Genomic DNA, 55,092 nt, shown 5'->3' with positions numbered 1-55,092 from the left:
TTGCCGTTGGGCAGCACGTTCCACAGCATCAGCTGCCCGAACAGCTTGAGCACCGGCAGCATCGCGTTGCCCGGCTCGTCCTTCGTCGCCGCCGAGCCGTAGTTGACCAGCGCACCGCCCTTGCGCAGCAACTTCCACGACTCGTGCAGGCCGGCGCCGCCGACGTGGTCGAACACGGCGTCGACACCGTCCGGCGCGATCTCGCGGATCCGGTCGTACATGTGCGGGTCGCGGTAGTCGACGGGAATCGCGCCGAGCTCGCGCACCGCGTCGTGGTGGCGGACGGAAGCCGTGCCGATCACCTTGATGCCCGCGTGCTTCGCGAGCTGGACGAGCGTCGACCCGACCCCGCCGTTGGCACCGAGCACCACGATCGTGTCGCCCCGCTTGACCTTCGCGGTGCGGTACATCATCTGCCACGCCGTGACGCCGTTGACGACCACGGTCTCGGCGGCCGCCGCGTCCACCCCGTCCGGCACCGGCACCAGATCCGCCGCCTCGACGATCAGGTGGCTCGCCCACCCGCCGACCTTGGTGACCGCGGCGAACCGGTGGCCACGCAGGTCGCGATCCACCCCGGCGCCGGTCGCGACGACCGTGCCGACCACGTCGTAACCGGGCACGAACGGGAACGCCGGCTGGTCGTAGTACTTGCCCAGGCGCATCTGCTGCTCGGCGAACGAAACGCCGGTCGCGTCCATCCGCAGGACGACCTGACCCGCACCAGGCGCGGCCAGGTCGCGGACCTGAACCTGCAGGCCGGCGGGCTCGACCACACCCGGCAGCACGATCTCGGTGACGCGGGTGGTGGCGGTGGTGGCGTTCATCTCTGACTCCTCGGCTCGTTGTGCTTACGGCCATAAGCTAACGCCCGTAAGTCTACGACCGCAAGACCTAACACCCATAAACTTTCAGGTGTATGGTTACGGCCGTGACGAACACGGAGCCACGCAGGCGCAACCGCCGAGGTGAGGGCGGGAAACTGCGCGAGGAGATCATCGCCGCGGCGTTGGCGCTGCTGGACGAGGGCGGCGACGAACGCGCGGTGACCCTGCGCTCGGTAGCCCGCAAGGCCGGCATCGCGGCCCCGTCGATCTACGCGCACTTCGCCGACCAGCCATCGATCATGCTGGCGGTCGTCCAACAGGAGATGGACGCACTCGCGTGCGCGCTGCGAGAAGCCGACCAGAACGCGGGCCCGGACGCCCGGACACGCCTCTTCGCGGTGTGCAACGCCTACCTGGACCTGGCTCTGCTGCACCCGCAGCGCTACCGGATCATGTTCGGCGGCCTGTGGACCCCGTCCGTCGACGACACCTCGATCACCGACGCCGACCTGGACTCACTGGGCGCGGAGGCGTTGACCCTGCTTGCCGACGTGCTCAGCGCGTGTGTGGAAGCTGGTATCGCGCACAGCAGCGACGACCTCTACGGCGACGCGGTCGCGCTGTGGCTCGGGCTGCACGGCCTTGCGCACCAACGGGCCGTGGTGCGCAAGATGCCGGGGCCGGCGGACGTGGCGGAGCGGTTGATCAAGGCGCTCGCGCACCTGAAATAGGTCAGGGAGCCTCGAACAGCGTCGACACCGACTCTCCGACGTTGATCCGCCGCATCGCCTCCGCCATCGCCGGCGCGATCGACAACACCCGCAACTTCGGCACGACCTTCGAGTCCGGAATCGGCACGGTGTTCGTGGCCACGATCTCCAGCACGTCGTCGAAGGCCTGCAACCGTTCCAGCGCACCAGAAGAGAACAACCCGTGCGTGCACGCGACCCGGATCGACCCGGCCCCGCGCTCCCGCAGCTTGTCCAGCAACTCGATCACCGTCGACCCCTTGGCGATCTCGTCGTCCAGCACGATCACGTCGCGCCCGGCGACCTCGCCGATCACGGTCTGGATCTGCACCTTGTCGTCGGCGAACCGCTGCTTCGCCCCGGCCGCGACCGGCAGGCCCAAGATCCGGGCGAAGTGCGCGGCTTCCTTGGCGTTGCCGAGATCCGGCGACACCACGACGGTGTTCGACAGGTCGTGGGCCGAGAAGTGCGCGGCGAGCTCGCGCAGCGCGTGCAGGTGGTCGACGGGCACCGAGAAGAACCCGTGCACCTGCGGAGAGTGCAACGTCATCGCCAGAACCCGCGAGGCGCCAGCGGCCACCATCAGGTCGGCGACCAGGCGTCCGCCGATCGAGATCCGCGGCGCGTCCTTCTTGTCCGAACGCGCATAGGCGTAGTGCGGCAACACCACGGTCGTGCGCGCGGCAGAGGCGCCACGGGCAGCGTCCAGCATCAGCAGCAGTTCGACGAGGTGTTCCTGCACCGGTGGTACCAGTGGCTGGATCAGGAACACGTCCCGCTCGCGGCAGTTCGCCTGCAACTGCACTTCGAGGCAGTCGTTGGCGAACCGTGTCAGGCGGCTGGGTGACAGGTCCACGCCGAGGTGACGGCAGATCTCGGCGGCGAGGTCGGGATGGGCAGAACCACTGAAGACAGCGATGTCACGCACACCCCGAAATCTAGTCGACGACCAGCACCAACTTGCCGTCGCGGAAGAACGGCGTCAGGTTGCCGCGCGTGTCGACGGTGTGTGTGCCGCGCGGCAAAACGACCTCGATGGCCGTGAACGCCAGGATGTCCGACACGCCGTGACGGCCGCGCAACGACCGTTGGCCTTGGTACCGCAGAGCGCGTCCCTCGCGGCGGTACTGATGGGCCTCAGCAGCAGTGGAGGCGCCTACTCGAAGCGCCTCCGGGCCTACCTGACGTGCTGAGAACGCGCCGCGTACGGAGACGCCGAAACCCTGGGCGACCAGTGAGTTCACCACTGCGTCCGACGGGGGCACTGGCAGGAGGAAGGACATCGCGAAGTGGCTGTCAACCTCGTGCACCACGACCGTTCGGGCCGTGGTCAGCACTGTGTCGTGCAGCTCCAACGCGATCTTCTCCGCTTCCCAGCGGTTTTCATAGCCGGCGTCGATGCCGACGAAGGTGCTGGTCACCTGACCTCCACGAAGATCGGGTTGGTGTAGCACCACAGGTCCTCCCACGGGTTCGCGGCTCCGGGTGTGTCCGCCTGCGGTTCGAACGCGCCGCGGTTGCCGTCAGTTCCGCGCAACCGGAGGTAAAAAGGCTCCCGGACGTTGCGGAACGTGTGCGTGAAGACCGCATAGTGCCAGCGCGGCTCGTAGGATCGCTCGACCTTCACATGTGGCGTGGCCAACGTTTCAGATGATGATCGTCCGGTTACCGCGCCCTTGATGAGGTCCAAACGGCCCAATCGTGGCACGAAACCCGCGCTGTTGGGGCGAGTTGCCAAATGTGCCTTGACCAGCACGGTCACGTCCGAGCCGCGACGCACGCGCAGACGGCCGCCCATCGTCTCGGTTCCGCCGGACGCGTAAACCTGGAATCGAAGATCATCTACCAAGCCGCCGTGCGAAACCCACGCTCGGCCTGCCCTCAAGCCCTCCATCACGGCGCCCCGCGTCCGCCGGGTGACGCCGACGACGGTCCGGGAGAACTCGCCGGGGAAGAAGTCGACGTAGGGCGGCAGCACCTGGGGCACGCCGCCCTCGATCGCGTCGCGGTGCTTGCCGGTCAGGTCGAACTGGTTGCCCGGCTCCGGCACTCGGACGATCGTGTCGCGCGAGTTGAAGTGCGAGTCGGAGTTCGACGTGATCCACCAGCCGAGCCCCTCGGCGAGCAGCGAGTCCCAGACGCCGCCGACCTTCGCCGTCATCCAGTCGAAGCCGCCGTAGGTCCTGTAGGCCTCGGGCGGATAGGGCGCGTAGGAGTTCGAGCCCGGGCTGTTCGCGTACCCGCCGCGGTGGCCACCGGGACCGCGCAACGGGTCGCCGTCGCCCTGCGCTCCGGGCGCGCCCTCCATCCCGACAACGATGTCGGGTGCCAGGTCACGCAGGGCGCGGAGCTCGTGGGGCGCCACCCGGCCGTTGCGCATCGGGTGGTTCACGAACACCAGCGCGGACTTCATCGTGCCGTTGCGAATCTTGGTCTGCAGGAACCGGATCGCGTCGAGCGCCTTCTTCTCGTTCGCCGGGGTCGAGGCCTCCGCGCCGTTCAGCCGCCAGTCGAACTGCCGCTCGAAGTCGCGCAGCACACCGGCCTCGTCGCGGCAGTCCTCGAAGAACAGCGTGGCGTGCTCCGCGCCGGGGACGTTCCACTCCATCCCGTGCCACAGCAGCAGTTGCGGGAACTTCCTGGCACCACGGCGAAGATCGGCCGCCGTCGCCTCGACCGAGTGCGCCTCGTGCGACGCGTGGCCGTGGTCGGTGATCACGAGCCAGTCCGTGCCGTGCCGCAACGCACCGCGGATCTGCTGCTCGATGGTGTACATGCCGTCGTACGAGTACTGCGTGTGCGTGTGGTGATCGCCGGAAAGCCACTGGTAGCGCGGCGTTGCCGAAGCGCTCCCGGTGCCCAGCGCTCCCGCCACGCCGAGCACGCCGGCTCCCTGCAGGAAGCGTCTGCGGGCTACTTCGGACATGGCTGAACCTCCACACGACGGGTCGGGGTCCGTGGAGGCTAGGTCGATCGGGTGTGGTGCAGGTGGACGCTGGGTGAACTAGATCGGAAGCAGGTCCACCCAGTCCAGGAACGGCAACGCGCCCGTCCCCTGCAACGCCGCGAGCCCCAGCCAGATCGACAGGATCGTCACGATCGGCCCGACGATCGCGAGTTCGACCACGCCACCGGTCTTCATCCGCATGATCTTCGGCGGCGCCACCGGGAACCACGTCTTGCCCATGATCGGGATCGGCCACAGCATCGGGCAGCCCTGCTCGGTGATCGCGTCGCCGATGTAGTGCGCGACACACCCGACGCCGACCGCGATGCCGCACGCCGCGGCGGAAGCGTTCGTCTGCGAGGTCCACGCGATCATCGCCCAGGTGATCCCCGCGGACACCACCGTGATCATCAGGGCGTCCTGCTTGGGGTTCCAGTCGTTCAGGATCCCGCGCACCGCGAGGCCGGCGAACACGAACATCAGCACCGGCAGCGCCCATTTCTGGCTGTTCTGCACGACGGCCGTGGTGAAGACGGCGGCCAACAACGCGAAGACGAGCGTGTGTGTGAGACCGCGATGTCCGCCGTCTCGCTTGGAGTCCTTCTTCAGACGCGTTGTCCGGTAAACGAAGCTGCTCACCACGTTGATGCCCGCGGAAAGACCGCCGCTCAACGCTCCGAACGTGCGCGAGATGGTCGAACCGGGGTGGTCGAGGTCGGGCAGAAGCGCCGCCCCGGTGGCGAGAACCGCCCCGACGGCCCAGCTCTGCGGCGAAAGCTGGCCGATCGGGTGACTCGACGCGATCGCGGTGACAGCGCTCCAGGCGAGCAGCCCGCTCATCGCATGTGTTGGCCCAGTTGACACTTACTCCCCTTTTGATGATCACCCGACCGTGCTGACAGTAGTCGTTGCTTGAACGCCGCCGGAGCGAAACTCGTTCAACGGCGAAGAAGATCGACTCCTGCCTGGTGGGGCCCTCTCTCGTGGTGACCAGCTGACGAGAGGACTACGGTTCACACCAATGGCGCAGTGCTTGGCGCCAGTTGAATCGATGTAACCAGGGTCGCAGGCACAGGACGGCGTTTTACCAGTACGCTTGTCCTGCTTGCATCGTCGCGAGAGGAGCGCCCAGGATTATGGGCAAGATCAAGGTTCAGGGCACCGTCGTCGAACTCGACGGCGACGAGATGACCCGGATCATCTGGCAGTTCATCAAGGACAAGCTGATCCACCCGTACCTGGACGTCACTCTGGAGTACTACGACCTGGGCATCGAGCACCGGGACGCCACCGACGACCAGGTCACGATCGACGCCGCCAACGCCATCAAGAAGCACGGCGTCGGCGTCAAGTGCGCCACCATCACCCCTGATGAGGCGCGCGTCGAGGAGTTCGGCCTGAAGAAGATGTGGGTCTCGCCGAACGGCACGATCCGCAACATCCTCGGCGGTGTCGTCTTCCGCGAGCCGATCATCATCTCGAACGTCCCGCGGCTGGTGCCGGGCTGGACGAAGCCGATCATCATCGGCCGTCACGCGCACGGTGACCAGTACAAGGCCACCAACTTCAAGGTGCCCGGCGCCGGCAAGCTCACGATCACGTTCCAGCCGGAGGACGGCTCGGACCCGATCGAGCACGTCGTCACCGAGTTCCCGGCGGAGGGCGGTGTGGCGATGGGCATGTACAACTACAACAAGTCCATCGAGGACTTCGCCCGCGCCTCGTTCTCCTACGGCCTGCAGCGGGGCTACCCCGTCTACATGTCGACGAAGAACACGATCCTGAAGGCCTACGACGGCGCCTTCAAGGACATCTTCGAGCGCGTGTTCAACGAGGAGTTCAAGGCGGAGTTCGACGCCAAGGGCCTCACCTACGAGCACCGCCTCATCGACGACATGGTCGCCGCGGCCATGAAGTGGGAGGGCGGCTACGTCTGGGCGTGCAAGAACTACGACGGTGACGTCCAGTCCGACACGGTCGCGCAGGGCTTCGGCTCGCTCGGCCTGATGACGTCGGTCCTGATGACCCCGGACGGCAAGACGGTCGAGGCCGAGGCCGCGCACGGCACCGTGACGCGTCACTTCCGCCAGCACCAGGCCGGCAAGCCGACCTCCACGAACCCCATCGCGTCGATCTACGCGTGGACCCGTGGCCTCATGCACCGCGGCAAGCTGGACAACACCCCTGAGGTGATCCGCTTCGCCGAGGCGCTCGAGGAGGTCGTGATCGAGACCGTCGAGGCCGGTCAGATGACCAAGGACCTGGCCCTGCTGATCAGCAAGGACCAGGCGTGGCTGACCACCGAGGACTTCCTCGCCGCGCTCGACGAGAACCTCAAGAAGAAGATGGCGTCGTTCTGATCTTCGCCTGATTCACGCAGTCGAAAGGGCCACCCCGGTCACGCCGGGGTGGCCTTTCTCGTTGCGCGTCACCCGGTCGGTTCCTCTTGCGGGTGGTTGCCGCGCCGAGCCCTCCACGCGGGACCTCCAGCCGCTATATCTCCAGGTCTGGGCAGTAGCGGTCAGTCGGAGGCAGCGCGATGTTGGGTGTACCGGTCAGGGGATTGATCGTGATGGGCGTGCTGGGCGTCGCCGGGGTGATGTTCCTGGTGAACGGCGGCAAGCCGATCGGCAGCACGGAGAGCACGGCGGGGATCTGCAAGATCACGGTGACCGCGGACATCCTCAACGTCCGGTCAGGGCCGGGTGACATGCAGCCGATCGTCTCGACCATGCCGCGTGACGCGGTCGCCGACGCACAAGCGCGCGTCGAGAACGGGTACCGCATGCTGAGCGACCGGCGCTGGGTGAGCCAGCAGTTCGTCGCGCTGACCAGCGACTCGACCTGCAAGTAGCGAAAATTCCAGGTGTTTCCTGGTCCGGTAAGCCCTTTCCAGGCCAGGTCGCCCTCCCTAGGATTGATCCGGCTGGCCTAGCGCGGTCAACCGGAACGCGCCGCCACGTGTTCGAAGTGCGTGCGGCGAAGGGACGTATCCGGTGGCGGTCACGAGTTCCGTGGTGTCCGACCGCAAGCGTGAGCTGACGGCAGTCCGCGAGGCGCTTGCAGGCGCTCCTTCGGTGGTGTGCGTCGAGGGTCGCGTGGGCATGGGCAAGACGGCGGTGTTGTCCGAAACCGTGCGGATGGCTCGTGAGCTGGGTTTCGAGGTCTTCCGGGCGCAGTGTTCCGTCTCGGAGTCGGGATTCCGGTTCGGTGTGGTCGCTCAGCTCTTCGAGAGCGAGGCCGACGAGATCCTCGACGGGGACGCCGACCAGGCGGCGATGCACCGGTTGCACCGGCTGGTGCGCGAGATCTCCCTGGGTTCTCCGGTCCTGCTCGCCGTCGACGACGTGGAGCACGCCGATGCCCCGTCCCTGAACTTCCTTTCCTACCTGCGAAGACGGCTGGGTGAGCTGCCTGTCGTGATCGTGGTGACGCGGGGGCTTGCCGCTGACGCGAAGCCGTTGCTGCGCGAAGTGGTCGGCGATGCCGTGCGTGTCCGTCTCGCAGGTCTTGACCAACTCGCCTGTGGCCGGTTCCTGCGGGCGTTGTTCACCTCCGGCGTCACCGACGAGGTGGTCGCCGAGTGGCGCGTGGCCACCTGCGGTAACCCGTATCTCCTGGGCCTGCGCCCTCGCGACCTCGGGGAACGGGCCGGCGAGCTGGTCGCGCGGCTCGCGCAGGCAGGTCCGCGGGCCGTGGCGCTGGCGCGGTCGTTCGCGGTGCTGGGTGAGGCGGATCTGGGGCTGGCGGGTGCGGCGGCCGGGCTGTCGGCGGCGGAGGCGGTCGAGGCGTCACGGGCGTTGAGCGGCTTGGGTTTCGCGGGTGTGCCGATGGTGTCGGCGACGTTGGCGCAGAGCACCACCGCGCTGGACAAGGCGGCGATTCACGCGCGGGCGGCGCGGTTCCGGCACGACGACCAGGCGCCGGTCGACGACGTCGCGGCGCACCTGCTGGAGGCCGCGCCGATCGGTGAGGGCTGGGTGCGGGACGTGCTGAGGGCTGCGGCTCGGCGGTCCACTTCGGACAGAGCGATCGCGTGCCTGCGCAGGCTCTTGCGCGAACCGCTGCCGGACGACCTGCGCGGCGAGGTGCTGGTCGAGCTGAGCGAGGCGCAGTCGCTGGTCGATCCGGGCGCGGCAATGGCCTCGTTGAACAAGGCCTCGAGCGCGTCGATGGACGTGCTGGCCGAGGGACGGATGGCGTTGTTGCTCGCCTACGACCTCGCGGGACGGCGGCTGCACCGGGACGCTGTCGCGAAGGTCGAGTCGGTGATCGCGCGGGTGTCCGGTGTCGACGCGGATTTGGCTCAACGGCTGGATTTGTACGCGTTGTCGCTGGGGCTGGAGGAGTCGTTCTTCTCCGGCGAGGTGGAGACGCGGACCGCGCGGTTGCTGGGCTCGCGGATGACGTCGGCGCGCAACGAGCGGTTCCTGAACACGCTGCTGGCTTATCGGGGTGCTTCCGTCGGCGCCAAGCCCGGTGAGACGCGGCGGCGAGTGCTGGCCGCGCTGCCGTTGCAGATCGGACGCGACCTGATCGACCAGTTCTCGTTCGCGCACATGATCGTGGCGTTGATCGGCATCGACGAGTACGAGCAGGCGGACCGGCAGTGTGAAGAGGCGTTGAAGGTGGCGTCCGAACGCGATCTCGCCTTGTGCTCCGCTCTGGTGCAGGGACTGCGTTGTCACGTGGCGCGGCGACTGGGCGCGTTGTCCGACGCGGAACGGCTCGGCATGACGTCGCTGACGCGGCTCGATGCGTTGGGCGCCAACCAGGACGGCAACGTCGTCGCTTCGGTGGCAGGGCTGGTCGGCGCGTGGGTGGACACCGGCGACACCACGTCGGCGCGTCGGCTCGTGCGCGAACGCTCGTTCGACGGCGACTTGCCCGAGTACTCGCACTACCAGGCACTTCTGCACCAGCGCGGCCGTCTGCACATGGCTCTCGGCGACCCCGTCTCGGCGTTGCGGGACCACCTCACCTGCGGCACGCGCATGGAACGACGCGGCGCGCGCAACCCGTCGTTGCAGCCGTGGCGCTCGCACGCGGCGTTGGCGCACTTGGCGTTGGGGGAGCGGGATCAGGCGTTGCGGCTGGTTGCGCAGGAACTGGAACTGGCGCGCGACTGGGGCTTCGCCGTGCCGATCGGCGTTGCTCTGCGGGTGTCCGGTGTGGTGGCAGGAGAGGTGGGGTTGCTGGAGGAAGCCGTGTCGACGTTGCGCGCTACCCCGGCCCGGCTGGAGTTGGCGCGGGCGTTGGTCGACTGGGGCGTTCTGTTGCGTGTGCTGGGCCGCGGCCCGGAAGCGCTGGCGGCGTTGCGGCAGGGTCACGACGTGGCGAAGCGGTGCGGCGCGATCCCGTTGATGGGCATGGCGGCCCGCGAACTGCGTGCCGCCGGCGGTCGTCCCGCGCGAGTGCCGTCGGGTTCGGTGCTCACCTCGCAGGAGGACCACATCGTGCGGCGCGCGGTGCTGGGCCTGACCAACCGGCAAATCGCGGCGGAACTGTTCGTCACGCCGCGAGCCGTCGAACTGCACTTGACCCGCGCATATCGCAAACTGGGCATTAGCGGCCGGCGCGATCTGGCCGCGGCATTGGAAAAGGCCGGCGCGTGAGGGCGGCGCCGGCCTTTTCCAGCGTAGTTACTTGAGGACGATGATGCCCGAGGCGAAGATCGTGGCGCCGACCTTCTTGCCCTTCACTTCGACCGTCGCGCCCACCTTCAGGTCACCCGAGATGATGGTCTGCACGATGTTGTAGTCCACGTCCACCGTCATGGAGGCGTCGACCTTGACCTTGATGGACTTGCCCTTGACGACCGCGACGACCTCGCCGGTCACACTGGCAGAAGCCTCGGCCGACTGGCTCGCGGCAGGCGTGGCCACGGCCTGGGCGGCACCCCCGAAGAGCACGGCGGTGGCGGCGAGACCGACGAGAACACCCTTGATCGCGTTCATTTCTGCTCCTTGATGCTTTTCGTGCTTCGGGGAGATTTCCTGGGCCCGGCACGAATTTGGCCCACGCCGATCCGCACGCTCAAGTGGTGGTCGTGAGTCTTTCGTTCTCTCCGAAGTCGCGCTTTGCATTGGTCAACGACTTCGGTGGCGTGTGGCAAACTTGCGGGCATGCTGCGCAACATGTTTCGGTGGGGCCGGTCGAGAGCCGTCACGCAGTGCTCCTGCGTCCCCGAGTGGCAGGGCCTCTACACCGAGATCGACGGCCAGCGCCAACTCGCCCTTCCGCGCGACGAGATGGCCACGATCGTCGGCTACCTCGACCTCACCGCACACTGCGCGGGCTGCAACGCCGAGTACCCGAAGCCCTGGGGCCTGGCCTCCAAGTAGGCTTCCCGGTCGTGCTCACGGTCTCCACGATCAACGTCAACGGCCTGCGCGCCGCCGCCAAGAAGGGCTACCTCGAGTGGCTCGCCGCCTCCTCCGCGGACGTGGTGTGCCTGCAGGAAGTCCGCGCCGAACCCGCTGAGCTGTCTCAGGACGTGCATTCACCGTCCGGCTGGCACGGCGTGTACGCCCCGTCATCACTGAAGGGCCGCGCAGGCGTTGGCATCCTCTCGCGCGTTGAACCGTCATCGGTGCGTGTGGGCTTCGGAACTTCCGAGTTCGAGTCGAGCGGCCGCTACCTGGAGATCGAGCTGCCCGACGTCGTTGTGGCCTCGCTGTACCTGCCCTCCGGCGACGTGGGCACCGAGAAGCAGGACGAGAAGGACCGCTTCCTGGCGGCCTTCCTGCCGTACCTTGTGTCGCTGCGAGAGAAGGCGGCCGTATCGGGCCGTGAGGTGCTCGTGTGTGGTGACTGGAACATCGCGCACCGCGCCGAAGACCTGAAGGCGTGGAAGACGAACCAGAAGTCCTCTGGCTTCCTGCCTTACGAGCGCGAGTGGATGTCCTCGGTGTTCGCCTCGGGGTACACGGACGTGATGCGCTCGCTGCACCCGGACGCCGTCGGGCCGTACTCGTGGTGGTCGTACCGCGGCAAGGCCTTCGACAACGACTCGGGCTGGCGGATCGACTACCAGGTCGCGACGGACGGGCTGGCTGCTCGGGCGCAGTCCGCGGTCGTCGAGCGGGCGGCGACGTACGCCGAGCGCTGGTCGGACCACGCCCCGGTCACCGTCGTCTACTCCGACTGACCCAGCCCGGCTGGTGGGTTCTGGCGTCTGCAAGTACCACCAACTCATGATCAAATCGCCTCTAGCTACTACCAACTTGGCGTCGTCGTCATGCCGGTCGAGTGCGGTGGCGGATGGCGCCAGATCAGTTGGTAGTGGTTAGAGGCCTGTTGATCAGTTGTTGGTGGTACTTGCAGACGCCTTGACAGCTGCCGACGCGATGACTGCTCCGAGTGACTCAGCCCGCCCAGCCTTTATCGCTCTTGTCCCTCTCCTGACGGCTCGATTTCACCCGCCGGCTCCCCGAACATGAGCACGATTCAGCATCGATGAATCGGGGGCGCTCATGACGGGTTTCAATCGGCGTTCGTTCCTGCTGGCGATGGGCGTGGGCGCCGCAGGCGTGCCACTCCTCGACACCCAGGCGTTCGCGTCGACCGCAGGCACCACGCTCGACACCACGGCGGCACCGGTCGGTGCGAGCGGCTATCGCAGGCTCGCGGCGGGGCCGGGGTGGCCGACGGTCGTGCGCAGCGACCTGATCCCGGCCAAGGCGGGCCGGGAAGCCCGGCGTCAGGCGTTGACCAGTTTCGTGCAGTTCAGCGACATGCACATCTGCGACGCCCAGAGCCCGCTCCGGTTCGAGTACCTGCACCCGATCATGGGCTCCAGTGCGCACCGGCCGCAGGAAGCCCTCACCACGCAGGGCTCCACGTCGCTCGTGAAGCGCGTCAACGCCGTTCGCCGAGGACCGTTGACCGGCAGGCCTTTTGACTTCCTCATGACGACCGGCGACAACACCGACAACCACGAGAACGTCGAGCTCGACTGGTTCCTCACGATCCTCAACGGCGGCCGGATCACGCCGAACACCGGCGACCCGAGGTACGAGGGTGTGCAGAACGCGGGCATCAAGACGTTCTGGCAGCCCGACCTCAGCGGCAGCGACGACTACAAGGCCGCCGGATTCCCGCAGCTGCAAGGACTTCTCGACGCGGCGGTGCGGGAGTTCACCAGTCCAGGCCTGAACATTCCGTGGTACTCCACGATCGGCAACCACGACGACAGCGTGGTCGGCGCGCTGCCGGACGGGTTGCTCGACAGCTGGTACACCGGGAGCAAGAAGATCGTCGGGTTTGGCGACCCCGTGCAGAACGCGAAGGTCGCGCAGGCGTTCAACGACCCCAAGGCGATCCCGGAAGCGCTCGCCATCCTCGCGAACGGCGGCGTCGTCCGGACCGTCACGCCGGATCCGAAAAGGCGGCTGTTCGACACCGGCGAGTTCGTGCGCAAGCATCTGCCGTCGGGCGGGCACGGCTACACGGACGCGAACGCGGATGGCGTCGACGTCTTCTACACGTTCCGCATGGCGCCTGGCGTCACCGGCATCAGCATGGACACCACGAACCTCGCCGGGTTCTCCACGGGCTCGATCGGGCTGCACCAGCTCAACTGGATCGAGAAGACCCTCAAGCGCAGCAGCTCGCTCTACTACGACTGGCTCGGCAGGCCCGCACGGCAGAACGTCACTGACGAGCTGTTCGTGCTCTTCAGCCACCACACGAGCACGACGATGGGCAACGTCCTGCCGGACAAGCGCCGGCCGTTGGACCCGCGCATGAACGGCGACGCGTTGGTCAACCTTTTGCACCGGTTCCCGAACGTGTTGGCGTGGGTCAACGGGCACACGCACCGCAACGTGATCACGCCGCACCGGCACGACACGCCGAGCCGGAGCTTCTGGGAGATCAACACCGCGGCGCACGTCGACTACCCGCAGCACGCCCGTGTCATCGAGGTCGCGGACAACGCGGACGGCACGTTGTCGCTGTTCACGACCCTTCTCGAGGCGGATGCGCCGTATCAGGTCGACTACGACGACAGGTCGGACACGGCGTTGGCGAGCCTGTGCCGGGAGTTCACCTACAACGACATCCACTCGCGGACGAACCCGCTGGGCACGCCGCTGGACCGGAACACGGAACTGCTGGTCAGCGTGCGGTGATATGGGATGTCCCACACCCCGTGCGCGGTGATCAGGAATTTCGGCGGCCTAAGGTCGTTGACGTGGCAGTGGACATCTCGATAACCGCACCGCAGCCCCGGCCGAGCGCGGCGGCCATGAGGCGTGCGCTGCGCCGGGCCGCCGACGGTGCTGTGCTCGACGCGACTGAAGCGGCCGTGTTGCTCCATGCGCGCGGCGAGGACCTGGACGCGCTGTTGGCCTCGGCGGGCAGGGTGCGGGACGCGCATCTGCTCGCGGAGGGGCGTCCTGGTGTCGTCACGTACAGCCGGTCGGTGTTCATCCCGCTGACGAGGCTGTGCCGGGACCGGTGTCACTACTGCACGTTCGCAACCGTGCCGCACAAGGTGCCCGCTGCGTTCCTCGAACGCGACGAGGTGCTGGAGATCGCGCGCAAGGGTGCGGCGGCGGGGTGCAAGGAAGCGCTGTTCACGCTCGGCGACCGGCCGGAGGACCGCTGGCCCGCCGCGAAGGAGTGGCTGGAGGCGCGCGGCTTCGAGTCCACTTTGGACTACGTGCGGGCCAGTGCCATCGCGGTGCTCGAGGAAACCGGTCTGCTGCCGCACCTGAACCCCGGCGTGCTGAGCTGGGAGGAGCTGTCGCGGCTGCGGCCCGTCGCGTCCAGCATGGGCATGATGCTCGAGACCACGGCCGAGCGGCTGTGGAGTGAGAAGGGCGGCCCGCACTACGGCAGCCCGGACAAGGATCCGGCGGTCCGGCTGCGGGTGCTGACCGACGCCGGACGCGTGAACGTCCCTTTCACCACCGGAATCCTGATCGGCATCGGCGAGACGATTGCCGAGCGCGCGGAGTCGTTGCTCGCGATGCGTCAGGTCGCCAAGCAGTACGGGCACATCCAGGAAGTGATCATCCAGAACTTCCGCGCCAAGCCGGACACGGCGATGCGCGGCATGCCCGACGCCGACCTCACCGAGCTCGCGGCCACGATTGCCGTGGCGCGCCTGGTGATGCCGTCGACCGTGAGCGTGCAGGCGCCGCCGAACTTGGTCGGCGGTGAGTTCGACCTGATGCTGCGCGCGGGCGTCGACGACTGGGGCGGCGTCTCGCCGATCACGCCGGACCACGTGAACCCCGAGAAGCCGTGGCCGCAGGTCGACAAGCTCACGGAGATCACCAAGGAAGCCGGTTTCTCCTTGCAGGAACGGCTGAACGTCTACCCGCGCTACGTTCGCGCGACGGCGGGGCAGTGGATCGACACCCGGCTCACCGCGCACGTTTCCGCGCTGGCGCTGGAAAACGGTCTCGCGAACCCGGAGGCGGAGGTCGTCGGCCGCGAGTGGCAGGAGCCCGACGGCGGGACCGACACGTACGGCCGCGCGGACCTGAACACCTCGATCGACACCGAAGGCCGCACGAACGACCGCCGCGGCGACTTCGACGAGGTCTACGGCGACTGGGACGAGCTGAAGATTCCCGTTGCCCCGCAACGGCTTCCGGATGACGTCCAACGTGGACTGAAGATCGCGGCGAACGACCCCGCGGCGTTGCTCGGCGACACCGAGGCCGCGATGGCACTGCTGACGGCCGACGGCGACGCGCTGGAGGAGATGACGAAGCTCGCCGACGATCTGCGGCGCGAGGTGGTGGGCGACGACGTCACGTACGTGGTCAACCGGAACATCAACTTCTCCAACGTCTGCTACGTCGGATGCCGCTTCTGCGCCTTCGCCCAGCGCGAGCGTGACGCGGACGCTTTCCGGCTCTCCGCCGAGGAAGTGGCCGACCGCGCGCAGGAGGCGTGGGACGACGGCGCCACCGAGGTCTGCATGCAGGGCGGCATCGACCCCAAGCTGCCGGTGACCTACTACGCCGACGTCGTGCGCGCGATCAAGAAGCGTCTGCCCGGCATGCACGTGCACGCGTTCAGCCCGATGGAGATCGTCTCGGCCGCCGCGAAGGCGGGCGTGAGCGTGCGCGAGTGGCTGAGCGAGCTGAAGGAAGCCGGCCTCGACACGATTCCGGGCACGGCGGCCGAGATCCTCGACGACGACGTGCGCTGGGTGCTCACCAAGGGCAAACTGCCGACCGCGACCTGGCTCGACGTCGTCGGCACGGCTCATGAGCTGGGCATTCGCTCGTCGTCGACGATGATGTACGGCCACGTGGACCACCCCGGGCACTGGCTCACGCACTTCCGGGTGCTCGCGAAGCTGCAGGACAGGACCGGCGGGCTCACCGAGTTCGTCGCGCTGCCGTTCGTGCACCGCAACGCCCCGATCTACCTGGCGGGAGTCGCCCGCCCCGGCCCCACCCGCCGCGACAACCGCGCCGTGCACGCGTTCGCGCGGTTGGCGTTGCACGGGCGGATCGACAACATCCAGTGCTCATGGGTGAAGCTCGGTGACGAGGGCACCGCGGAGATCCTCAACGGCGGTGCGAACGACATCGGCGGCACGCTGATGGAGGAGACCATCAGCCGCATGGCCGGATCCGAGCACGGGTCGGCGCGTACTGTGCGTGAGCTTGAAACCCTGGCTTCGCTCGCAGGGCGTAACGCCCGTCAGCGGACTACGACATATGGGCGAGTGCATATCGATCACCAGTGACCGATAGTCTGTTTCGGCGCACAGACGCTACCGGCCTTCGGTAGCTTGGCGGCCAATCAGTCAGCAAGGTTCACTCGTTCCGGGGTGGATCTGTGCCTTGGGGAGGCTCGGCAAGTGCACGGCATGAGTCTGGTACTGAGCGCTGCGGTCGAGAGCAGCATGACCGGCACCGCTGCCGGTCCCGTCGGCCTGATCGCGGTCGCGGCGGGTGTGGGCGGTCTGGTGTTCGGCCTGGTGAAGCGCCGCAAGCCGGCCACCGTCACGGCCGCGAACCAGCGCGTCGATCTGGCGCAGCAGGACACCGCGCAGAACTGATTCACCTGGTCTGAGAAGATTTCGTCCGTGTCCACGGAGAACGCGCCAGCACAGCCAGCCAAGCGCCCCCGCGTCCTGTCCGGCATCCAGCCGACGGCCGGGTCGTTCCACCTCGGCAACTACCTGGGTGCGGTGCGGCAGTGGGTGGCGCTGCAGGAAGACCACGACGCGTTCTACTGCGTCGTCGACCTGCACGCGATCACCGTGGAGCAGAACCCGAAGGAACTGCGCCAGAACACCCGCGTCTCCGCAGCTCAGCTGCTCGCACTGGGCATCGACCCGGATCGGGCGACCCTGTTCGTGCAGTCGCACGTCCCGGAGCACGCCCAGCTCGGCTGGGTCATGCAGTGCATGACCGGCTTCGGCGAGGCGTCGCGGATGACGCAGTTCAAGGACAAGTCCGCGCGCCAGGAGCAGTCCGTCGGCGTGGGCCTGTTCACCTATCCGATCCTGCAGGCTGCGGACATCCTGCTGTACCAGGCGCACTACGTGCCGGTCGGCGAGGACCAGCGCCAGCACCTGGAGCTGACCCGCGACCTCGCGACGCGCTTCAACTCGCGTTACGGCAAGACCTTCCGCCTGCCGGAGGCGTACATCGTCAAGGACACCGCCAAGATCTTCGACCTGCAGGACCCGACGGCGAAGATGAGCAAGTCGGTGCCCGGCGGCGTCGTCGAGCTGCTGGAAGACCCGAAGCGCTCGGCCAAGAAGATCCGCTCGGCCGTCACCGACACGGGCCGCGAGATCGTGTTCGACGTCGAGAACAAGCCGGGCGTCTCGAACCTGCTGACGATCTACTCGGCCCTGACCGGCCGCACGGTCGAGTCGCTGGTGCTCGACTACGACGGCAAGGGCTACGGCGACCTGAAGAAGGACCTCGGCGAGGTCTTCACCGACTGGGTCACGCCGGTCCAGGAGCGGGTTCGCACGTACCTCGACGACGTGGCCTCGCTGGACAAGATCCTGGCCTCCGGAGCCGAACGAGCCCGCGACGTCGCGGCCGGCACGTTGCGCCGCACGTACGAGAAGATCGGCTTTGTTCTGCCTGAGTAGTGCACTTGCACTAGCGTCTTGCGAGTGGACAAGTGGCGGCGGAAGTACGCGTGGCTCGACCACATCATGCTGGCGTACGAGCGCTTCACCGAGAGGTACGGCACGCACTACGCCGCCGCGGTGACGTACTTCAGCGTGCTGTCGCTCGTGCCGATCCTGATGATCGGTTTCGCCATCGCCGGTTTCGTACTGCAGTCGCAGCCGGACCTGCTGGCCGAACTGCGCGCGGCCATCGCCGAGGCCGTGCCGGACAAGCAGCTGAGCGAGCAGATCAACGAGGCCGTGAACACCGCCCTGGACTCCAAGGGCACGGTCGGCATCATCGGCCTGCTCGGCGCGGCCTACTCCGGCCTGGGGTGGATGGGCAACCTCCGCGACGCGCTGACCGCGCAGTGGGGGCACGCCAAGGAGAACCTCCCGTTCCTCGGCACGCTGTGGCGTGACCTGGTGGCGCTGATCGGCCTCGGGCTGGCCATCGTGCTGTCGTTCGGCATCACCGCCCTGGGCTCCGGTTTCGCGGAGCAGGTGCTGGAGTGGATGGGGCTGGAGGACGCCGGCTGGGCGCGCGTCCTGCTGAAGATCGGCTCGATCATCCTGTCGCTGCTGGCGAACTGGATGGTGTTCCTGTGGGTGCTCGCACGATTGCCCCGCAAGCCCGTCGGGTGGCGCTCGGCGCTGCGCGGGGCGTTTGCGGCGGCCATCGGGTTCGAGATCCTGAAGCAGGCGGCGACGATCTTCTTGTCGTTCGTGACGTCCTCTCCGACCTCGGCCGCGTTCGGGTCTGTCATCGGTGTGCTGGTCTTCGCGAACCTGGTGGCGCAGTTCTTGCTGTTCATCGCGGCCTGGACGGCTACTGCGCGGGAGAACCGGGAGCCTGAGGTGGTTCCGGCGCCGCCGCCTGCGGTCATTCAGCCCGTGGTGTCGGTTCGGTCTGGGCCTTCGCCCTCGTTGATGCTCGGGGCTGGGGCCGTGGTGGGGGCGCTGCTCGGGCTTCGGTGGCGCAAGCGCTAGGTCGGGCCGTGTAGGAGCGGGTTGCGTGCGACAGATCGTCTGCTGCACGCCGAGGTAAAGCCCCAATCGCGGAGCGTGGGTGCATCACCGCTGCCCAGCAGTCCATCAGCAGCGGGCTCACCCATCGTGGCAATACCGACAGAGCAGCCATCGCGGCGTTGCCACGTGGGCGCGCCGTGCCGTGCGTCAGGTCGGCTCGACGATTCGCACGGGTGGCCTCGGTCTTGCCGCTGCCGCCCGGTGTGCCTTCTTCAGCTCTCGCGCGACCTGCTCCGGGTGGTCGCGCAGGCGGGTGGGCAGCGTTTGCACGACGAGGATCCCCGCCGCCGCGTATCGGCTGTTGCGGGCGAGGGTTCGTTCGTAGTTGCGCGGGCCGTAGTGGAAGGCCTTCGAGTCGATCTCCCAGGCGAGGCCCACGTCGTCGAACCACGCGTCCGGGCGGCCGATGATCACGCCGTCGGCGTCCGCGATCGTGGCGTTCCAGTGCGGGGTGGTCAGGCGGATCTTGCGGGAGAGGCGGCGGGCGTCGCGTTCGGCTACGGATTGCGCCCTTCCCAGTTCCTTCAGGACGGCGCGGACGAGCTTGGTGCCGTAGCGGTTGGTGGTGGCTTCCGCGCGGAGGCTCTCGGGTGTGCAGCGGCCCTTCTGGATGGCGGCGGCGATCAGGGCCGTGGCGTCGTCGGGCGAACGGAGTTGCCGGCACGCGTCCACGACGGCGCGGTCTGCGGACACGAGAGGGAAGCCGCTCACGACGGAAGCGGGCGGCATCGGGGAGGCGCGTTCCATGATCAGGGTGCCGCTGCCGCGGGCTGTGCCTGGCACCAGCACGTGGATCTCTGGGCCGCGGGTGGGCAGGCCGTGGCGGCGGCAGGCTTCTGCGCCGGTGACGACGGCGCCGGGGCCTGCGCGGAGCAGGGCCGCGGTGACTTGCTGGTCGCGCGTGGGCGGGCCGTTGTGCAGCAGCACGACACCTGGGTGCATGCGCTGCCACGGCCCGCCCGGGCGGCATTTCAGCCAGGGGTCCGGGACCCCCAGCGACTTCAGGGCGCCGGCACTGATGACACCTAGATCGCTGCGTTCGCGCAGTTGTTCGATTCGCATGTCGTCAGTGTGACGAGCGCCACCGACAGTTTTTGACGGTCAGCGGCGGTAGGCGTGCCTGGCGCGGTCGAGCAGCAGCATGAGCACACCCGCGGCGGCCAGCAGCATGCCGAGGGCCACCAGCCAGCCGATCGACGAGGCACCCGTGTTGGCCAGGCGGTTGTCCTGGTGGCGCGGGGGTGCGGCGACCGGTTTGGTCGTCGTCGGCGGTTTCGTCGTCACCGGAGTGGTCGTCGTGGAAACCGGTGGCGTGGTGGTGGTCGTCGTGGACGTCACCGGAGTGGTGGTGGTCGACGTCGAAGTCGACGGAGTGGTGGTCGTCGTTGACGAGGACGTCGTTTTGGTCGTTGACGTCGTCGTGCTCGTGGTGGTGGTGGACGTGGTCGTCGTCGGTTTGGTCGTGGTCGTGGTGGTGCTCGATTTCGTCGTCGTCGTGGGCTCGCCTCGTGCTTCTGGCGAGCGCCACCCCGGACGGTCCTTCGGGCACCACGCGGCGGCGCACACACGGCCGTCGTCGGAGGCCGAGGCTTCCGGTCCGGCACCTGACAGTCCTGCGACCGTCAACACCGCACCCGCGGCGAGAACACCGATGTAGGCGATACGTGACATGGACCGATGGTTGCGCCCGGATACCGCACGTCGCGCGTGCCGCGCGCACACGTCACCCGCGCGTGGAGCGACATCCCTCGATCAGGTCCAGAAGACCGCGATGCCGATGTTCAGCACTACGAGCGACGCGGCGGTCGGCATCAGCCAGGACGGGGCCTTGGGCTTGTTGACGTTGATCGCCACGACGACGGCGATGGCCACGACGACCAGCAGCTTCACGCCGATCTTGACGTGGTCGTACTTCACCGAGTCGACCAGCGGATCGATGCCCACCAGCGCGACACCGGTCAGCAGCTGCAGGGCGGCGCCGTGCAGCCAGCCCTTGTTGACGGGGGCGTCCTTGCCGGCCTTGGCCTGCAACATGATCATCGCGACCAGCATGCCCATGCCCAGCAGGTGCAGGAACACCAGCAGCAGGCGTACGAACTCCACAGCGTTTCCTATCGACGTCGAGTGGCCAGGAAGCCCCGCACGCCCAGCACCCCGATGACGGTGCCGAACACGAGCGAGGCGATCACGAGCACCAGGTGCACCGTGAAGAAAGCGGTAGGTCCGTCGCTGAACGAACGAGGGTCTTTCCAGATGTTTTTCAGGAACGTGGGCCAGATCACCCACGACCACACTCCGAAAGCCACCAGGAAGAGTGACATCGGGCGCGAGAGCTTCACGGCGACCAGTATCGGACGTGGTGCGTGCAAGCCGCTAAACGGGGGTGGATAGCCTGGGGCCGTGCCCTTCACCAAACGGCTCATCGTCGCCCTGGTCCTAGCAACGGCCACAGCCGCGTTCGCCGCACCGACCGGCACCGCACAGCAGGCCGCCGGCTCGGCTCAATGCGCGAACCGCGAGACCCCGCCGCCACCGGTGGACACGTCCGAGCAGCCGGCGCCGGGCCAGAAGGCCCCGACCGCGCTCGAGGTGCCGGAGAAGCCGATCGGCGGTGACCGGCTGGGCGAGTGCGGCCTGATCCTGCCGCCGAACTCGGCCCAACCACCGTCCGGCATCACGGCGGCCTCGTGGCTGCTCGCGGACATGGACAGCGGTGCCGTCATCGCCGCGTACGACCCGCACGGCCGTCAGCGCCCCGCCAGCGTCATCAAGGTGCTGCTCGCGATGGTCGTCGCCAAGGAATTGCGCGGCGACCTCGTCGTCACCGCGAGCGCCGAGGACACGCAGCAGGAGTGCACCTGTGTCGGCCTGAAGGACGGCGGCCAGTACACGGTCCGTCAGCTGCTGCACGGCCTGCTGCTCACGTCGGGCAACGACGTGGCGCACACCCTGGCCCGTCAGCTCGGCGGCGTCCCGAACGCCCTGCGCAAGATGAACGCCATGGCCAAGGAGCTCGGCGCCCTCGACACCCGTGCCGTGACGCCGTCGGGCCTCGACGCCCCCGGCACCAGCACCTCGGCCTACGACGTCGGCCTGATCTTCCGCGGCGCCATGAAGTACGACGAGTTCGCGCAGGCCATCAAGCTGCAGCAGGCCCAGTTCCCCGGCCGCAACGGCGGCACGATCATGCTGACGAACGACAACCGCCTCCTCGCCAACTACGAGGGCGCGCTCGGCGGCAAGACGGGCTTCACCGACGACTCGCAGCACACCTACGTGGGTGCCGCCGAACGCAACGGCCGCCGCCTCGTCGTCGTGTTGCTGCGCGGCCAGCAAACTCCGACCCGCATCGACGCCCAGGCCTCGAAGCTGCTCGACTACGGCTTCGCGATGGGCCCCGGCGGCGTCGGCAAGCTGGTGGACGGCGCCCCGCAGCCCAAGCCGAACGTCGTCACCACCCAGAACAACCAGGCCTCCAACGACGTGGCCGCCACGGACACCGGCACTGGCCGCCCGACGCCGACCGCGTTCGGCACCGTCGGTCTCCCGATCACGGCCGCGGCGGGCATCGCCCTGCTGGCTGGTCTGCTCCTCTACATCCGCGGCAAGCGGGCCAAGGCGGCACGGGCACGCCGCCAGGCCGCACAGGCGCCACAGGGCGTCTGAGCCACTTCGGACGGTCTACGAGCCTCCAGCGCCGGCGCTGGAGGCTCGTTCACGTCGCGGGACCATCACAGCGGTGAGAGCCAGCACGCCGATGATCAGCACCATCGACGTGAGCACCGCGGCGGACGTGCCGAACCGGAAGAACACCGCGCCCAGCAGGGCCACCCCGGCGGTCGCGCCGAGCTGTTGCACCGCGTTCAGCAGCCCGGACGCCCACCCGGTCTCGTTCGGGGCGGCCACCGACAACGCGTTGCCGAAGAACGGCACGGTGAACATCCCGAGCCCGATTCCGGCCACCAGCAGCGGCACCGCCGTGAACGACACGACGACCCCGGCCAAACCCACCAGCACCAGCACCAGCCCAGCGCGCATCACCCGCGGCCCGAACCTCGGCACGAGCACGGACCCGGTGATCCACGAACCGAGCGCGAGTCCCGCCGACCACGGCAGCAGCGTGAGCGCGGCACCCGCCGGCGTTCTGCCCTCCCGCAGCTGCAGGTACAGCACCAGGACGAACACCAGGCCGTTCATCACCGCGAAGAACAGCAACGAACCGGCCAGCGATGCCGGAAACACCCGGCCGCGCAGCAGTCCGCCCAGCTCGGGCCGGCTCGTGGCGCGGTCCTCGCGGATCAACGGCGCGGCGGCCAGCACGGCCAGGCCGAGCGGCACGTTGACCAAGAACACCGACTGCCAGCCGAACGCCTCGGTCAGCAGCCCCCCCACCACCGGACCGCACAACGCGGACAGCGCCATGACGGGCCCGATGGTGCCCAACGCCTTGGGCACCTCGTCTCCGGAGAACATGGCACGGATCAGGCCGAACGTCTGAGGGATGATCAACGCGGCACTCGCCCCCTGCACCGCACGCGCCGCCAGCAGCACCGCCACGTGGGGCGCCCACGCACACGTTGCGGAGCACAACACGAAGACGAGCATGCCGATCACGAACACCCGCCGGCGCCCGAAAAAGTCGCCGAGACGGCCACCGGCGATCAGCAGCAGCCCGAACGGGAGCGTGTAGCCGTTGGTGAGCCACTGCAGCGCGGTGTCGCTCACCGAGAGATCGGCGCGGACCGCGGGTGCCGCGATCGGCATCACGGTGCTGTCGAACAGGTTCATCGCCTCGGCGAGCAGCAACGCGGCAAGCGCGGGCCACCGCCACCTGTGTGGCTTGGTCATGTACGCCAAGTTAGGTATCCACGACTGGAACAATCGCATCAGAAGCCAGGACTGACTGATACTTCCAACAGAGCGGCTCTACCATCGGAAATGTGACACTCGACGATCTTGACCGAGCGGTCCTGCACGCGCTGCACATCGACGGCCGCGTCCAGTTCAGCCACGTCGCGACGGTGCTCGGCACATCACCGCAGACAGTGGCCAGGCGCTACCGGAAGCTGCAGGAGAGCGGCGCGCTGCGAGTGGTCGGAATGATCGACGCCCGCAAGGCAGGACAGGTGGAGTGGTTCCTCCGGCTGGGCTGCACCCCGGACGCGGCCCTGAAGGTGGCTCAGGCGCTGGCACAGCGGCCGGACACGTCGTGGGTGCAGCTCACCTCGGGCGGCACCGAGATCTCCTGCGTCGTCCGGGCCGCCAACGCGCCGGAAGCCCTGCTGCTGCAACAGCTGCCGAAGACGTCGAAGGTCGTGTCGGTGTCCGCGCACTGCCTGCTGCGCTCGTTCGTCGGTGGTCCGGTCGGCTGGAGCGGCCGGGCGAGCGTGCTCACGGCAGAACAGGTCGCCCGGCTCACGCCGTCGTTCGAGCCCGCAGAGTCCGAAGTGGACGAACGCCTGCTGGCCGCGCTGCGCCAGGACGGCCGCACGACGTTCGCCGACCTCGCCACGGTCACCGGGTGGTCCGAGCCGACCGTGCGCCGCCGGGTCAACCACCTGCGTGCCGCCGGGATTCTCTACTTCGACGTCGACGTGGACCCGGTCGCGCTCGGCTTCACGGCGATGGCGGTCCTGTGGATGTCGGTGCGGCCCAACCGGCTCGTGACCGTCGCGGAAGCCCTTGCGCGGCAACCGGAAGTCGCGCTGGCGGCGATCACGACCGGCCCGGCGAACGTGCTCGCGAAGGTCGTCTGCCGCGACACCGACGCGCTCTACACGTACCTGACCGAACGGGTCGCCACGATCGAGGGCATCGATCGGATGGAGACCGCGCCGGTCATCCACACCGTGAAACGAGCCCGTTGAACGCGAAGGCGCCGCGCCCCCGACGGGGACGCGGCGCCTCGAGACAGCGAACGATCAGACGCGCTTGAACAGCAGCGCGCGCTTCACTTCCTGGATCGCCTTGGTGACCTGGATGCCACGCGGGCAGGCGTCGGTGCAGTTGAACGTGGTCCGGCACCGCCACACGCCGTCGATGTCGTTGAGGATGTCGAGCCGCTCCTCAGCGCCCTCGTCCCGCGAGTCGAAGATGAACCGGTGCGCGTTCACGATCGCCGCCGGGCCGAAGTACGAGCCCTCCGCCCAGTAGACCGGGCAGGACGTCGTGCAGCAGGCGCACAGGATGCACTTCGTGGTGTCGTCGAAGCGCTCGCGGTCGGCGACCGACTGGATGCGCTCACGCGTCGGCTCGTTGCCGTAGGTCACGAGGTACGGCTTGACCGCGCGGAACGCCTCGAAGAAGGGCTCCATGTTGACGAGCAGGTCCTTGTTCACCGGCAGGCCCTTGATGGGCTCGATGGTGATCGTGGTGTGCTTGTCGCCCTTTTCCAGCAGGTCCTTCAGCAGGACCTTGCACGCCAGGCGGTTCACGCCGTTGATGCGCATGGCGTCCGAGCCGCAGATGCCGTGTGCGCAGGAGCGGCGGAACGTCAGCGTGCCGTCCACGTACCACTTGATGTGGTGGAGCAGGTTCAGCACGCGGTCCGACGGGAGTGCCGGGATGTCGAACGAGTCCCAGCGCGGTTCGTCGTCGAACTCCGGGTTGAACCGGCGGATCTTGACGGTGACCGTGACAGCGCCGTCCGGAACCGGCGGCTGGGAGCCGCGCGAGCCAGCAGTAGTTTCGGTGGTGGCGGTCATCAGTACTTGCGCTCCATCGGCTTGTACCGGGTAAAGGTGACGGGCTTGTAGTCCATCCGGATGTCCGCGGTCAGACCGTCGCCCTGCTTGTAGAACATGCTGTGGCGCATGAAGTTCGTGTCGTCGCGGTTCGGGTAGTCCTCGCGGGCGTGACCGCCGCGGGACTCCTTGCGCTCGAGCGCGCCGTGCACGAGCACCTCGGCCAGTTCCAGCAGGAAGCCGAGTTCGACGGCCTCCAGCAGGTCCGTGTTGAAGCGCTTGCCCTTGTCCTGCACCTGAATGTGCGCGTAGCGCTCCTTCAGGGCCTGCACGTCGTGCAGCGCCTTCTTCAACGTGTCCTCGGTGCGGTACACGGACGCGTTGGCGTCCATGGTGGCCTGCAGCTCGGTGCGGATGTCCGCCACGCGCTCCTGGCCGTGCTCCGACAACGCCAGGGCGACCTGCGCCTCGACGGACGCGGCCGGGTTCTCCGGCAGGTCGACGTGCGACTCACGCGACAGCGCGTACTCCGCGGCGGCGATGCCCGCGCGGCGGCCGAACACGTTGATGTCCAGCAGCGAGTTCGTGCCCAGGCGGTTCGCGCCGTGCACCGAGACGCACGCGCACTCACCCGCGGCGTAGAGGCCGGGAACGACGTTGTCGTTGTCCCGCAGCACTTCGCCGTGGATGTTCGTCGGGATGCCACCCATCGCGTAGTGCGCGGTCGGGTACACCGGGACGGGCTCGACGACCGGGTCGACCGCGAGGTACGTGCGGGCGAACTCGGTGATGTCCGGCAGCTTCGTCTCCAGCACCTCGGCGCCGAGGTGCGTGCAGTCGAGCAGCACGTAGTCCTTGTTCGGGCCGGCGCCACGGCCTTCCAGCACCTCGAGGGCCATCGAGCGGGCCACGATGTCGCGCGGCGCCAGGTCCTTGATGGTCGGGGCGTAGCGCTCCATGAACCGTTCACCCGAGGCGTTGCGCAGGATCGCGCCCTCACCTCGCGCACCCTCGGTCAGCAGGATGCCGAGACCGGCGAGGCCGGTCGGGTGGAACTGGTAGAACTCCATGTCCTCCAGGGGCAGGCCCTTGCGGAAGACGATGCCCATGCCGTCGCCGGTCAGCGTGTGGGCGTTCGACGTGGTCTTGAAGACCTTGCCGAAACCACCGGTCGCGAACACGACGGACTTGGCCTGGAAGACGTGGATCTCGCCGGTCGCCAGCTCGTACGCGACGGCGCCGGTGCAGACCGGGCCGTTCTCCGTCTCGGTCAGGCAGATGTCGAGGACGTAGAACTCGTTGAAGAACTCGATGCCGTGCTTGACGCAGTTCTGGTACAGCGTCTGCAGGATCATGTGACCGGTGCGGTCAGCGGCGTAGCAGGCGCGGCGCACGGCGGCTTCACCGTGGTTGCGCGTGTGCCCGCCGAACCGGCGCTGGTCGATCTTGCCCTCGGGCGTGCGGTTGAACGGCAGGCCCATCTTCTCGAGGTCGAGAACGGCGTCGATGGCCTCCTTCGCCATGATCTCGGCGGCGTCCTGGTCGACCAGGTAGTCGCCGCCCTTGATCGTGTCGAAGGTGTGCCACTCCCAGTTGTCCTCCTCGACGTTGGCGAGGGCGGCGCACATGCCGCCCTGAGCCGCGCCGGTGTGCGAACGCGTGGGGTAGAGCTTGGTGAGCACCGCGGTGCGGGCGCGCTGGCCGGACTCGATCGCCGCGCGCATTCCGGCACCACCAGCGCCGATGATGACTACGTCGTACTTGTGGAACTGCATTGTGGTGGGCTCCCCGCGCGGGTCAGTTCGAGATGTTCGGGTCGAAGGTGAAGATCACGAACGTGCCGAGCGAGACGATCAGCACCATCGAGACGTAGAGCAGCATCTTCAACCAGAACCGGGTGGAGTCCTTGCGGGCGTAGTCGTTGATGACAGTCCGCACGCCGTTGCCGCCGTGGATCTGCGCGAGCCAGAGCATCGCGAGGTCCCAGAACTGCCAGAACGGGGACGCCCAGCGGCCGGCCACGAAACCAAAGTTGATCTTGTGGACGCCGCCGTCGAGGATGTTCATGATGAACAGGTGGCCCAGGACCAGGACCACGAGCAGCAGGCCGGAAAGGCGCATGAACAGCCAGCTGTAGAGCTCGCCGTTGCTGCGACGGGCCGCGGGGCGGCGCGGCTGACGGGGCTTGTCGAGTGCGAGGGACATGATCAGTGACCCCCAACCAGGTCGGAGATCGTGCGCTCCATCATGAAGTAGAAACCGGGGATCATCACGACGACCCAGACGGCCAGCACGGTCCAGAGCATGACCCGCTGGTACTTGGCGCCCTTCTCCCAGAAGTCGACCAGCATGACCCGGATCCCGTTCAGCGCGTGGTAGAGCACCGCGCCGACGAGGCCGACCTCGAAGAGGTTGACGATCGGGTTCTTGTAGGTCTCGATCACCGCGTCGTAGGCGTTCGGTGACACCCGCACGAGTGCGGTGTCGAGAACGTGGGTGAAGAGGAAGAAGAACGTGAGGACACCGGTGATCCGGTGGGCGACCCAGGACCACATGCCCAGATCACCGCGGTAGAGCGTCCCACCCCCTCGGGTGGTGCCCGACCGCTCGGGTGCGCCTGCGCTGGTCATGCGCCGCGGCCTCCAACGTCAGTGGTGGTGGGTCGGCGAACAGTTCTTCTCGTGCCGACCATGACCGGAAAATCCTAGTCCCGCACGTCGGAACGGACCCAGCAGGCGCACCCGCTCTGTGATCGATGAGACACGCTGTCGATCGGCCAAGCGGTCTTGATCGATTCTGAAATGCGGTCCACGCCACAAAAAGGGCGTTGGGAGCCGGGAAACGCAGGACGGCGGCCAGGACCTCCGCCTTGGTCCGGGCCGCCGTCGTCGGCAAGGGCACTTGCCACCCTCTACACGACGAAATGACCGCGACCGGTTCAAAGTCCGGTCGAAGAAATTTCGTCGAACGTCGAACCCCAGGTCAGCGGCGGTCATGCGGCTGACATTCCGGAGTCAGCGGCACGGCAGCGGCGCGCTGGATCCTGGACGCATGGGGAGGGAACTACCGGCGGGTGGACCGGTGGCGGGGATGTCGTCGGCCATCGAGCGCTGGGCTCGTCGCGCGGAGCTGGTTCACGGACTGCTCCATTCGGACGGCGATCACTGCGCGGAAGCGACCGAAGAGGACGTATCGCCACGCGCCGAACACGATTGATCACCACTCGTGCGGCCAAAGCGTCGAATGCATAACCGATAGGGGTCTTTGTAGGTGCTGAGGGCAACGGGGTTGGTTACTAAGAGGTACGGTGCCGCGTCTAGGACCCAACAACGTCGTTGGGGAGGAACCTCAGGGAGGAGACGAGCCGTGCGTCGTCGTATGCGTGGTGTCGCGGTCGCCGCGATCGCGTTGACCAGCGTGATGACTATGGCCGCCTGCGCGAAGGACTCGGGTGGCGGAACCAACTCGAACACCGGCAGTGGTGCCGCTTGCGAGTTCGCTACGCCTCCTTCCGCGCCTGCCACCTCGAACACCAGCTCCGCGAACGGTGCCAAGGTGGACGCGAGTGCGCTGAAGATCGGTCTTGCCTATGACATCGGTGGTCGTGGCGACGCGTCGTTCAACGACTCCGCCGCCGCCGGTCTGGACAAGGCCGTCGCGGACATGGGCGTGAAGAAGGAGAACACGCGCGAGCTCTCCGCCGCCCCGAACGAGGACGAGGCCGCCAAGCAGACCCGTCTGCGCCAGCTGGCGTCCGAGGGCTTCAACCCGGTCATCGGTGTCGGCTTCGCCTACGCCGAGTCGATGAAGCTCGTCGCCGCGGAGTTCCCGGCCGTCAAGTTCGGCCTGATCGACTCCGCCGTCGAGGGCGCTGCCAACGTCACGCCGCTGCTGTTCGCCGAGCAGGAGGGCTCCTTCCTGGCCGGCGTCATCGCCGCGTACCAGAGCAAGAAGTGCCACGTCGGCTTCGTGGGCGGCGTCGAGATCCCGCTGATCCAGAAGTTCGAGGCCGGCTACTTCCAGGGTGCCAAGGCCGCCGCGCCGAAGATCGAGATCGAGAAGAAGTACATCACTCCGGCTGGTGACTTCACCGGTTTCCAGGACGCCCCGAAGGGCCAGGAAGCCGCGAAGGGCCAGATCGACAAGGGCGCCGACGTCATCTACCAGGCCGCTGGTGCGTCCGGTAAGGGCATCTTCTCGGCCGCCAAGCAGGGTGGCGTGCTGGCGATCGGTGTCGACTCCGACCAGTACAACCAGGCGACCGTCGCGGACACCAAGGACGTCATCGTCTCGTCGATGCTCAAGCGCGTCGACGTCGCGGTCTACGACTTCATCAAGGCGATCGCGAAGAACGACCTCGCGTCGCTGCCGAAGGTCTTCGACCTCAAGGTGGACGGTGTCGGCTACGCCACGTCGGGTGGCAAGATCGACGCCAAGCTGCAGGGAATCCTCGAGGGCTACAAGGCCCAGATCATCGAGGGCAAGATCAAGGTCGCGGACAAGCCGTAGTCCGATAGCCGCACGCACTCCGGGCCCTGTGAGGATTTGCCCCTCACAGGGCCTGGTGCGTGGTAGGAGGAGCACTCGCCGATGAGCAGTTCCACGTCCGTACGGACGGACGATCCCCCCGCTGTGGTGCTCACAGGCATCACCAAGCGATTCCCCGGTGTGGTCGCCAACAGCGACGTGCACCTGACCGTCCGCCGCGGCGAGGTGCACGCGCTCTGCGGTGAGAACGGTGCTGGCAAGTCGACCCTGATGAAGATCCTCTACGGCATGCAGGCGCCGGACGAGGGCACCATCGAGGTCGGCGGCGAGCAGATGCGGTTCCGCAACCCCGCGGACGCCATCAAGGCCGGTATCGGCATGGTGCACCAGCACTTCATGCTCGCCGACAACCTCACCGTCCAGGAGAACGTGGTCCTGGGCGCCGAGGCGATGCACGGCATCGGCCAGAAGGCCCGCAGGCGCATCATCGAGCTGTCCGGCAAGACCGGGCTCAACGTCGACCCCGGTGTGCTGGTCGAGCAGCTCGGTGTCGCGGACCGCCAGCGCGTCGAGATCCTCAAGGTGCTCTACCGCGGTGCCAAGGTGATCATCCTGGACGAGCCGACCGCCGTGCTCGTGCCGCAGGAGGTCAACGAGCTCTTCGACACCGTCCGCGGCATGCAGGAGCAGGGCTACACGTTCCTGTTCATCTCGCACAAGCTCGACGAGGTCCGCGCGATCGCGGACTCGGTCACGGTCATCCGCCGCGGCACCACCGTGGGCAGCGCGGACCCGAAGACCGTGTCGTCGCGCCAGCTCGCCGAGATGATGGTCGGCAGCGAGCTCCCCAGCCCGGAGACCCGCGAGTCCACCGTCACCGAAACGGTCGTGCTCGACGTCAAGGGCCTGCGCCTGATGACCCCCGACGGCTCGCGGCCGATCCTCGACGACGTCGATCTGGTCGTCCGTTCCGGCGAGGTCGTCGGCATCGCCGGTGTCGAGGGCAACGGCCAGACCGAGCTCGTCGAGACGATCATGGGCATGCGCAAGGCCGGCAGCGGCACGATCACGTTGCAGGACAAGGACCTCACCAAGCTGGGCACGCTCGCACGACGCGAGGCGGGCATCGGCTACATCCCCGAGGACCGTCACCGGCACGGCCTGCTGCTCACGCAACCCCTTTGGTACAACCGGATTCTCGGCTACCAGACGCGCAAGCCGACGGCGAAGGGCATCTGGCTCGACACGGACGGCGCCAAGAAGGACACCGAGCGGATCATCACCGAGTTCGACGTCCGCACGCCCGGCATCGACGCGCTCGCGGCCGCGCTTTCCGGTGGTAACCAGCAGAAACTCGTCGTCGGCCGGGAACTGTCCGGCGACCCGGTGCTGCTGATCGCCTCGCACCCGACCCGCGGTGTCGACGTCGGCGCGCAGGCGTTGATCTGGGACGAGATCAAGCGCGCCCGCGCCGCCGGTCTCGCCGTGCTGCTGATCTCCGCCGACCTGGACGAGCTGATCGGCCTGTCGGACACGATCAAGGTCATGCTGCGCGGCCGCCTGGTGGCCGACGCCGACCCGAACACCGTCACGCCCGAGGACCTCGGCAGCGCGATGACGGGTGCGGGCAGCACGAGCGCAGCGGTCCAGGAGACCGCTGTCGTTGAGGAAGGCGAGCACTGATGGGACACCTGCGCGGCAAACTCCTGCCGCCCGCGTTGGCGATCGTCTTCTCGATGCTGCTGTGCGGCGTGGCGCTGATCATCTCGGGCGCCAACCCGCTCCGCGCGTTCGGTGTGATGGTGACGCAGGTCGGCAAGGGCACGACCTTCATCGACATCATCAACTCGACGGGCATCTACTACATCGCGGCGCTGGCGGTGGCGATCGGGTTCCAGATGAACCTGTTCAACATCGGTGTCGAGGGCCAGTACCGGGTCGCGGCGGTCATCGCCGCGGTCGTCGGTGGCTCCGTCGCGCTGCCGCCCGGCATCCACACGCTGGTGATCATCATCGTGGCCGCGATCGCCGGTGCCGCCTGGGCCGCGATCCCCGCGATCCTGAAGGTGACCCGCGGCGTCAACGAGGTCATCTCGACGATCATGATGAACGGCCTGGCGATCGGCCTGTCCGCCTATCTGATCCGCCAGGACATCTTCGGTGAGCTGCGGGGCAACAACATCCGCACGCCGGAGATCCCGGAGAGCGGCTGGATGCCCGGCATCTCGTTCGGTGGCGGCGGCACGATGTTCGGCTTCCTCTTCGTCGCCATCGCGCTCGGCATCGGCTACTGGATCATGATGAACCGCACCAGGTTCGGCTTCGAGCTGCGCGCGTCCGGCGAGTCCTCGACCGCCGCGTCCGCCGGTGGCGTCAACGCCAAGAAGATGGTGCTGGTCTCGATGCTGCTCTCGGGCGCCATCGCGGGCCTGATCTCGCTGCCGGAACTGCTCGGCCGCGACCACACGTTCAGCCTGAACTTCACCGCGGGCATCGGTTTCTCCGGCATCGCGATCGCGCTGCTCGGCCGCAACCACCCCGGTGGCATCGCGTTCGGCGCGCTGCTCTGGGCGTTCCTCGACAAGTCGGGTCTCGCGCTCGACAACGTCGGGGTGCCGAGGGAGATCGTCACCATCATGCAGGGCTCGATCGTCCTGTCGGTCGTCGTCGCGTACGAGGTGGTGCGCCGCTTCGAACTGGCCGCGGAACAGCGTCGCGTCGGCCGTGAGCTCGGAACCGTCCCGGAGGTGGTCGCGTGATCTCGACATTGGAAGAGAAGCCCCACATCCCGGCGGCGCCGCGCAAGCGGAAGATCCCCGGCTGGGCCGTCGGCATGATCGGTGTCGCGGGCGCGATCGCGTTGTTGTCGATCACCTCGATGCAGACCGGGTTCCCGCAGCTCACGTCGTCCGGCACGACCCAGACCGCGGTGCGGCTGGCGTTGCCGATCCTGCTCGCCGGTCTCGGCGGTCTGTGGGCGGAACGTGCGGGCGTGGTCAACATCGGCCTCGAAGGCATGATGATCATGGGCACCTGGGGTGCGGCGTGGGCCGGCTACCAGTGGGGTCCGTGGGCCGCTCTGTTCGCGGCAGTGGTGTTCGGCGCGCTGGGCGGTCTGCTGCACGCGATCGCGACGGTGACGTTCGGCGTCAACCACATCGTCTCCGGTGTGGCGATCAACCTGCTCGGCGCGGGCATCACGAAGTACCTGTCGACGCTGCTGTTCTTCCCGCTGTCGCACAACCCGCGCCAGTCACCGCCGGTCGCGCCGTTCGACACGTACTCGGCGGGCGGTCTTGCGGACTGGCTCGGCGAGCTGGAGGCAGGGCAACGCCTGTTCATCTCCGACGTCGCGGGCATCCTGCGCGGCCTGGTCACCGGTGTCTCACCGTTGACGATGCTGACGATCCTGCTCGTGCCGCTCTCGTACTACCTGCTCTGGCGCACCCGCTTCGGCCTGCGCCTGCGTTCGGTCGGCGAGAACCCGTACGCCGCGGACTCGCTGGGCGTGAAGGTGTACTTCCACAAGTACGTCGCCGTGATCGTCTCAGGTGGTCTCGCCGGCCTGGGTGGCGCCGCGCTGGTGCTCAACCCCGGTCAGCTGTCCTACCTGGAGGGTCAGACCGGCGGCCGCGGCTTCATCGGCCTGGCCGCGATGATCTTCGGCAACTGGCGGCCGGGTGGCCTGCTGGGTGGTGCGGCGCTGTTCGGTTACGCGGACGGCCTGCAGCTGCGTTCCGGTGGCGACACGGTGCTGGCACTGGTCTACGGCGTGGTGATCCTGCTCGCCGTGATCGTGGTATGGCAGCTGATCCGGCAGAGGTGGTTCTCCGCGGCGGCGGCGATCGTCGTGGCCGTGCTGCTGTACCTGCTGTACATCAGCCTCGACGAGATCCCCGGCGAGTTCGTGTCGTACGCGCCGCACATGGTGACGCTAGCCGTGCTGGCCGTGGCGTCGCAGCGGTTGCGGATGCCGGCCGCTGATGGTCTGGTTTATCGACGTGGCTGAAGTTGATTGGGACCTGCTCAGGGCACGGGCAGTGGAAGCGGCGTCGTTCGCCCACTGCCCGTACTCCGGGCTTCAGGTCGGTGCGGCGGCGTTGTGCGACGACGGCCGCATCGTGACCGGATGCAACGTCGAGAACGCGTCGTACGGTGTCGGGCTCTGCGCTGAATGCACGATGGCGGGCCAACTCCAGCTGACGGGTGGTGGGCGCTTTGTCGCCGTTGCCTGTCGGAGTGGGTCCGGCGAGTTGTTGATGCCTTGTGGCCGGTGCCGTCAGGTTCTTTATGAACTGGGCGGGCGCTCGTTGCTGGTGGACACGCCGCGCGGTCCGCTGCCGATGACCGAAGTGCTGCCGGACGCGTTCGGACCGGAGGACCTGCCGTGAGTTTCTCTGCTGTGGACGTGATTCGGGCCAAGCGCGACGGTGGGGTGCTGTCGGACGCGCAGATCGACTGGGTCATCGACGCTTACACGCGCGGTGCCGTCGCGGACGAGCAGATGTCCGCGCTGGCGATGGCGATCTTCTTCAACGGCATGACTTCCGCCGAGACCGCGCGCTGGACGCAGGCGATGATCTCGTCGGGCGAGCGGTTGTCGTTGCACGTCTCCCGCCCGACCGTGGACAAGCACTCGACCGGCGGCGTCGGCGACAAGATCACGCTGCCGCTGGCGCCCCTGGTCGCGGCCTGCGGTGCTGCCGTGCCGCAGTTGTCGGGGCGTGGACTCGGCCACACCGGCGGGACGCTGGACAAGCTGGAGTCGATCCCCGGGTGGCGGGCCGCACTGTCCACTTCGGAGATCATGGCGCAGCTCTCCGACGTCGGTGCCGTGGTTTGTGCTGCCACTGAAGGACTTGCTCCGGCCGACCGCAAGCTCTACGCGTTGCGGGACGTCACCGGGACCGTCGAGGCCATTCCGCTGATCGCTTCTTCGATCATGTCGAAGAAGATCGCGGAGGGGGCCGAGTCGCTGGTCCTGGACGTGAAGGTCGGTTCTGGGGCCTTCATGAAGGACCTTGCTTCCGCTCGTGCTCTCGCTGAGGCGTTGGTGGCCATCGGTGTTGAGCACGGGGTGCGGATCTCGGCTCTGCTGACGGACATGTCGGTGCCGTTGGGGCGCGCGGTCGGCAACGCGGTCGAGGTCGCCGAGTCCGTGGACGTGTTGCGCGGTGGCGGGCCTGCCGATGTCGTCGAGCTGACCGTGGCGCTGGCCGCGGAAATGCTGTCGCTGGCCGGGATTTCCGCCGACCCGGCCGCCGTGCTGGCCTCTGGTGAGGCCTACGAGGTGTGGGCTCGGATGATCCGGGCCCAGGGCGGCGATCCCGATGCCGCGCTGCCCGTCGCGGCGCACAAGCACGTGGTCGAGGCGCCTGCGTCCGGTGTTTTGTCCACTTTGGACGCTTACGGCGTCGGGGTGGCTGCCTGGCGGCTGGGCGCCGGCCGGGCCCGCAAGGAAGATCCGGTGCAGGCCGGGGCAGGCGTGATGTGCCTCGCGAAGCCCGGTGACGTCGTGGAGGCCGGGCAGCCGTTGCTCGAGCTGTACACCGACACCCCAGACGCCGTCGAGGGTGCCTTGCAGGCGTTGGAAGGTGCCTTCACCGTCGGCGGCGAGGTGGCTGCCGGTCCGCTGGTGATCGACACCATCCGGGGCTAGCCCACGAGCGTCCCGGCCAGGGGCGCGCGGTCCTGCTTCCACACCACGCACAACACCTCCTGACGGCCAGGGGTGGTCGGGTCGTTGTACGCCTTCCACTCCTGCTCCGTCGGCACGATCCCGGTGAAGCCCAGCGCGTCCTTGGACCGTGACGCGGTGGCCTGGAACTGTTCCGCGCAGTACTTCTTCGTGAAGTCGGCGAGGTACTCGACGCCAGGGTAAGCCGTGTCCTTCGGCTTGTCCCACAACGGCGTCGCGGCGGCGAAGAGCTGGATGCTGTGCGGCTTGTCGCACGGCACACTGCCCGGCACCGGTGACCCCTGCGTGAGGAAGTCCTTGGCGCACTCCGTACCCGTGAGATTCCACTGTGGAATGTCGCCGCCACGCCCGAACGTGGCGATCCGCCTCGACAACAACGGTGCACCGGCCGGCAGCGGGTTGGTGTCGGTGCTCCACTCGGTGGAGTTCTCCGAGGTGGGCGTGCTGCTGGTAGGCCCGCTCGCCGTGTTCTCCTTCGGCTTGAACGCCACATAACCGGCGAACGCGGCCCCCGCGAGCACCACGGCACCCAGCGCCACGGCAGCGACCTTGACCACCGTGTTGTTCTTCTTCTTGGCCTGCACGGGAACCGGCGCCGTGCCCTGAACGATCGCGACCAGCATCCCCCGCGCCTGAGCCGCGTTCATGCGCTGCCTCGGATCCACGGTCAGCAGCCCGCGAATCACCTCGGCCAGCTGAGGCGAAGCCCGTCGCAACACCGGCGGCTCGTTCATGACCGCGTGCAACGTGGACGCGGTGGACGTGCGCTCGAACGGACTGATGCCCTCGACCGCGTGCGCCATCGTGACCCCGAGCGCCCACAGGTCCGACGCCGGCGAAGCCTCCCAGCCCTGCAGCCGGTCCGGCGACATGTACGCGGGCGACCCGACGATGCCGCCGTTGTGGGTGAGCCGTGGGTCGTCCATCGCCTGCGCGATGCCGAAGTCGGTGAGCTTCGCCGTACCGTCCGGCCGCACCATGATGTTGCTGGGCTTCACATCCCGATGCACGATGCCGGCAGCATGCGCGGCGTCCAACGCCCCCAACGCCTGCAACGCCACACCGGCCATCCACACCGAATCACGCGGCCCGTGCCGTTCAACGATGGTGGCCAGGTCAGCCGCGTCCACGAGCTCCATCGCGAGGAACGTGCGCCCGTCCTCACGAATGATGTCGTGCACCGTCACCACCGCCGGATGGTTCAGCCGACCAGCAGTACGCGCCTCCCGCAGCATCCGCTCCTCGAGCACGTTGCGTTCCTCGGCAGCCATGCCCTGCGGCGGATGCAGCTCCTTGAGCGCGACCGCACGACCCAGCAGCTGGTCCTGGGCACGCCACACGACGCCCATCGCACCGCGGCCGAGCTCGGCGACCAGTGCGTAGCGGTTGGCGATGACTCGCTGTTGCTGCACGGACAATCCCCTTCTGGACGCCCCCAGATTGCGGCGAGCATAACGACGGCGATGTGAGCGCTCCCAAAGTGGTCACGAGCGCCACGGGCCGCCGGTTCGACCGCTCGGTCCGGTGTGGTCTGGAGCACAGCAGCAGAACGGCCCCGGAGCAGCAGCTCCGGGGCCGTTCTATGGGTGAGGCTCAGGCGATCAGGCGCCCTCGGCCGTCAGGTCGTCGTCGTCCATGTCCTTGCCGCCGTTGACGGGCTTGGCACCGTTCTTGCGGGTGCGGCGCTGCGGGCGGGGCAGGGCGGTGGGCGGCGGGGGAGGCGTGGGCGAGCCGCCGCCGAGGATGAGCTCGGCGAAGGTGGCCATGGCCTCGTCCAGCTGGCCGCCGATGCGCAGTTCGGACTCCTGGTTCGACTTGCGGACCAGGGACTGCAGCGCGTCGGCGTCCGGGCGGGCCGAGACGGTCTCGCTGACCTTGACGAGGCTTGCGTCCACGGCTCCACCGAGCTCGGAGATGCGGGTCGCGAAGCCGTCCTCGACCTTGTCCAGGCGGTCGGTCATCGTGTCGAGCTTCGAGGTGACCTGCTCCAGGCGGCCGGCCAGTGCCTCGAGGCGGTCGGCGGCGTCGACCTGGTCGCGGGACTGCTCGATCGCCGCGTACAGGGCGGTGCGGGCCTCGTCCAGCTTGCCGTTGACCGTGTTCTGGGTTTCGGCGACGGCGGACACCAGCTCGGAACGGGTCTCGGCCAGGGAGCCGGCGAGGGAGTCGCGGGTCTCCGCCACGACGCCCGCCAGCTCGCCGCGGGTCTCCGCCACGGCGCCGGACAGTTCGGTGCGGGTTTCGGCGAGCGCGCCGGACAGCTGGTTGTGGCGGTCGGTGACAGCGGTGATCAGCTTCTCGCGGCTGTCCGCGATCGTGCCGGCCAGCTCCCCACGGCTGTCGGCGATCGCGGCGATCAGCTCGGCGCGGGCGGCGGCCAGCGAGTCGCGGGACTCGTCGGCGCGGCCGTGCAGGCTGGAGAAGGAGTCGTTGAGAACCTTCTGCAGGGCCTCGCGGGTGCCGTCGAGGTGCTCGTGCACGCCCTCGTCGACCTCGTCGAGACGACCGCGCAGCGCGGCCTCGAGGGCCTCGACGCGCTCGCGCAGCGGGTTCGTGACGGCGGCGGGGATCGCGTCGACCTTGCCGTCCTGCTTGTCCAGGTGGCCGTCGAGGTCGTCGATGCGCTTGTGGATGCTCGAGAGCTTGTCCTCGAGACCGTCCATGCGGCCCGCGACACCCTCGAAACGCCCGGCGACACCGTCGAGACGGCCGTCCAGCTGGGCGAAGGGCTTGGCCAGCTTGTCCACCAGGGCGTCGACCGCGCGACCGATGTCGGCGACGGCGTTGTCCTGGGCCTCCAGCTTGGCGAGAGCCTCGTCGAGCCGCTCCGCGAGAACGCTGACCTCGGTGCGGTCCGGCAGCTCCGACAGGCGCTTGCGGACCGAACCCAGCGACTCCAGAGGCGACATTCGGGCGTGGATCTCGTCCAGCGCGTCGAAGATCTGCTGCTGCTCGCTCTCACGGATCTCGGCGGCGCGCGTGAGCATGTTGCGCATCCGATCGAAGGACATCGTGGAGCTGTTGTTCTCTGTCACGGCTGAGTGCCTTCGTCCAGGGGAGGGGGAGACCACGGGAGCCTATCCGCGTCACAGGACGTGTCTGTACCACCCCCGCCAAGAAACGGCCGGGTGCGGACGGGCAACTGACCCGATCAGGCTACCCCATTACTCTCAACGCCAAGTCACTGGTCGAAAGCAGGCAGTAGCGACCGATGATGTTCCTACCTTGGGGTGACTCAAGCCTCGATCTGGTTGCAGAAAGTTGCTGATCACGGATCTGCAACAACGTTGAACCGACAAACGATCATATCGGCGACAAGATCATTTTGGCCAGCACTGAAGCGGCGTGTCGGCTGAAGTAACGTGTAGCAATGTCCACGCCGCTTACTTTGGAGACCATCCGCAGCGCGCCGAAGGTCCTGCTGCACGACCACCTCGACGGTGGCCTCCGCCCGCAGACGGTGATCGAACTCGCCGATGCCTCCGGCTACCAGGGCCTGCCCACCACCGACGCGGGCGTCCTGGGCGGCTGGTTCCGCGACAACGCCAACTCCGGCTCGCTCGTGCGCTACCTCGAAGGCTTTGCCCACACGTGCGGAGTAATGCAGGACGAGGCCGCACTCGTCCGCGTCGCCGCCGAGGCCGTCGAAGACCTGGCCGCCGACGGGATCGTCTACGCCGAGATCCGCTACGCGCCCGAGCTGAACACCGAGAAGGGCCTCTCCCTGGAGCAGGTCGTCGAGGCCGTCCAGGAGGGCTTCCGCCTCGGTGAGCAGCGCGTCTCCGCGACCGGCCGCAAGATCCGCGTCGGCACCCTGCTGTGCGCCATGCGACAGAACGAGGGCTGGCTGCGCATCGCCGAGCTGGCCGTTCGCTACCGCGACCTGGGCGTCGTCGGCTTCGACATCGCGGGCCCCGAGGCGGGCTTCCCTCCCACCAGGGGCCTCGACACGTTCGAGTACCTGCGCCAGCAGAACGCGCACTTCACCATCCACGCCGGTGAGGCGTTCGGGCTGCCGTCCATCTGGGAGGCGATCCAGCACTGCGGTGCCGAACGCCTCGGCCACGGCGTGCGCATCGTCGACGACATCAAGGTCTCCGGCGACGGCACCGTCCAGCTGGGACGCCTGGCCGCCTACGTCCGCGACCGCCGCATCCCGCTGGAGATGGCCCCGACGTCGAACCTGCAGACCGGCGCCGCGGCCACCCTCGCCGACCACCCGATCGGCCTGCTCGCCAAGCTGCGCTTCCGCGTCACCGTCAACACCGACAACCGCCTGATGAGCGACTGCTCGCTGTCCAGCGAGTTCGCCGCGCTGGCGGAGACGTTCGGCTACGGGTGGGCGGACCTGCAGTGGTTCACGATCAACGCCATGAAGTCGGCGTTCATCGGGTTCGACGAGCGGCTGTCGATCATCAACGAGCTGATCAAGCCGGGCTACGCGGCGCTCACCGCCCCGTGATCGCGACCGGTCCGACCGGTTCTGGTTCCGGCACCGGTTGACCGGTCAACGACAGCTGGTCGACAGGTAGCGCTGGCACGCTGGGATTTGCCGTCACCCCAACGGTTTCGTCCCAGAAAGAGTGGTCAAATGCGCCCTGCACTGATTGCCGGCGGACTCGCTGTTCTCGCCTCGATGGCGCTCGCGTCGCCCGCGAGCGCCTCGGGTGAGAACGCCGCGCTCTACAGCGGTTCCAACCTGTCCGGCACCAAGTCCGCGGTCGACCTCGCGAACGGCGAGTGCGTGAACCTGGCGTCCCCGGTGCGTTCCGGCATCAACATCTCGTCCGCGAACATCGACGTCTTCTTCAACGCGGACTGCAAGAAGGGCCTGCCCGGCCAGTCGGGCGACACCTACTACGTGCTCGGCAGCCTGCACCAGGGCAACTTCCCGTTCGGTGCGGTGAGCTACCGAGTTCGTTAGACATCAACGGAAAAGGGCCGCTCGCACAGTGCGAGCGGCCCTTTTCCGTGCGATCAGTTGGTCTTGAGCCGGTCCTCGAACGTCGCCTGCAGCGTGCGGAACGCGGCCACCTCGGCGTCGTACGGGGCGGACGGCGCGAGTCGCGTCGGGTCCGGGGACACGACGAACGACACCAGCCAGCCCAGCGACTCGGACGAGGCCAGCGCGTCCTTCACGGACTCGTCGTCGGCCCACTCGCCCGCGTCCTCGAACAGTTCGACGGCGAGGTCGAGCTGCTGCGGGTCGAGGGAGTCGGGGCCCTCCTCCATGTCCTCGGCGATGCCGGTCAGCACGTAGACGTTGTCGTCGTCCACGTCGACCTCGAGCTCACCCGCGGTGGCCTTGACCTTGACGTCGTTCCACGTCTCGACCTCGGCGAGGTCGTGGTCGTCGTTCTCGGCCACGAACCGGCTCAGGCCGCGCGCCGAGGTGAAGACCTCGATCTTGCCGCGGCGGCCCAGGAACACCGGGTCGTCGCCGAGGTAGCAGCGCAGCGTGTAGAACTCGCCGGCGGACGTGATGATCTTGATGGGGTCGATGCCCGCGTCGGCCCAGAAGCCGGTGGGGGCTTCCTTCTCCTCGTCGGAGTCCTCGGAGTCCGCGTCGGCGGCGGCGGACGCGGCGGTCGCCTCCTCCAGCGCGGTGAGCTCCTCCTGCGCGACGGAGAGTTCCTTCTCGGGGACCTCCGGCGTGTTCACCACGCTGTCGATCGCGTCGAGGACCTCGTCCCACTTCTCCGAGACGACCTCGGACAGCTCGCCCCACAGCTTCGCGCCGTCGCGGCCGCTGAACGGCAGCGTGCCTTGCGGCAGCAGCGAGAAGCCCTCGGCAGAGTCGAGCACCTCGTGGACCTTTTCGAGGTCGCAGACGTCCGCGAGCGCACGCACGATCGCGATCACGTCGGCGAGCTCACCGATGGTCCAGGTGTCGGGGTCCTCCGCGACGAGCTCGGGGACACCGACGAGGTCGAACTGGTGGTTGTCGTCCGGCGAGAGGTCCGCGACGCCGAGCGACGGCACGACCGGCCACGCAGGGTGATCGGTCAGGTCGTGCTCTTCCGCGGTGCGCACGAAGGCGGCGAGGTGCGCGGCGTCGGGGAAGACGAACAGGTCTTCCTCGTCGCCGAGGAACGCCTCCCACTCCTCGCCCTTCTCGCGCCAGCGGGGTGCCCACAGGGTGACGACGTCACCCTGCGTCAGCCCCAGCTCGATTGGGACGATGTCCTGCGCCATCCTGACCTCCCGGTCACGCCTGCCTGATGCCGTGGGCGAGCCTAACGGTGCTGATCACCGGCGCCCAAAGGGGTTCTCGAAGAAAGCGTCGTCGTCTGGGTTGTCGAGGATAGGCGTCCTGGGCCTGCGCTCCGCAGGCGCCTCGGGAGCTGCGGATTTCGGTGGCACGACAGGGCTCCAGGTCGACCGGAAGGGGGAGTCGCCCGCGATCGACTCGACGTCGATCGCCATTCCGTCGCCCAGCGCCAGCGCCATCCGGTTGAAGCTCGTCTGCACCGCCGCGTTCGTCGCGAGCCGCACGGTCTCGGTGACCACGTCGCCGACCGCCCGCGGACCCTGGCCGAGCAGCGCGGGGTGCAGGTGCAGGGCCTTGATCTCACCCTTCGGCGACGCCGTCACCGTGCACAGCCCGTTCGGGTGCTCGATCGTCGCGGTCAGGGCCTTGAGTTCGCGCTGCAGCTGCTCGGTGGCCTGCATCCGCTCTTCGTTCACCGCCGCCACCCGAAGTCGTCCTCGTCCTGCTCGCGCACGAACCCCAGTTCCGTCAGCTCCCGCGGGTCGACGACCCGTTCCAGCGTCTGGTGCAACCGGGTCGAGGCGGTGCGCTGGGCCTTGTCGGCGATGCGCATGATCTCCGCGGCCAGCCCCTGCGGCCCCATTCGCAGCGCCGCGGCGCTCACCGCGATCTGCTGAGGCGGACCACCGGGCGTGGCGACCACCGTCACCGCGCCGTCCGGTGAGGACGCTCGTCCCGTGATGGGACCACTGCGCGTGACGTGCTGGGACACCGCCTGCTCGACATCGCGCACCTTCCGCGCGGCGCGCTCGACGTCGTCGTCCACGTGATCACCCCCTAGTGCGACAGTGTGCCGCATGATCCTGCGTTCGGTCCTGCTGTTCGTCCTCGCGGCCCTGATGGAGATCGGCGGCGCCTGGCTCGTCTGGCAGGGCGTGCGCGAGAACCGCGGCTGGCTGTGGATCGGCGGCGGCGTGATCGCGCTGGGCATCTACGGCTTCGTCGCGACCCTGCAACCCGACGCCAGCTTCGGCCGGATCCTGGCGGCCTACGGCGGCGTGTTCGTGGCCGGCTCGCTCGCCTGGGGCATGGTCGTCGACGGCTTCCGCCCGGACCGCTACGACGTGATCGGCGCCCTGGTGTGCCTCGCAGGTGTGGGCGTGATCATGTACGCGCCTCGATAGCGGACTCCAGCAGCGCGGTCAGTTCCTTCGCCACGTCGTCCAGCGGCTCGATGCTGCGCTGGGCCCGGCACATCGCGACGGCACCCTCCGCGGCGGCGACGCACAGGTGGGCGAGGCTCCTCGCCCGCTTCTTCGCGACACCGTGCTCTTGCAGTGCGTTCTCGAGCTGCTCCGACCACGTCCGGAACGCCTCGGCCGCGGCGGTGAGCGCTTCGCCGTCCGTGGTCTCCTCGATGGACACCGCGAGCACGGGACAGCCGGCCTGGAAGCCGGTCTCGGTGACGATCTGCCGCCACAGCGCGAAGAACGCCCTCAGCCCGTCGACCGGCCCCTTCCGGAGTTTCGCCGCGAGCACTTTCTGCACGGTGTCCGCCGCCCACCGCACCGCCTCGGTCGCGAGCTGGTTCTTGCCGCCGGGGAAGTAGTGGTAGGTCGACCCGAGCGGCGTGCCCGCGTGCTTGGCGACCTCCCGGATGCTCGTCGCGTTGAGGCCGCGACGCCGAATCATGTCGGCGGCTCCGGCGACGATCTGCTCTCGGGACATCGGACACCTCACTGGCTATAACGACTGTCATAGTCTAGCGTGCTGGTGGGTTATTACAGTCGTTATAGAGGAGCTCGCCGTGCCGATGATCGAACTGACCGCCCCCGCCGGATCGCTGACCGAGGCAGGGCGCGCGTCCGTGCAGCGGGACCTGGCGACGCTGCTGCTGAAGTGGGAGGGCGCCCCGGACAACGAGTTCTTCCGCTCGGTGGCCTGGACCTACCTGCACGAGCTGCCCGCGGGTGCGCAGACGACCGCCGAGGACGACGCGCCGCGGTTCCGGGTGGACGTCCGGGTGCCGGCGGGCGCGCTGTCGGACCGGCGCAAGGCGGGGCTGGTGCAGGACGCGACGGCGCTGGTGCTCGCGGCCGCCGGGCTGGGCGAGGGTGACGCCATGCGGGTGTGGGTGCTGATCCACGAGCAGCCGGAGGGGACCTGGGGTGCCGGTGGGCAGATCGTGAAGTTCGCGGAGCTGAAGGCCGCGGCGCAGGCAGCTCGCTAGTGGTTCTGGGTCGCGCCGCTAGGGTCGGTGCATGACTGATCCTCGGGACGTCGTGACCGCGTTGCTTCGAGCCACCGAAACCTGCGACCCCGAGGAAGTCGTGCGGCACATGGCCGACGACGTCGTGTGGCAGAACGTGCCGCTGCCTCCCGCGCGCGGCAAGGCGACGGTGGCCAAGCAACTGCGGGCCATGCACAAGGTCGTCCACGACGTCGAGGTGCGAATCCACAACATCGCGGCCAACGGCGACGTGGTGCTGACCGAGCGGACCGACGTCATCGGGCGTGGTGCGTGGCAGGCCGAGTTCTGGGTGTGCGGCACGTTCGTGGTGCGCGACGGGAAGGTCGTGCTGTGGCGTGACTACTACGACAACGCGACCTTCATCGCGGCGTGCCTGAAGGGGCTCGGCCGGGCGGCCCTGAAGACCGCCCGGAGCAGGCTTCAGCCCGTCGGCCGGTAGAAGCCGTAGAACGACATCCCGCTGTTGGTCGTGCGGATGTTGCCGACCTGCACGGGGTCGCCGGCCTCGACCATCTGGCCGTTGCCGATCACCATCGCCACGTGGCCGTCCCACACCACGAGGTCGCCGGGCAGCAGCTGGTCCGCCGGCACCGACGCGCCCATCGCCTGCGACGAGGCCGGGCGCGGGATGTCGAACCCGGCGTTCTTGTAGGCCCACTGGGTCAGGCCCGAGCAGTCCGTGCCCTGGGGCGGGTTCGCGCCGCCCCACACGTAGGGCGTTCCCAGCGCCGACAACGCGTTCCGGACGGCCTTGGCCGCGGTCTCGTTCGGTGCCTCGGCGCTGCTGCCGTCGGGCAGGTTCACGCCGACACCGGTGCCCGGCTGCGGCGGGATCGCGACGGGGAGCCGTGGGCCCGATCCGCCACCGCCACCGCCTCCTCCGCCACCACCGGAACCGCCGCCGCCACCCGAGCCGGAACCCCCACCGGAACCGGATCCAGAACCGGACCCGGCATCGGAGTTCTTCGGCGGCGAATCGGTAGCACCGGCGGTCGACGTGGTGCCCTGGTCGACGCTGAACGGCTCGCCGAGCTTCGACAACGTGCCGACGTCCGGCTTCTGCAACCCGTTCAGCTGACCGACCAGCTGCGTCAGCTGGTCCCGGACCTTCTGCAGCTCGGTGGAGGTCTTGCTCTGGTAGCTCGACGCCATCCCGGCGAGGTCGGCCACCGCGGCCAGCACCACGGCGGGACCGGCCACCAGGGACGCGGCGAGGGCGGCGGCCAGCTTCGGGGTCGCCTTCGACGTGAACTCGTCGATCAACCCCTGGATCGCGGTGCGCCCGCCGGTCACCGCGGAGACGCCGGTGGAAGCCGCGGTCTTCAGCGTGGAAGCGTTGGTGGCCAACAGGTTCGTGGCCGACGCGAAGGTCGCGACGCGTCCGGAGAAGGCGTTGGCGGTCTCGCCGGACCACGTGTTCAGCACGGCGGTCGAGGCCGAGGTGTGCCGCGAACCCAGGTCGGCCATCGCCGTCTGGGCGCGGCCGAACGCGTCACCGGCCCGCGTGGCGCCGCCGGTGTCGCCGTCCAGCTTGGCCAGGTTCTCCTTCATGGGCGCGAGGAACTGGCTCAGCAGACCCTCGACGCTCATGCCCGCGCCGCCTTGTTCAGCGATGCCTCGTGCGCGTCTTCCTGCGCGATGTAGGCGTCACGCGCCTTCGACACCGCGGTGCCGAGGCCGGACAGGCCGGTCGACGCGGCCTTCAACGCGTCGAGCTGTACCTGCGCGGCGGCGGCGAATGCGGCGTTGAGGCCCACCTCGTTGCCGATCTTGCCGAAGCAGTCGCCCGGCAGGGTGGTGGTGCCGTTCAACGTGCCCGTGCCGACCGTGCCCACCTCGCTCGCCAGACCGGTCACCGCGGACGCGTATCCGGTCAAGGCGTCGAGGTCGACCTTGAGACCTTGTTCCGCCATCTGAAAGCTCTTCCCCCAGTAGTGACCTGTTCGCCTTGATCCTGCCCCGATGGGCGGTACCTCGCCCGTCGTTCCGCCAAGATCATGGAACCGTGGGTGTGATCGAGCACTGGAACCGGGTCCTGGCATGGCTGGCGGAGCACGCGCCCGCCACCCGCGCCGTGCTGCGTCCGAGGTACGACGCGCTGCCGGAGCTTCGGGTTCCGATCGATCTGCAGATGTGGTGGAGCGTCTACGGCGGTACCGAGGAGGGCCTGTACGCCGAGATCCTGCCGCCCTTCTACACACCGCTGGGCGCCGATCGCGCGTTCGTGCTCAGGGAGACCCACACGAGCAAGGCCGCGGACGCCTCCGAGGCGGGTTCGCCGACGAGCGGTTTCCACCCCGAGTGGCTGCCGATCGCGTTCGACGGCACCGGCGACGTGCTCGCGGTGGACCTGAGGCCCGGCGTGCTGCGCGGCTGCGTGGTCGAGTGGGACCAGGAGCGCAACGAGATGGTCAAGCCGGAATGGACGTCGCTCGTCGAGATGTTCGACCAGGTGGCGACGGCCCTGGAGACGCGCAGCGCGGTCGGCCACTGCTACCCCGAGGTCAACTCCGCGGGCGAGCTCGGCTGGCGCACTAGCTGATCGGTTCGAGCACCCGCAGCGCTTCCAGGCCGTTGACGATCTGTTCGACGCCGAGTGCCGCGAGCAGGATGCCGAACACCCGCACCAGCACCCACGCGTAGGTCATCTTCACGTACCGCATCGCGATCCCGAGCACCGCGATCGCGGCCAGGTCGAGTGCGATCACCGCGGCAAAAGCCCCGGCCAGTACGACCGTCGTCTGCGCCGACTTCGTGTCCGCCAGCAGGAACAGGTAGGCCAGCGCCACCGGGTTCGCGTAGTAGGCGGTGGCCAACTCGTGCGTGCCGCGCGTCTCGTCGTGGGGCCCCGGCTCCTGTTTGCGGCCGAGCACGAGATCGAGCGCGTGCACGAAAAGGATCACGCCGGCGGCGAGCAGCAGCGCACCCTCGCTGATGTGGAACAGGGAGAGCAGCAGCCTTCCCGCTCCCACCACGAACAGCCCGACACCCAGTGCGATGGCGCTGGTCGTGAGCGCCACCCGCCATCGTGTGCGGGAGTCGGCGCCCTCGGTGTCCATCAGGAACGCCAGCAGGATCTTCGGCGGACCGGCGACGGCGACGAGAATGCTGAACGCCTCGACGAAGTTCATGAACTCAATGATCGAGCCGCGAGCCCGGCGGCGCCGGTTACCTCACGCCGCCGGGTGAACGTCAGGTCCTCAGACGTACGGTGACCAGCCGAGCCACCATTGTCCGCCGTATCCCCTCGCCCTCTCGCTGAGCTGGATCATGCCTTGTCGCAGGGTTCGGCCGAAGCACACCGACCACGAGTGCGCGCCGACCCCGGACGACGAGCACACCCAGGTCCCCTCTGCGGTGCCGGTCTGGTTCACCACGGTCACCTGCGCTGTCGTGGAGTAGAGGCTGTCCCGGTTGTTCCGCACGATCACCGCGCCCTGGTACAAGTCCCCGTTCGCCGATCGGATCGCGCAGACCTGAGCGAGCACGCTGGGAGCGATCTGCTCGCTGCCGGCGCAACGCCAGGTGGCGGTGCTGCTCGTGATCGGGTTCTTGTTGCCGTACGGCACCCAGGTCCCGGCGTCCGCCGCCGAGGCGGGCGCTGCTGTTCCCAGGCTCAGCCCCAGCAACGCGGTGATGATGGCGATCGTTCTTTTGGCTCGCATGGCGCCAGCATGCAGAGGCGGGCTTGCAAGGTTTCTGGAATCCGCAGGTCAGCGCACGCCGGCGAGCTCGCGCTGCGGCACCGCGACGTTCTTCACGCGGGCGTAGACCTTCACCGCGGCCAGCGCGCCGAGCCAGCCGAGCGCGGTGCCGGTGGTGTTGGTGATCAGGTCGTCGACGTCGAAGATCCGGTTGGCCCACATCAGCTGCGAGCCCTCGATCAGCAGCGAGACGCCGTAGCCGATCAACGCGGCCTGCCCGATCGACCGGCGGCCCCAGAACATCAGCATCGCGCCGAGCGGCACGAACAGCAGCACGTTCAACGTCATCTGGTCGAACGCGATCTGCCCGTCGCGGAAGGTGTCCGCGATCCACTGGAACGGCACCAGCTGCACGGACTGGCGCGGCGGGACGGTCTGCATCGGCAGGAACGTCGCGGCGAACAGCATGCTCGCGTAGACGGTGACGGTGGCGCCGCGGAAGGTCAGCTGACGGAAGCACAGCTGCGGCAGCAGGAAGACGACCGACAGGAAAAGGCCCCACTGGATGCTCGCGAGCTGTGCATTCGTCATGAATCCAAGTTATGGAAAAGGCCCTCGGCGCACATCGCGCTGAGGGCCAGTTCCGTCCTCGTCCTTCCGGCCGAGTGCTACTCGGCCGCGTAATCCCGTGGGCTGATCCCCCGTAGTACCGGACCGCATGCCAGGGCTGCTACCAGCGCAACCACCATGCCGACGGCCACCGGGGCGAGCACCCACGGCGTCAGCGGCATTTCGCCGTGGCCCACCAATCCACGCGCCAGAGTGAGCAATCCGAGTCCGACAACAATGCCCGCTCCGCATGCCGCAATGGTGACGGCGAACACGGGAAGCATTACTTCTCGGCGCAATGCGTGACCCAGGACACGAATTGGGGTGCCGGCCGCGATCAACGCGCCGAACGTGCGCCTGCGGTCGATCACCGACCCGGCCGCGGACACCGCCGCGCCGATGCCGCCGAGCACCGCCGCGATCGAGAGGCCGATGATCGTGGCGCGTTGGAGGTCGTCCATCAGCGTGTCGCCGTAGAGGCCGCGCAGCTCGCCGTCCACCAGCCGCACGCCCGGCAACGTGCCGATCAACGCGGTGTGCACGGCGTCGCGGTTCTCCGCTGTCGTCGGCACGCCGACCATCGACACCTTGCCCTCGACGCCCGGCAGCAGTTCCGGGTCGATCACTCCGCTGATCCGGCCGTACCCCGCGAACGGCCGTGTCTCGTACTGCGCGGGCAGCTTCGCGGTCACGGCGTTGTCGCGCGCGTTCGACTTGAACTGGTCACCGTTGAACTTCCCGGACGCGTACACGGCAGGTCCCGCCTGACACGTCAGACCGTTGAGCACCTGCGAGACGTCAGCGCACTTGCCGACGATCACGTACGGGCCGTAGTCGTTCTCCTTGCCCGTGCTCACCGTGCCGTCCAGCATCGTGACGATCGGCGCCGAGGTCGCGAGCCGCAGCGACGTCACGTCGTGCGCCACGTCCTCCGCGACGATCGCGTCCGTCTTCCACGTCTCGTCGCGGTACGGCACCTGACTTTCCAGGCCCGGCAACATGGTCAGCGCCATCGAACCGGTGAACACGGCGATCACCACGCCGGCCGAACCGCGGAACGCCGCCACCGGGTCACCCGACAGCCGCCGCCCCGCCAGCAACGTCGACGGCTTGCGCCACCGGCCGACGAAGAACCTGCCGACCCACGCTGTCAGCACCGGTCCCGCGAGCACCAGCGCCAGCGCCACCGCGCCGAGGCCGAGGAGCACGACCGTGAACTGGCCGTCGCCACTGGCTTCCTGCGCGTACACGATCCCCAGGAAGAACACGCCCATCGCCCCGGCGATCATCAGCAACCGCCACGACCGCACCCTGTGCTTCTCCTCCGCGGCGAGCGGCCGGTTCACCACCCTGCGCAGTCCCATGATCGCCGCCGCGATGACCAGCACCGGCGCGAGCACGGCCACGGTCACCACCACCGCGGGCGAGGCCACGAAGTCACCCGGATACCAGGTGCCGCCCTCCCACGGGATCTTCGCGGTGATGTGGCTGAACGGCTGTGCGAGCACCACGCCCAGCACGCTGCCGACGACCGCACCGACCGCCGTCTCCACCGCGGTCATGATCACGACCTGCCGCGGGCTGGCACCGGCGAGCCTCAACGCGGCCAGCCGGCGCTCTCGCTTCGCTGCCGTCAGCCGTGCGGCCGAGGCGACCAGCACCAGACACGGCACGACGAGCACCACGAGTCCAACGCGCGTGAGCAGGTAGAGCATGCCGTGGTAATCGTCGCGGTACGAGCTGTTGCCGCCCTCCAGGCCCGCTGCCTGATACCCGTTCTCGACCTTGTCGTGGCCGATGATCGCGACGAGTTCGTCCGGGTATTTCAGGGCTTCCGGCCCGAGCACGCCGATCTGCGTGCCGGGGAACCGGTTGCCGAGCTTCTCCGCGGGCGTGCCGCGGACGAGGTCGGCGAGCGCGGGGGACAGCAGCACCTGGCCGGCTTCCGGGAACTTCCCGATGCCCTTGGCCACCGGCACGTCACCCTGCTGGTTGCGCGCGACGTCGAACCGTTCGATGAGCTTGCCGTCGAACGAATCCTTGTTCATCGCAACGGAGATCGCGCCCTTCTCGCTCTGTCCCAGCACTTCGCGCCACGCCGTGCGGTCCGCCCGCGCCTGCAGGCCGTTCGGTGCGGCGAGCAGCCACAGCACCAGCGACACCGCGATCATCACGCCGAGCGCGACCAGCACCGTGGCGACCTGGCTGCGGCGGTCCCTGCGCAGCACCGCGAGCGCGATCCTCACGCGGACACCGCCTTTTCGATCACCTTGGGCGCGATGCGACCGTCCTGGATCTCGACGACGCGCAGCGCCCGGTCCGCGATCGCCTTGTCGTGCGTGACGATCACGACGGCCGCGTTGGTCTCCTCCGCGGCCTGCAGCAGGGCGGACATCATCTCCTGGCCGGTCCGCGTGTCCAGGGCACCGGTCGGTTCGTCCGCGAAGATCACCCGCGGCCGGTGCGCCAGTGCGCGCGCGATCGCCACCCGTTGCGCCTGCCCGCCGGACAGCTCGGCCGGCCGCCGCTTCTCCAGGGTCTGCAGGCCGAGCCGCGCGAGCCACAACCTGGCCGCGCCGAGCGACTCCTCTCGCGACCGGCCGGCGAGCAGCATCGGCAGCGCCGCGTTCTCCTCCGCGGTCAGCTCGGCGACGAGCATGCCCGACTGGAACACGAACCCGAACGCCGTGCGCCGCAGCTCGCTGCGTCCTGTCTCGTTCAGTTCGCCGATCGCGCGCCCGTCGAGGAACACGTCGCCGCTGTCGGCGCGCAGGATGCCGGACAGCACGTGCAGCAGCGTCGTCTTGCCGGAGCCGGACGGACCGACGACCGCCAGCACGTCCCCGGCCTTGATGTCGATGTCCACCCCGGCGAGCGCGTGCACGTCGCCGTAGGTCTTGACCAGGCCACGAGCGGCCAGAACCGAATTCATGCTTTCAAGGTGCCGGGTGCGGGCGGCGAAAACCTCAGCCTTGACGACACACCGGATCAGCCGGATGACCGAGGCCGGAGAGGTGTGGTGGTCCTACCGTTGTCTCCCGTGGACAGTCATCGGGGCCAATGGCCGATCGCCGCCGCTCTCGCCTTGCTGATGCTGGGCGAGCTGGTGCTGATGAACGGGCCGGGCAGCGCCGAGGCGCTGGTGTGGCTGCTCAGCGTGCCGCCGTGCATCGCCGCCGTCACGTCGTTCAAGTCACGTGCGTTCGCCATCCCGGTGACCGTGATGTCGATCTTCGTGTCGTCGTTCATCTTCCGGCTCTTCAACGTGAACCTGCCCACGCTGCTGAGCCCGCTGACCGTCGCCGAGACCGCGGCGTGCCTGGTGCTCACCGCCGTGATCGTGCGCGAGGAGCCGCGCCGCGCCGCCACGTGGTCGGTGGGCTCCCTGGTGGCCGTGAGCTTCTTCGCGGCCGTCGTGCGGGACAACTGGATCTCGTCCAGCAACTACAACGAGATGCTCGGCTCGCTCGTGCTGGGTTTCATGGCCGTCGGTACCGGCCTGTACTTCCGCGCCAGGGACTCCGAGAGCGGCCGGCTGATCGCGGCCGCCGTCACCGACGCCCAGAAGGAAGAACGGATCGCGCTGGCCCGCGAGCTGCACGACGTGGTCGCACACCACGTGACGGGCATGCTCGTGCAGGCTCAGGCCGCGCTGGAGGTCTCCGACGACGACCCGCGCGCCGCTCACCGGTTGCTGCCGGGCATCGTCCGATCGGGCACCGAGGCGCTGGGCGCGATGCGACGCATGGTCGGCACCTTGCGCCAGGGCGAGAGCGAGGCGGCGACGACCGACCTGGCGGCGGACGTCATCTCGGCCGTCGAACGCACCCGCGAGCTGGGCTTCGAGACCAGGCTGCGGATCGACCTGCCGGACGAGGTGCCGCCCGAGCTCGGCCGCTCGGTGTTGCGCCTGGTCCAGGAGTCGCTCACCAACGTGAACAAACACGCGCAGTCCCCGACGATGATCGACGTGGACATCTCCCGGACGCAGGGCGGCGCGCTGCGCGTGATCGTCGCGGACGACGGCCGGCCCGGCGAGCTGAACCAGGGCGGATACGGTCTCGTAGGTATGCGTGAACGGGTCGACCTGCTCGGCGGCCTGTTCTCGGCGGGCCCGCGTGAGAACGGCTGGCAGGTGCTCGCCGAGCTACCCCTGGAAGGGAAGAAGTGATCTCGGTCCTCATCGCCGACGACCAGGAGATGGTCCGCGTCGGTTTCCGGATGATCCTGGAGAAGCAACCGGACATCACGGTGGTCGCGGACGTGCCGGACGGCATCTCGGCCGTCACCGCCGCTCGTGAGCACAACCCGGACGTGGCGTTGCTCGACATCCGCATGCCTGGCCTGGACGGTCTCGAGGTCACCAAGAAGCTCTCTCCGACCACGAAGGTCGTCGTCGTGACCACCTTCGACCTGGACGAGTACGTGCACACCGCGTTGGAGAACGGCGCTTCCGGGTTCCTGACGAAGGACGCCGGTCCGGCGCTGCTGGTCGAGGCGGTGCGGGCGGCCGCTCAGGGCAACGCGCTGATCTCGCCCCAGGTCACCGTGCGGATGCTGGAGCACTTCGCCCGCCCGGCCGAGCGGCCCGATCTCGGGCTGTTGACCGCGCGCGAGCAGGACGTCGTGCGGGAGGTGGCCCGCGGGCTCAGCAACCAGGAGATCGCGTCGGAGCTGTTCCTGTCGCTGTCGACGGTGAAGACGCACCTCGCGTCGGTGCAGACGAAACTCAACGTGCGCAACCGGGTCGGGATCGCCTCTTGGGCGTGGCGCGCCGGTCTGGTGAACTCCTGACCCTGGCTGTCATGGCGTCTGCAAGTACCCCCAACCCATGATCAAACCCCCGCCAACTACACCCAACCTGTTCGACGTTCGCCGAACAGGTTGGGTGTAGTTGTGCGCTTGTTGATGTTGAGTTGGTGGTACTTGCAGACGCCAGATCAGACTCCCATGGGGTGCCAGACCGTCTTCGTCTCGAGGTAGGCACGCAGGCGTGACATGTCCGGCGTGACGGCGAAGTCCTCGCTGACCTTGTTGCGCAGCACGCGCTTCACCGTGCCGGCCGCCGCCCGCTCCAGGTCGACCCTGATCGACTCGGGTGCGCCCGTGAGGTCGAGCGCGTTCACGTCGGCGTGCGACGCGAGCCACGGCGCGATCTCCGCGGTGCGGCCGGTGATGATGTTGACCACGCCACCGGGCACGTCACTCGTGGCGAGCACCTCGGACAGCGTGATCGCGGGCAACGGGCGGTCCTGCGAGGTGATGACCACGCAGGTGTTGCCGGAGGCGAGCACCGGCGCGATCACGGACACCAGGCCCAGCAACGACGACTGCTGCGGTGCCAGCACGGCCACCACACCCGTCGGTTCCGGCGTGGAGAACGAGAAGTACGGGCCGGCGACGGGGTTCGAGGACCCCAGCACGGCCGCGATCTTGTCCGTCCAGCCCGCGTACCAGACCCAGCGGTCGATCGCGGTGTCCACCAGGGACTGAGCCTTCTTCACCGGCACGCCCTCGGACGCGGCGACCTCGGTGATGAACTGCTCGCGGCGGCCCTCCAGCACCTCGGCCACGCGGTACAGGACCTGGCCGCGGTTGTAGGCAGTGGCACCGGACCAGCTGCCGAAAGCCTTGCGGGCGGCGGCAACCGCGTCACGGGCGTCCTTGCGGGAACCCTGCGCGGCGTTGGCGAGGAAGGTGCCCTTCGCGTCGGCCACCGGGTAGCTGCGCCCGGACTCGGAGCGCGGGAACTTGCCGCCGATGTAGAGCTTGTAGGTCTTCGCGACCGTGATGCGATCAGACATCGAGGTAGGCCTCCAGACCGGTGCGGCCGCCCTCACGGCCGAAGCCCGACTCCTGGTACCCGCCGAACGGGGCGGTCGGGTCGAAGCGGTTGAACGTGTTGGACCACACCACACCGGCGCGCATCTTCTGCGCCATCCAGAGAATGCGCGAGCCCTTCTCCGTCCACACACCGGCGGACAGGCCGTACGGCGTGTTGTTCGCCTTGGCCACGGCCTCCTCGGGCGTGCGGAACGTCAGCACCGACAGCACCGGGCCGAAGATCTCCTCGCGGGCGATCCGCATCGCCTGCGACACGTTGGAGAAGACCGTCGGGGCGAAGAAGAAACCCTTGTCCGGCAACGGGCAGGACGACGTCCAGCGGACAGCGCCCTCGGACTCGCCCGACTCGGTCAGCTCCTTGATCCTGGTGAGCTGCTCGCGCGAGTTGATCGCGCCGACGTCGGTGTTCTTGTCCAGCGGGTCGCCGACGCGCAGCGTGTTCACCCGCGCGTGCAGCTTCTCGATCACCTCGTCCGCGACGGATTCCTGCACCAGCAGGCGGGATCCGGCGCAGCAGACGTGGCCCTGGTTGAAGAAGATGCCGTTGACGATGCCCTCGACGGCCTGGTCGAGCGGCGCGTCGTCGAACACGATGTTCGCGGCCTTGCCACCCAGCTCCAGCGTGAGCTTCTTCGACGTGCCGGCCAGCTGCCGCTGAATGATCTTGCCGACGTCGGTCGACCCGGTGAACGCCACCTTGTTGACGTCCGGGTGCTCGACGAGCGAGGCGCCGACGTCACCGGCGCCGGGGATGATGTTGACGACACCCGGTGGCAGGTCGCACTGCTGGATGATGTCCGCCAGCACCAACGCCGTCAGCGGCGTGGTCTCGGCCGGCTTCAGCACGACGGTGTTGCCGCACGCGAGCGCGGGCGCGATCTTCCACGCGGCCATCAGCAGTGGGAAGTTCCACGGGATCACCTGTCCCGCGACGCCCAGCGGCTTCGGGTCCGGCCCGTACCCCGCGTAACCGAGCTTGTCCGCCCAGCCCGCGTGGTAGAAGA

58 protein-coding genes (2 of these 58 only partly in view) are annotated in these 55,092 nt (G+C 68.2%); 28 read left to right on the top strand and 30 right to left on the bottom strand.

The genetic code is table 11. The annotated features are described in order from the left end of the window. Window positions 1-827, bottom strand: the 5' portion of a protein-coding gene (locus tag ACWGE0_RS14020; protein WP_452261287.1) for a medium chain dehydrogenase/reductase family protein. Its footprint begins 223 nt before the window's first position; only the first 827 of its 1,050 coding nucleotides appear in the window; its start codon is at window positions 825-827; its stop codon lies beyond the left edge, outside the window. Between the two features lie 104 nt (window positions 828-931). Here ACWGE0_RS14020 and ACWGE0_RS14015 point away from each other — a divergent pair, with 104 nt between their 5' ends. After that, a complete protein-coding gene (locus ACWGE0_RS14015; RefSeq protein ID WP_452261286.1) occupies window positions 932-1,558 on the top strand; it encodes a TetR/AcrR family transcriptional regulator in 627 nt (208 codons plus the stop codon). A gap of 1 nt (window position 1,559) precedes the next feature. On the opposite strand, the gene ACWGE0_RS14010 is transcribed toward ACWGE0_RS14015, so the two are convergent. From ACWGE0_RS14010 to ACWGE0_RS13995, 4 genes are all read right to left on the bottom strand, one after another. Further along, window positions 1,560-2,504: a ribose-phosphate diphosphokinase gene (locus ACWGE0_RS14010; RefSeq protein ID WP_452261285.1), complete on the bottom strand. Its 945-nt coding sequence runs from the start codon at window positions 2,502-2,504 to the stop codon at window positions 1,560-1,562. A gap of 10 nt (window positions 2,505-2,514) precedes the next feature. Continuing rightward, complete coding sequence (locus ACWGE0_RS14005) at window positions 2,515-2,997, bottom strand: hypothetical protein (protein ID WP_452261284.1); 483 nt, start codon at window positions 2,995-2,997, stop codon at window positions 2,515-2,517. Beyond that, window positions 2,994-4,502, bottom strand: a complete 1,509-nt coding sequence (locus tag ACWGE0_RS14000) for a PHP domain-containing protein (protein WP_452261283.1) — start codon at window positions 4,500-4,502, stop codon at window positions 2,994-2,996. The genes ACWGE0_RS14005 and ACWGE0_RS14000 overlap by 4 nt, the downstream gene beginning before the upstream one ends. A gap of 78 nt (window positions 4,503-4,580) precedes the next feature. Beyond that, window positions 4,581-5,387, bottom strand: a complete 807-nt coding sequence (locus ACWGE0_RS13995; protein ID WP_452261282.1) for a metal-dependent hydrolase — start codon at window positions 5,385-5,387, stop codon at window positions 4,581-4,583. A 272-nt stretch (window positions 5,388-5,659) separates the two neighbouring features. Here ACWGE0_RS13995 and ACWGE0_RS13990 point away from each other — a divergent pair, with 272 nt between their 5' ends. The 3 genes from ACWGE0_RS13990 (at window position 5,660) to ACWGE0_RS13980 (ending at window position 10,138) form a co-directional block, all read left to right on the top strand. Then, window positions 5,660-6,883, top strand: a complete 1,224-nt coding sequence (locus tag ACWGE0_RS13990; RefSeq protein ID WP_319967503.1) for an NADP-dependent isocitrate dehydrogenase — start codon at window positions 5,660-5,662, stop codon at window positions 6,881-6,883. A 179-nt stretch (window positions 6,884-7,062) separates the two neighbouring features. Continuing rightward, window positions 7,063-7,377, top strand: a complete 315-nt coding sequence (locus ACWGE0_RS13985) for an SH3 domain-containing protein (RefSeq protein ID WP_452261281.1) — start codon at window positions 7,063-7,065, stop codon at window positions 7,375-7,377. 142 nt (window positions 7,378-7,519) lie between these two features. Next, window positions 7,520-10,138, top strand: coding sequence for an AAA family ATPase (locus tag ACWGE0_RS13980; protein WP_452261280.1), 2,619 nt, complete (start codon window positions 7,520-7,522; stop codon window positions 10,136-10,138). A 27-nt stretch (window positions 10,139-10,165) separates the two neighbouring features. Here ACWGE0_RS13980 and ACWGE0_RS13975 read toward each other — a convergent pair whose 3' ends face one another. After that, complete coding sequence (locus tag ACWGE0_RS13975; protein ID WP_452261279.1) at window positions 10,166-10,480, bottom strand: hypothetical protein; 315 nt, start codon at window positions 10,478-10,480, stop codon at window positions 10,166-10,168. A gap of 168 nt (window positions 10,481-10,648) precedes the next feature. Here ACWGE0_RS13975 and ACWGE0_RS13970 point away from each other — a divergent pair, with 168 nt between their 5' ends. The 7 genes from ACWGE0_RS13970 (at window position 10,649) to yhjD (ending at window position 18,621) form a co-directional block, all read left to right on the top strand. Next, a complete protein-coding gene (locus tag ACWGE0_RS13970) occupies window positions 10,649-10,867 on the top strand; it encodes a hypothetical protein (RefSeq protein ID WP_452261278.1) in 219 nt (72 codons plus the stop codon). 11 nt (window positions 10,868-10,878) lie between these two features. Beyond that, a complete protein-coding gene (locus ACWGE0_RS13965) occupies window positions 10,879-11,673 on the top strand; it encodes an exodeoxyribonuclease III (RefSeq protein WP_452261277.1) in 795 nt (264 codons plus the stop codon). A 325-nt stretch (window positions 11,674-11,998) separates the two neighbouring features. Then, a complete protein-coding gene (locus ACWGE0_RS13960; protein ID WP_452261276.1) occupies window positions 11,999-13,657 on the top strand; it encodes a TIGR03767 family metallophosphoesterase in 1,659 nt (552 codons plus the stop codon). A 62-nt stretch (window positions 13,658-13,719) separates the two neighbouring features. Beyond that, window positions 13,720-16,242, top strand: coding sequence for a bifunctional FO biosynthesis protein CofGH (locus ACWGE0_RS13955; protein WP_452261275.1), 2,523 nt, complete (start codon window positions 13,720-13,722; stop codon window positions 16,240-16,242). Between the two features lie 123 nt (window positions 16,243-16,365). Beyond that, window positions 16,366-16,557, top strand: a complete 192-nt coding sequence (locus tag ACWGE0_RS13950) for a hypothetical protein (RefSeq protein WP_452261274.1) — start codon at window positions 16,366-16,368, stop codon at window positions 16,555-16,557. 27 nt (window positions 16,558-16,584) lie between these two features. After that, on the top strand, window positions 16,585-17,610 hold the full coding sequence (gene trpS / locus ACWGE0_RS13945) for a tryptophan--tRNA ligase (protein ID WP_452261273.1): 1,026 nt from the start codon (window positions 16,585-16,587) through the stop codon (window positions 17,608-17,610). Between the two features lie 24 nt (window positions 17,611-17,634). Continuing rightward, a complete protein-coding gene (yhjD, locus tag ACWGE0_RS13940; protein ID WP_452261272.1) occupies window positions 17,635-18,621 on the top strand; it encodes an inner membrane protein YhjD in 987 nt (328 codons plus the stop codon). Window positions 18,622-18,807: 186 nt separating this feature from the next. Here yhjD and ACWGE0_RS13935 read toward each other — a convergent pair whose 3' ends face one another. Together ACWGE0_RS13935 and ACWGE0_RS13930 are read right to left on the bottom strand one after the other, a co-directional pair. Further along, complete coding sequence (locus ACWGE0_RS13935) at window positions 18,808-19,722, bottom strand: hypothetical protein (RefSeq protein ID WP_452261271.1); 915 nt, start codon at window positions 19,720-19,722, stop codon at window positions 18,808-18,810. 39 nt (window positions 19,723-19,761) lie between these two features. Continuing rightward, window positions 19,762-19,944 carry an LPXTG cell wall anchor domain-containing protein gene (locus ACWGE0_RS13930; protein ID WP_452261270.1) on the bottom strand — a complete coding sequence of 61 codons (183 nt, stop codon included), beginning with the start codon at window positions 19,942-19,944 and terminating at the stop codon, window positions 19,762-19,764. Between the two features lie 4 nt (window positions 19,945-19,948). On the opposite strand from ACWGE0_RS13930, the gene ACWGE0_RS13925 reads away from it, so the two are divergent. After that, a complete protein-coding gene (locus ACWGE0_RS13925; RefSeq protein ID WP_452261269.1) occupies window positions 19,949-20,317 on the top strand; it encodes a hypothetical protein in 369 nt (122 codons plus the stop codon). Between the two features lie 95 nt (window positions 20,318-20,412). Here ACWGE0_RS13925 and ACWGE0_RS13920 read toward each other — a convergent pair whose 3' ends face one another. Both ACWGE0_RS13920 and ACWGE0_RS13915 read right to left on the bottom strand, forming a co-directional pair. Continuing rightward, on the bottom strand, window positions 20,413-20,763 hold the full coding sequence (locus ACWGE0_RS13920) for a hypothetical protein (RefSeq protein WP_452261268.1): 351 nt from the start codon (window positions 20,761-20,763) through the stop codon (window positions 20,413-20,415). 8 nt (window positions 20,764-20,771) lie between these two features. Continuing rightward, entirely contained in the window at window positions 20,772-20,999 is a 228-nt protein-coding gene (locus tag ACWGE0_RS13915; protein ID WP_030478462.1) for an SCO4848 family membrane protein, read from the bottom strand. Between the two features lie 61 nt (window positions 21,000-21,060). Between ACWGE0_RS13915 and ACWGE0_RS13910 the strand changes: the two genes are divergently transcribed. Further along, a complete protein-coding gene (locus ACWGE0_RS13910; protein WP_452261267.1) occupies window positions 21,061-22,326 on the top strand; it encodes a D-alanyl-D-alanine carboxypeptidase family protein in 1,266 nt (421 codons plus the stop codon). A 15-nt stretch (window positions 22,327-22,341) separates the two neighbouring features. Here ACWGE0_RS13910 and ACWGE0_RS13905 read toward each other — a convergent pair whose 3' ends face one another. Next, window positions 22,342-23,508 carry an MFS transporter gene (locus ACWGE0_RS13905; protein ID WP_452261266.1) on the bottom strand — a complete coding sequence of 389 codons (1,167 nt, stop codon included), beginning with the start codon at window positions 23,506-23,508 and terminating at the stop codon, window positions 22,342-22,344. A gap of 92 nt (window positions 23,509-23,600) precedes the next feature. Here ACWGE0_RS13905 and ACWGE0_RS13900 point away from each other — a divergent pair, with 92 nt between their 5' ends. Continuing rightward, window positions 23,601-24,527 (top strand): Lrp/AsnC family transcriptional regulator, encoded by a 927-nt coding sequence (locus ACWGE0_RS13900; RefSeq protein WP_452261265.1) that lies wholly within the window; start codon window positions 23,601-23,603, stop codon window positions 24,525-24,527. Window positions 24,528-24,581: 54 nt separating this feature from the next. Here the strand turns inward: ACWGE0_RS13900 and ACWGE0_RS13895 are convergent, their stop codons facing one another. Genes ACWGE0_RS13895 through sdhC form a run of 4 tightly spaced genes read right to left on the bottom strand, consistent with a single transcriptional unit; the run spans window position 24,582 to window position 27,973 of the window. Further along, the gene (locus ACWGE0_RS13895; RefSeq protein ID WP_452261264.1) at window positions 24,582-25,364 is read right to left on the bottom strand and encodes a succinate dehydrogenase iron-sulfur subunit; all 783 of its coding nucleotides are present in this window, start codon (window positions 25,362-25,364) and stop codon (window positions 24,582-24,584) included. Further along, complete coding sequence (gene sdhA, locus ACWGE0_RS13890) at window positions 25,364-27,118, bottom strand: succinate dehydrogenase flavoprotein subunit (RefSeq protein ID WP_319967524.1); 1,755 nt, start codon at window positions 27,116-27,118, stop codon at window positions 25,364-25,366. The genes ACWGE0_RS13895 and sdhA overlap by 1 nt, the downstream gene beginning before the upstream one ends. Before the next feature lie 22 nt (window positions 27,119-27,140). Further along, complete coding sequence (locus ACWGE0_RS13885) at window positions 27,141-27,548, bottom strand: succinate dehydrogenase hydrophobic membrane anchor subunit (RefSeq protein ID WP_045313181.1); 408 nt, start codon at window positions 27,546-27,548, stop codon at window positions 27,141-27,143. 2 nt (window positions 27,549-27,550) lie between these two features. Then, entirely contained in the window at window positions 27,551-27,973 is a 423-nt protein-coding gene (sdhC, locus tag ACWGE0_RS13880) for a succinate dehydrogenase, cytochrome b556 subunit (protein ID WP_093591546.1), read from the bottom strand. A 748-nt stretch (window positions 27,974-28,721) separates the two neighbouring features. On the opposite strand from sdhC, the gene ACWGE0_RS13875 reads away from it, so the two are divergent. From ACWGE0_RS13875 to ACWGE0_RS13850, 6 genes are all read left to right on the top strand, one after another. Then, complete coding sequence (locus tag ACWGE0_RS13875; protein ID WP_452261397.1) at window positions 28,722-29,852, top strand: BMP family lipoprotein; 1,131 nt, start codon at window positions 28,722-28,724, stop codon at window positions 29,850-29,852. Window positions 29,853-29,933: 81 nt separating this feature from the next. Then, window positions 29,934-31,514: an ABC transporter ATP-binding protein gene (locus tag ACWGE0_RS13870; RefSeq protein WP_452261263.1), complete on the top strand. Its 1,581-nt coding sequence runs from the start codon at window positions 29,934-29,936 to the stop codon at window positions 31,512-31,514. Next, entirely contained in the window at window positions 31,514-32,590 is a 1,077-nt protein-coding gene (locus ACWGE0_RS13865) for an ABC transporter permease (protein WP_452261262.1), read from the top strand. Before ACWGE0_RS13870 ends, ACWGE0_RS13865 begins: the two co-directional genes overlap by 1 nt. Next, complete coding sequence (locus tag ACWGE0_RS13860; RefSeq protein WP_319967527.1) at window positions 32,587-33,840, top strand: ABC transporter permease; 1,254 nt, start codon at window positions 32,587-32,589, stop codon at window positions 33,838-33,840. Before ACWGE0_RS13865 ends, ACWGE0_RS13860 begins: the two co-directional genes overlap by 4 nt. Next, complete coding sequence (locus ACWGE0_RS13855) at window positions 33,833-34,222, top strand: cytidine deaminase (protein ID WP_452261261.1); 390 nt, start codon at window positions 33,833-33,835, stop codon at window positions 34,220-34,222. Before ACWGE0_RS13860 ends, ACWGE0_RS13855 begins: the two co-directional genes overlap by 8 nt. After that, entirely contained in the window at window positions 34,219-35,490 is a 1,272-nt protein-coding gene (locus tag ACWGE0_RS13850) for a thymidine phosphorylase (protein ID WP_452261260.1), read from the top strand. The genes ACWGE0_RS13855 and ACWGE0_RS13850 overlap by 4 nt, the downstream gene beginning before the upstream one ends. On the opposite strand, the gene ACWGE0_RS13845 is transcribed toward ACWGE0_RS13850, so the two are convergent. Further along, the gene (locus ACWGE0_RS13845) at window positions 35,487-36,941 is read right to left on the bottom strand and encodes a serine/threonine-protein kinase (protein WP_452261259.1); all 1,455 of its coding nucleotides are present in this window, start codon (window positions 36,939-36,941) and stop codon (window positions 35,487-35,489) included. The genes ACWGE0_RS13850 and ACWGE0_RS13845 overlap by 4 nt on opposite strands. 189 nt (window positions 36,942-37,130) lie before the next feature. Further along, window positions 37,131-38,564, bottom strand: coding sequence for a hypothetical protein (locus ACWGE0_RS13840; protein ID WP_452261258.1), 1,434 nt, complete (start codon window positions 38,562-38,564; stop codon window positions 37,131-37,133). Between the two features lie 335 nt (window positions 38,565-38,899). On the opposite strand from ACWGE0_RS13840, the gene ACWGE0_RS13835 reads away from it, so the two are divergent. Together ACWGE0_RS13835 and ACWGE0_RS13830 are read left to right on the top strand one after the other, a co-directional pair. Beyond that, window positions 38,900-39,991 carry an adenosine deaminase gene (locus ACWGE0_RS13835; protein WP_452261257.1) on the top strand — a complete coding sequence of 364 codons (1,092 nt, stop codon included), beginning with the start codon at window positions 38,900-38,902 and terminating at the stop codon, window positions 39,989-39,991. Between the two features lie 129 nt (window positions 39,992-40,120). Further along, a complete protein-coding gene (locus ACWGE0_RS13830) occupies window positions 40,121-40,453 on the top strand; it encodes a hypothetical protein (RefSeq protein ID WP_452261256.1) in 333 nt (110 codons plus the stop codon). A gap of 53 nt (window positions 40,454-40,506) precedes the next feature. Here the strand turns inward: ACWGE0_RS13830 and ACWGE0_RS13825 are convergent, their stop codons facing one another. From ACWGE0_RS13825 to ACWGE0_RS13815, 3 genes are read right to left on the bottom strand one after another with little or no spacing between them, the layout of a single operon-like run. Beyond that, window positions 40,507-41,724 carry a primosomal protein gene (locus ACWGE0_RS13825; RefSeq protein ID WP_452261255.1) on the bottom strand — a complete coding sequence of 406 codons (1,218 nt, stop codon included), beginning with the start codon at window positions 41,722-41,724 and terminating at the stop codon, window positions 40,507-40,509. 54 nt (window positions 41,725-41,778) lie between these two features. Continuing rightward, window positions 41,779-42,216, bottom strand: coding sequence for a YbaB/EbfC family nucleoid-associated protein (locus ACWGE0_RS13820; RefSeq protein WP_452261254.1), 438 nt, complete (start codon window positions 42,214-42,216; stop codon window positions 41,779-41,781). Further along, window positions 42,213-42,566, bottom strand: a complete 354-nt coding sequence (locus ACWGE0_RS13815) for a hypothetical protein (protein ID WP_452261253.1) — start codon at window positions 42,564-42,566, stop codon at window positions 42,213-42,215. The genes ACWGE0_RS13820 and ACWGE0_RS13815 overlap by 4 nt, the downstream gene beginning before the upstream one ends. Before the next feature lie 31 nt (window positions 42,567-42,597). Between ACWGE0_RS13815 and ACWGE0_RS13810 the strand changes: the two genes are divergently transcribed. Beyond that, window positions 42,598-42,924, top strand: a complete 327-nt coding sequence (locus tag ACWGE0_RS13810; RefSeq protein WP_452261252.1) for a YnfA family protein — start codon at window positions 42,598-42,600, stop codon at window positions 42,922-42,924. Here ACWGE0_RS13810 and ACWGE0_RS13805 read toward each other — a convergent pair. After that, entirely contained in the window at window positions 42,905-43,468 is a 564-nt protein-coding gene (locus tag ACWGE0_RS13805; protein WP_452261251.1) for a TetR/AcrR family transcriptional regulator, read from the bottom strand. The genes ACWGE0_RS13810 and ACWGE0_RS13805 overlap by 20 nt on opposite strands. An 85-nt stretch (window positions 43,469-43,553) precedes the next feature. Between ACWGE0_RS13805 and ACWGE0_RS13800 the strand changes: the two genes are divergently transcribed. Further along, window positions 43,554-43,970 carry a tautomerase family protein gene (locus ACWGE0_RS13800; protein ID WP_452261396.1) on the top strand — a complete coding sequence of 139 codons (417 nt, stop codon included), beginning with the start codon at window positions 43,554-43,556 and terminating at the stop codon, window positions 43,968-43,970. 31 nt (window positions 43,971-44,001) lie between these two features. Next, window positions 44,002-44,430, top strand: coding sequence for a limonene-1,2-epoxide hydrolase family protein (locus tag ACWGE0_RS13795; RefSeq protein ID WP_319967537.1), 429 nt, complete (start codon window positions 44,002-44,004; stop codon window positions 44,428-44,430). Here the strand turns inward: ACWGE0_RS13795 and ACWGE0_RS13790 are convergent. Further along, a complete protein-coding gene (locus tag ACWGE0_RS13790; protein ID WP_452261250.1) occupies window positions 44,412-45,581 on the bottom strand; it encodes a C40 family peptidase in 1,170 nt (389 codons plus the stop codon). The genes ACWGE0_RS13795 and ACWGE0_RS13790 overlap by 19 nt on opposite strands. Beyond that, a complete protein-coding gene (locus ACWGE0_RS13785) occupies window positions 45,578-45,904 on the bottom strand; it encodes a type VII secretion target (protein ID WP_452261249.1) in 327 nt (108 codons plus the stop codon). The genes ACWGE0_RS13790 and ACWGE0_RS13785 overlap by 4 nt, the downstream gene beginning before the upstream one ends. 92 nt (window positions 45,905-45,996) lie before the next feature. On the opposite strand from ACWGE0_RS13785, the gene ACWGE0_RS13780 reads away from it, so the two are divergent. Next, window positions 45,997-46,533, top strand: a complete 537-nt coding sequence (locus ACWGE0_RS13780) for an SMI1/KNR4 family protein (RefSeq protein ID WP_452261248.1) — start codon at window positions 45,997-45,999, stop codon at window positions 46,531-46,533. Here ACWGE0_RS13780 and ACWGE0_RS13775 read toward each other — a convergent pair. The 5 genes from ACWGE0_RS13775 to ACWGE0_RS13755 form a co-directional block, all read right to left on the bottom strand. After that, on the bottom strand, window positions 46,526-47,122 hold the full coding sequence (locus ACWGE0_RS13775) for a MarC family protein (RefSeq protein WP_452261247.1): 597 nt from the start codon (window positions 47,120-47,122) through the stop codon (window positions 46,526-46,528). The genes ACWGE0_RS13780 and ACWGE0_RS13775 overlap by 8 nt on opposite strands. Window positions 47,123-47,191: 69 nt before the next feature. Beyond that, window positions 47,192-47,656: a hypothetical protein gene (locus ACWGE0_RS13770; protein ID WP_452261246.1), complete on the bottom strand. Its 465-nt coding sequence runs from the start codon at window positions 47,654-47,656 to the stop codon at window positions 47,192-47,194. 48 nt (window positions 47,657-47,704) lie between these two features. Beyond that, on the bottom strand, window positions 47,705-48,226 hold the full coding sequence (locus tag ACWGE0_RS13765) for a VanZ family protein (protein ID WP_452261245.1): 522 nt from the start codon (window positions 48,224-48,226) through the stop codon (window positions 47,705-47,707). A gap of 77 nt (window positions 48,227-48,303) precedes the next feature. Next, the gene (locus tag ACWGE0_RS13760; RefSeq protein ID WP_452261244.1) at window positions 48,304-50,490 is read right to left on the bottom strand and encodes an FtsX-like permease family protein; all 2,187 of its coding nucleotides are present in this window, start codon (window positions 50,488-50,490) and stop codon (window positions 48,304-48,306) included. Beyond that, entirely contained in the window at window positions 50,487-51,176 is a 690-nt protein-coding gene (locus ACWGE0_RS13755) for an ABC transporter ATP-binding protein (RefSeq protein ID WP_452261243.1), read from the bottom strand. Before ACWGE0_RS13755 ends, ACWGE0_RS13760 begins: the two co-directional genes overlap by 4 nt. Window positions 51,177-51,284: 108 nt before the next feature. Here ACWGE0_RS13755 and ACWGE0_RS13750 point away from each other — a divergent pair, with 108 nt between their 5' ends. Together ACWGE0_RS13750 and ACWGE0_RS13745 are read left to right on the top strand one after the other, a co-directional pair. Beyond that, on the top strand, window positions 51,285-52,415 hold the full coding sequence (locus ACWGE0_RS13750; protein WP_452261242.1) for a sensor histidine kinase: 1,131 nt from the start codon (window positions 51,285-51,287) through the stop codon (window positions 52,413-52,415). Beyond that, window positions 52,412-53,038: a response regulator gene (locus tag ACWGE0_RS13745; RefSeq protein WP_452261241.1), complete on the top strand. Its 627-nt coding sequence runs from the start codon at window positions 52,412-52,414 to the stop codon at window positions 53,036-53,038. Before ACWGE0_RS13750 ends, ACWGE0_RS13745 begins: the two co-directional genes overlap by 4 nt. A 146-nt stretch (window positions 53,039-53,184) precedes the next feature. Here the strand turns inward: ACWGE0_RS13745 and ACWGE0_RS13740 are convergent, their stop codons facing one another. After that, on the bottom strand, window positions 53,185-54,048 hold the full coding sequence (locus ACWGE0_RS13740) for an aldehyde dehydrogenase family protein (protein WP_452261240.1): 864 nt from the start codon (window positions 54,046-54,048) through the stop codon (window positions 53,185-53,187). Continuing rightward, window positions 54,041-55,092 carry the 3' portion of an aldehyde dehydrogenase family protein gene (locus ACWGE0_RS13735; RefSeq protein WP_452261239.1) on the bottom strand. Its footprint extends 376 nt past the window's final position, so only the last 1,052 of its 1,428 coding nucleotides appear in the window; the start codon falls outside the window, past its right edge; the stop codon is at window positions 54,041-54,043. The genes ACWGE0_RS13740 and ACWGE0_RS13735 overlap by 8 nt, the downstream gene beginning before the upstream one ends.

This window comes from Lentzea sp. NPDC054927, assembly GCF_053610285.1.
This window is presented reverse-complemented; position numbering and strand designations above follow the sequence as displayed.

Coding starts and splice junctions, on each gene's coding strand:
- ACWGE0_RS14000 (WP_452261283.1), bottom strand. CDS start 4,502: ATGTCCGAAGTAGCCCGCAGACGCTTCCTGCAGGGAGCCGGCGTGCTC.
- ACWGE0_RS13990 (WP_319967503.1), top strand. CDS start 5,660: ATGGGCAAGATCAAGGTTCAGGGCACCGTCGTCGAACTCGACGGCGAC.
- ACWGE0_RS13985 (WP_452261281.1), top strand. CDS start 7,063: ATGTTGGGTGTACCGGTCAGGGGATTGATCGTGATGGGCGTGCTGGGC.
- ACWGE0_RS13975 (WP_452261279.1), bottom strand. CDS start 10,480: ATGAACGCGATCAAGGGTGTTCTCGTCGGTCTCGCCGCCACCGCCGTG.
- ACWGE0_RS13970 (WP_452261278.1), top strand. CDS start 10,649: ATGCTGCGCAACATGTTTCGGTGGGGCCGGTCGAGAGCCGTCACGCAG.
- ACWGE0_RS13960 (WP_452261276.1), top strand. CDS start 11,999: ATGACGGGTTTCAATCGGCGTTCGTTCCTGCTGGCGATGGGCGTGGGC.
- ACWGE0_RS13950 (WP_452261274.1), top strand. CDS start 16,366: ATGAGTCTGGTACTGAGCGCTGCGGTCGAGAGCAGCATGACCGGCACC.
- ACWGE0_RS13935 (WP_452261271.1), bottom strand. CDS start 19,722: ATGCGAATCGAACAACTGCGCGAACGCAGCGATCTAGGTGTCATCAGT.
- ACWGE0_RS13905 (WP_452261266.1), bottom strand. CDS start 23,508: ATGACCAAGCCACACAGGTGGCGGTGGCCCGCGCTTGCCGCGTTGCTG.
- ACWGE0_RS13895 (WP_452261264.1), bottom strand. CDS start 25,364: ATGACCGCCACCACCGAAACTACTGCTGGCTCGCGCGGCTCCCAGCCG.
- sdhA (WP_319967524.1), bottom strand. CDS start 27,118: ATGCAGTTCCACAAGTACGACGTAGTCATCATCGGCGCTGGTGGTGCC.
- ACWGE0_RS13885 (WP_045313181.1), bottom strand. CDS start 27,548: ATGTCCCTCGCACTCGACAAGCCCCGTCAGCCGCGCCGCCCCGCGGCC.
- sdhC (WP_093591546.1), bottom strand. CDS start 27,973: ATGACCAGCGCAGGCGCACCCGAGCGGTCGGGCACCACCCGAGGGGGT.
- ACWGE0_RS13875 (WP_452261397.1), top strand. CDS start 28,722: ATGCGTGGTGTCGCGGTCGCCGCGATCGCGTTGACCAGCGTGATGACT.
- ACWGE0_RS13870 (WP_452261263.1), top strand. CDS start 29,934: ATGAGCAGTTCCACGTCCGTACGGACGGACGATCCCCCCGCTGTGGTG.
- ACWGE0_RS13865 (WP_452261262.1), top strand. CDS start 31,514: ATGGGACACCTGCGCGGCAAACTCCTGCCGCCCGCGTTGGCGATCGTC.
- ACWGE0_RS13835 (WP_452261257.1), top strand. CDS start 38,900: ATGTCCACGCCGCTTACTTTGGAGACCATCCGCAGCGCGCCGAAGGTC.
- ACWGE0_RS13830 (WP_452261256.1), top strand. CDS start 40,121: ATGCGCCCTGCACTGATTGCCGGCGGACTCGCTGTTCTCGCCTCGATG.
- ACWGE0_RS13825 (WP_452261255.1), bottom strand. CDS start 41,724: ATGGCGCAGGACATCGTCCCAATCGAGCTGGGGCTGACGCAGGGTGAC.
- ACWGE0_RS13810 (WP_452261252.1), top strand. CDS start 42,598: ATGATCCTGCGTTCGGTCCTGCTGTTCGTCCTCGCGGCCCTGATGGAG.
- ACWGE0_RS13805 (WP_452261251.1), bottom strand. CDS start 43,468: ATGTCCCGAGAGCAGATCGTCGCCGGAGCCGCCGACATGATTCGGCGT.
- ACWGE0_RS13800 (WP_452261396.1), top strand. CDS start 43,554: ATGATCGAACTGACCGCCCCCGCCGGATCGCTGACCGAGGCAGGGCGC.
- ACWGE0_RS13795 (WP_319967537.1), top strand. CDS start 44,002: ATGACTGATCCTCGGGACGTCGTGACCGCGTTGCTTCGAGCCACCGAA.
- ACWGE0_RS13790 (WP_452261250.1), bottom strand. CDS start 45,581: ATGAGCGTCGAGGGTCTGCTGAGCCAGTTCCTCGCGCCCATGAAGGAG.
- ACWGE0_RS13785 (WP_452261249.1), bottom strand. CDS start 45,904: ATGGCGGAACAAGGTCTCAAGGTCGACCTCGACGCCTTGACCGGATAC.
- ACWGE0_RS13775 (WP_452261247.1), bottom strand. CDS start 47,122: ATGAACTTCGTCGAGGCGTTCAGCATTCTCGTCGCCGTCGCCGGTCCG.
- ACWGE0_RS13770 (WP_452261246.1), bottom strand. CDS start 47,656: ATGCGAGCCAAAAGAACGATCGCCATCATCACCGCGTTGCTGGGGCTG.
- ACWGE0_RS13765 (WP_452261245.1), bottom strand. CDS start 48,226: ATGACGAATGCACAGCTCGCGAGCATCCAGTGGGGCCTTTTCCTGTCG.
- ACWGE0_RS13755 (WP_452261243.1), bottom strand. CDS start 51,176: ATGAATTCGGTTCTGGCCGCTCGTGGCCTGGTCAAGACCTACGGCGAC.
- ACWGE0_RS13740 (WP_452261240.1), bottom strand. CDS start 54,048: ATGTCTGATCGCATCACGGTCGCGAAGACCTACAAGCTCTACATCGGC.